57 protein-coding genes and 3 tRNA genes (2 of these 60 running past the window's edge) are annotated in these 57,671 nt (G+C 32.4%); 31 read left to right on the top strand and 29 right to left on the bottom strand.

Annotated features, from left to right (window positions below; genetic code table 11):
- Positions 1 to 250, top strand: partial view of a TetR/AcrR family transcriptional regulator gene (locus VBY68_RS12845; RefSeq protein ID WP_415269963.1) — the end only. Its footprint begins 344 nt before the window's first position; 250 of the gene's 594 nt are visible here — the last part of the coding sequence; the start codon falls outside the window, past its left edge; it ends in the stop codon at positions 248 to 250.
- Between the two features lie 51 nt (positions 251 to 301).
- Positions 302 to 787: an acyl-CoA thioesterase gene (locus VBY68_RS12840; RefSeq protein WP_415269962.1), complete on the top strand. Its 486-nt coding sequence runs from the start codon at positions 302 to 304 to the stop codon at positions 785 to 787.
- A gap of 55 nt (positions 788 to 842) precedes the next feature.
- Here the strand turns inward: VBY68_RS12840 and VBY68_RS12835 are convergent, their stop codons facing one another.
- Both VBY68_RS12835 and fbp read right to left on the bottom strand, forming a co-directional pair.
- Complete coding sequence (locus VBY68_RS12835; protein ID WP_121146566.1) at positions 843 to 1,451, bottom strand: superoxide dismutase; 609 nt, start codon at positions 1,449 to 1,451, stop codon at positions 843 to 845.
- Positions 1,452 to 1,575: 124 nt separating this feature from the next.
- Positions 1,576 to 2,610: a class 1 fructose-bisphosphatase gene (fbp, locus tag VBY68_RS12830; protein WP_415269961.1), complete on the bottom strand. Its 1,035-nt coding sequence runs from the start codon at positions 2,608 to 2,610 to the stop codon at positions 1,576 to 1,578.
- A 146-nt stretch (positions 2,611 to 2,756) separates the two neighbouring features.
- On the opposite strand from fbp, the gene VBY68_RS12825 reads away from it, so the two are divergent.
- From VBY68_RS12825 to VBY68_RS12815, 3 genes are read left to right on the top strand one after another with little or no spacing between them, the layout of a single operon-like run.
- Positions 2,757 to 3,239 (top strand): GNAT family N-acetyltransferase, encoded by a 483-nt coding sequence (locus tag VBY68_RS12825; protein ID WP_273693591.1) that lies wholly within the window; start codon positions 2,757 to 2,759, stop codon positions 3,237 to 3,239.
- Positions 3,226 to 4,479 (top strand): aspartate kinase, encoded by a 1,254-nt coding sequence (locus VBY68_RS12820; protein WP_415269960.1) that lies wholly within the window; start codon positions 3,226 to 3,228, stop codon positions 4,477 to 4,479. The genes VBY68_RS12825 and VBY68_RS12820 overlap by 14 nt, the downstream gene beginning before the upstream one ends.
- A gap of 51 nt (positions 4,480 to 4,530) precedes the next feature.
- Positions 4,531 to 6,339 (top strand): GNAT family N-acyltransferase, encoded by a 1,809-nt coding sequence (locus tag VBY68_RS12815; RefSeq protein WP_099215069.1) that lies wholly within the window; start codon positions 4,531 to 4,533, stop codon positions 6,337 to 6,339.
- Positions 6,340 to 6,415: 76 nt separating this feature from the next.
- On the opposite strand, the gene rseP is transcribed toward VBY68_RS12815, so the two are convergent.
- A complete protein-coding gene (rseP, locus tag VBY68_RS12810; protein ID WP_415269959.1) occupies positions 6,416 to 7,762 on the bottom strand; it encodes an RIP metalloprotease RseP in 1,347 nt (448 codons plus the stop codon).
- Positions 7,763 to 7,921: 159 nt separating this feature from the next.
- Here rseP and VBY68_RS12805 point away from each other — a divergent pair, with 159 nt between their 5' ends.
- The gene (locus tag VBY68_RS12805) at positions 7,922 to 8,599 is read left to right on the top strand and encodes an SCO family protein (protein WP_415269958.1); all 678 of its coding nucleotides are present in this window, start codon (positions 7,922 to 7,924) and stop codon (positions 8,597 to 8,599) included.
- A 106-nt stretch (positions 8,600 to 8,705) separates the two neighbouring features.
- Here VBY68_RS12805 and VBY68_RS12800 read toward each other — a convergent pair whose 3' ends face one another.
- On the bottom strand, positions 8,706 to 9,047 hold the full coding sequence (locus tag VBY68_RS12800) for an SdpI family protein (RefSeq protein WP_121146572.1): 342 nt from the start codon (positions 9,045 to 9,047) through the stop codon (positions 8,706 to 8,708).
- A gap of 3 nt (positions 9,048 to 9,050) precedes the next feature.
- Complete coding sequence (locus VBY68_RS12795; RefSeq protein ID WP_415269957.1) at positions 9,051 to 10,376, bottom strand: serine hydrolase domain-containing protein; 1,326 nt, start codon at positions 10,374 to 10,376, stop codon at positions 9,051 to 9,053.
- A 92-nt stretch (positions 10,377 to 10,468) separates the two neighbouring features.
- Between VBY68_RS12795 and VBY68_RS12790 the strand changes: the two genes are divergently transcribed.
- Positions 10,469 to 11,680 carry an aminotransferase class V-fold PLP-dependent enzyme gene (locus VBY68_RS12790; RefSeq protein ID WP_415269956.1) on the top strand — a complete coding sequence of 404 codons (1,212 nt, stop codon included), beginning with the start codon at positions 10,469 to 10,471 and terminating at the stop codon, positions 11,678 to 11,680.
- 69 nt (positions 11,681 to 11,749) lie between these two features.
- Here the strand turns inward: VBY68_RS12790 and VBY68_RS12785 are convergent, their stop codons facing one another.
- Positions 11,750 to 12,451 (bottom strand): Bax inhibitor-1/YccA family protein, encoded by a 702-nt coding sequence (locus VBY68_RS12785; protein ID WP_206512784.1) that lies wholly within the window; start codon positions 12,449 to 12,451, stop codon positions 11,750 to 11,752.
- 408 nt (positions 12,452 to 12,859) lie between these two features.
- Here VBY68_RS12785 and VBY68_RS12780 point away from each other — a divergent pair, with 408 nt between their 5' ends.
- The 4 genes from VBY68_RS12780 (at position 12,860) to glpQ (ending at position 17,767) form a co-directional block, all read left to right on the top strand.
- Positions 12,860 to 13,891 carry a zinc metalloprotease gene (locus tag VBY68_RS12780; protein WP_099215077.1) on the top strand — a complete coding sequence of 344 codons (1,032 nt, stop codon included), beginning with the start codon at positions 12,860 to 12,862 and terminating at the stop codon, positions 13,889 to 13,891.
- 227 nt (positions 13,892 to 14,118) lie between these two features.
- On the top strand, positions 14,119 to 15,177 hold the full coding sequence (locus VBY68_RS12775; RefSeq protein ID WP_415269955.1) for a zinc metalloprotease: 1,059 nt from the start codon (positions 14,119 to 14,121) through the stop codon (positions 15,175 to 15,177).
- A gap of 115 nt (positions 15,178 to 15,292) precedes the next feature.
- Positions 15,293 to 16,786, top strand: coding sequence for a YfcC family protein (locus tag VBY68_RS12770; protein ID WP_415269954.1), 1,494 nt, complete (start codon positions 15,293 to 15,295; stop codon positions 16,784 to 16,786).
- Positions 16,787 to 16,789: 3 nt separating this feature from the next.
- The gene (gene glpQ / locus VBY68_RS12765; protein ID WP_415269953.1) at positions 16,790 to 17,767 is read left to right on the top strand and encodes a glycerophosphodiester phosphodiesterase; all 978 of its coding nucleotides are present in this window, start codon (positions 16,790 to 16,792) and stop codon (positions 17,765 to 17,767) included.
- On the opposite strand, the gene VBY68_RS12760 is transcribed toward glpQ, so the two are convergent.
- From VBY68_RS12760 to aspS, 3 genes are all read right to left on the bottom strand, one after another.
- Positions 17,757 to 19,529, bottom strand: a complete 1,773-nt coding sequence (locus VBY68_RS12760) for a chloride channel protein (protein WP_415269952.1) — start codon at positions 19,527 to 19,529, stop codon at positions 17,757 to 17,759. The genes glpQ and VBY68_RS12760 overlap by 11 nt on opposite strands.
- Positions 19,530 to 19,626: 97 nt before the next feature.
- A complete protein-coding gene (locus tag VBY68_RS12755; protein ID WP_415269951.1) occupies positions 19,627 to 21,390 on the bottom strand; it encodes an APC family permease in 1,764 nt (587 codons plus the stop codon).
- 96 nt (positions 21,391 to 21,486) lie between these two features.
- Positions 21,487 to 23,241 carry an aspartate--tRNA ligase gene (gene aspS / locus VBY68_RS12750; RefSeq protein ID WP_415269950.1) on the bottom strand — a complete coding sequence of 585 codons (1,755 nt, stop codon included), beginning with the start codon at positions 23,239 to 23,241 and terminating at the stop codon, positions 21,487 to 21,489.
- Between the two features lie 115 nt (positions 23,242 to 23,356).
- Here aspS and VBY68_RS12745 point away from each other — a divergent pair, with 115 nt between their 5' ends.
- The 3 genes from VBY68_RS12745 to VBY68_RS12735 all read left to right on the top strand — a co-directional run bounded on the left by VBY68_RS12745 (position 23,357) and on the right by VBY68_RS12735 (position 25,845).
- Entirely contained in the window at positions 23,357 to 23,701 is a 345-nt protein-coding gene (locus VBY68_RS12745; RefSeq protein WP_415269949.1) for a HopJ type III effector protein, read from the top strand.
- 144 nt (positions 23,702 to 23,845) lie between these two features.
- Positions 23,846 to 24,067 (top strand): hypothetical protein, encoded by a 222-nt coding sequence (locus VBY68_RS12740; protein ID WP_415269948.1) that lies wholly within the window; start codon positions 23,846 to 23,848, stop codon positions 24,065 to 24,067.
- Positions 24,068 to 24,111: 44 nt separating this feature from the next.
- On the top strand, positions 24,112 to 25,845 hold the full coding sequence (locus VBY68_RS12735) for a M28 family peptidase (protein WP_415269947.1): 1,734 nt from the start codon (positions 24,112 to 24,114) through the stop codon (positions 25,843 to 25,845).
- On the opposite strand, the gene VBY68_RS12730 is transcribed toward VBY68_RS12735, so the two are convergent.
- From VBY68_RS12730 to pheS, 3 genes are all read right to left on the bottom strand, one after another.
- Entirely contained in the window at positions 25,832 to 27,196 is a 1,365-nt protein-coding gene (locus VBY68_RS12730) for an alanine/glycine:cation symporter family protein (protein ID WP_415269946.1), read from the bottom strand. The two genes, VBY68_RS12735 and VBY68_RS12730, sit on opposite strands and share 14 nt — an antisense overlap.
- A 104-nt stretch (positions 27,197 to 27,300) precedes the next feature.
- Positions 27,301 to 27,696: a hypothetical protein gene (locus VBY68_RS12725; RefSeq protein WP_099215092.1), complete on the bottom strand. Its 396-nt coding sequence runs from the start codon at positions 27,694 to 27,696 to the stop codon at positions 27,301 to 27,303.
- 73 nt (positions 27,697 to 27,769) lie between these two features.
- Entirely contained in the window at positions 27,770 to 28,789 is a 1,020-nt protein-coding gene (gene pheS, locus VBY68_RS12720) for a phenylalanine--tRNA ligase subunit alpha (protein WP_099215093.1), read from the bottom strand.
- 191 nt (positions 28,790 to 28,980) lie between these two features.
- Between pheS and gdhA the strand changes: the two genes are divergently transcribed.
- Complete coding sequence (gene gdhA / locus VBY68_RS12715) at positions 28,981 to 30,324, top strand: NADP-specific glutamate dehydrogenase (protein ID WP_273693605.1); 1,344 nt, start codon at positions 28,981 to 28,983, stop codon at positions 30,322 to 30,324.
- 77 nt (positions 30,325 to 30,401) lie between these two features.
- Here the strand turns inward: gdhA and VBY68_RS12710 are convergent, their stop codons facing one another.
- Positions 30,402 to 30,734, bottom strand: a complete 333-nt coding sequence (locus VBY68_RS12710) for a hypothetical protein (RefSeq protein WP_415269945.1) — start codon at positions 30,732 to 30,734, stop codon at positions 30,402 to 30,404.
- Positions 30,735 to 31,070: 336 nt separating this feature from the next.
- Here VBY68_RS12710 and VBY68_RS12705 point away from each other — a divergent pair, with 336 nt between their 5' ends.
- On the top strand, positions 31,071 to 32,030 hold the full coding sequence (locus tag VBY68_RS12705; RefSeq protein WP_415269944.1) for an endonuclease/exonuclease/phosphatase family protein: 960 nt from the start codon (positions 31,071 to 31,073) through the stop codon (positions 32,028 to 32,030).
- Positions 32,031 to 32,080: 50 nt separating this feature from the next.
- On the opposite strand, the gene glmS is transcribed toward VBY68_RS12705, so the two are convergent.
- From glmS to VBY68_RS12690, 3 genes are read right to left on the bottom strand one after another with little or no spacing between them, the layout of a single operon-like run.
- A complete protein-coding gene (gene glmS, locus VBY68_RS12700; protein ID WP_415269943.1) occupies positions 32,081 to 33,937 on the bottom strand; it encodes a glutamine--fructose-6-phosphate transaminase (isomerizing) in 1,857 nt (618 codons plus the stop codon).
- 9 nt (positions 33,938 to 33,946) lie between these two features.
- Positions 33,947 to 35,494, bottom strand: a complete 1,548-nt coding sequence (locus VBY68_RS12695; RefSeq protein WP_415269942.1) for a DUF4270 family protein — start codon at positions 35,492 to 35,494, stop codon at positions 33,947 to 33,949.
- The gene (locus tag VBY68_RS12690; protein ID WP_099215099.1) at positions 35,494 to 36,309 is read right to left on the bottom strand and encodes a glycogen/starch synthase; all 816 of its coding nucleotides are present in this window, start codon (positions 36,307 to 36,309) and stop codon (positions 35,494 to 35,496) included. The genes VBY68_RS12695 and VBY68_RS12690 overlap by 1 nt, the downstream gene beginning before the upstream one ends.
- 96 nt (positions 36,310 to 36,405) lie before the next feature.
- Here VBY68_RS12690 and panC point away from each other — a divergent pair, with 96 nt between their 5' ends.
- From panC to VBY68_RS12665, 5 genes are all read left to right on the top strand, one after another.
- Complete coding sequence (gene panC, locus VBY68_RS12685; RefSeq protein WP_099215100.1) at positions 36,406 to 37,257, top strand: pantoate--beta-alanine ligase; 852 nt, start codon at positions 36,406 to 36,408, stop codon at positions 37,255 to 37,257.
- A gap of 96 nt (positions 37,258 to 37,353) precedes the next feature.
- The gene (gene panD / locus VBY68_RS12680) at positions 37,354 to 37,704 is read left to right on the top strand and encodes an aspartate 1-decarboxylase (RefSeq protein WP_028891458.1); all 351 of its coding nucleotides are present in this window, start codon (positions 37,354 to 37,356) and stop codon (positions 37,702 to 37,704) included.
- Between the two features lies 1 nt (position 37,705).
- Positions 37,706 to 38,656 carry a lysylphosphatidylglycerol synthase transmembrane domain-containing protein gene (locus tag VBY68_RS12675; RefSeq protein ID WP_415269941.1) on the top strand — a complete coding sequence of 317 codons (951 nt, stop codon included), beginning with the start codon at positions 37,706 to 37,708 and terminating at the stop codon, positions 38,654 to 38,656.
- Positions 38,657 to 38,691: 35 nt separating this feature from the next.
- Positions 38,692 to 40,053 carry a DNA repair protein RadA gene (gene radA / locus VBY68_RS12670; RefSeq protein ID WP_415269940.1) on the top strand — a complete coding sequence of 454 codons (1,362 nt, stop codon included), beginning with the start codon at positions 38,692 to 38,694 and terminating at the stop codon, positions 40,051 to 40,053.
- A gap of 32 nt (positions 40,054 to 40,085) precedes the next feature.
- A complete protein-coding gene (locus VBY68_RS12665; protein ID WP_415269939.1) occupies positions 40,086 to 40,598 on the top strand; it encodes a hypothetical protein in 513 nt (170 codons plus the stop codon).
- A gap of 82 nt (positions 40,599 to 40,680) precedes the next feature.
- Here VBY68_RS12665 and VBY68_RS12660 read toward each other — a convergent pair whose 3' ends face one another.
- The 12 genes from VBY68_RS12660 to VBY68_RS12605 form a co-directional block, all read right to left on the bottom strand.
- The gene (locus VBY68_RS12660) at positions 40,681 to 42,864 is read right to left on the bottom strand and encodes a transglycosylase domain-containing protein (protein ID WP_415269938.1); all 2,184 of its coding nucleotides are present in this window, start codon (positions 42,862 to 42,864) and stop codon (positions 40,681 to 40,683) included.
- 70 nt (positions 42,865 to 42,934) lie between these two features.
- Entirely contained in the window at positions 42,935 to 43,951 is a 1,017-nt protein-coding gene (locus VBY68_RS12655; RefSeq protein ID WP_415269937.1) for a leucine-rich repeat domain-containing protein, read from the bottom strand.
- Positions 43,952 to 43,995: 44 nt separating this feature from the next.
- Positions 43,996 to 44,964, bottom strand: coding sequence for an arsenosugar biosynthesis arsenite methyltransferase ArsM (gene arsM / locus VBY68_RS12650; protein ID WP_415269936.1), 969 nt, complete (start codon positions 44,962 to 44,964; stop codon positions 43,996 to 43,998).
- A 90-nt stretch (positions 44,965 to 45,054) separates the two neighbouring features.
- On the bottom strand, positions 45,055 to 45,873 hold the full coding sequence (locus VBY68_RS12645) for a purine-nucleoside phosphorylase (protein ID WP_415269935.1): 819 nt from the start codon (positions 45,871 to 45,873) through the stop codon (positions 45,055 to 45,057).
- A 128-nt stretch (positions 45,874 to 46,001) separates the two neighbouring features.
- On the bottom strand, positions 46,002 to 46,604 hold the full coding sequence (locus tag VBY68_RS12640) for a TIGR04282 family arsenosugar biosynthesis glycosyltransferase (RefSeq protein WP_415269934.1): 603 nt from the start codon (positions 46,602 to 46,604) through the stop codon (positions 46,002 to 46,004).
- Positions 46,597 to 47,088, bottom strand: coding sequence for a rhodanese-like domain-containing protein (locus tag VBY68_RS12635; protein ID WP_415269933.1), 492 nt, complete (start codon positions 47,086 to 47,088; stop codon positions 46,597 to 46,599). The genes VBY68_RS12640 and VBY68_RS12635 overlap by 8 nt, the downstream gene beginning before the upstream one ends.
- A gap of 146 nt (positions 47,089 to 47,234) precedes the next feature.
- On the bottom strand, positions 47,235 to 48,290 hold the full coding sequence (gene arsS / locus VBY68_RS12630; RefSeq protein ID WP_415270150.1) for an arsenosugar biosynthesis radical SAM (seleno)protein ArsS: 1,056 nt from the start codon (positions 48,288 to 48,290) through the stop codon (positions 47,235 to 47,237).
- 119 nt (positions 48,291 to 48,409) lie between these two features.
- Complete coding sequence (locus tag VBY68_RS12625; RefSeq protein ID WP_099215110.1) at positions 48,410 to 48,745, bottom strand: arsenosugar biosynthesis-associated peroxidase-like protein; 336 nt, start codon at positions 48,743 to 48,745, stop codon at positions 48,410 to 48,412.
- 141 nt (positions 48,746 to 48,886) lie between these two features.
- On the bottom strand, positions 48,887 to 49,594 hold the full coding sequence (locus tag VBY68_RS12620; protein ID WP_415269932.1) for a DUF547 domain-containing protein: 708 nt from the start codon (positions 49,592 to 49,594) through the stop codon (positions 48,887 to 48,889).
- A gap of 108 nt (positions 49,595 to 49,702) precedes the next feature.
- Positions 49,703 to 49,788 (bottom strand) — tRNA-Leu (locus VBY68_RS12615).
- 63 nt (positions 49,789 to 49,851) lie between these two features.
- Positions 49,852 to 49,940, bottom strand: a tRNA-Leu gene (locus VBY68_RS12610).
- A gap of 23 nt (positions 49,941 to 49,963) precedes the next feature.
- A tRNA-Gly gene (locus VBY68_RS12605) sits at positions 49,964 to 50,035 on the bottom strand.
- A gap of 137 nt (positions 50,036 to 50,172) precedes the next feature.
- Here VBY68_RS12605 and cyoE point away from each other — a divergent pair.
- From cyoE to tsaB, 10 genes are all read left to right on the top strand, one after another.
- The gene (cyoE, locus tag VBY68_RS12600; RefSeq protein WP_415269931.1) at positions 50,173 to 51,111 is read left to right on the top strand and encodes a heme o synthase; all 939 of its coding nucleotides are present in this window, start codon (positions 50,173 to 50,175) and stop codon (positions 51,109 to 51,111) included.
- A complete protein-coding gene (locus VBY68_RS12595) occupies positions 51,111 to 51,695 on the top strand; it encodes a cytochrome c oxidase subunit 3 (protein WP_099215115.1) in 585 nt (194 codons plus the stop codon). The genes cyoE and VBY68_RS12595 overlap by 1 nt, the downstream gene beginning before the upstream one ends.
- 56 nt (positions 51,696 to 51,751) lie before the next feature.
- Entirely contained in the window at positions 51,752 to 52,735 is a 984-nt protein-coding gene (locus VBY68_RS12590; RefSeq protein ID WP_099215116.1) for a cytochrome c oxidase subunit 3, read from the top strand.
- A 19-nt stretch (positions 52,736 to 52,754) separates the two neighbouring features.
- Positions 52,755 to 53,093: a cytochrome C oxidase subunit IV family protein gene (locus VBY68_RS12585; RefSeq protein WP_099215117.1), complete on the top strand. Its 339-nt coding sequence runs from the start codon at positions 52,755 to 52,757 to the stop codon at positions 53,091 to 53,093.
- 66 nt (positions 53,094 to 53,159) lie between these two features.
- Positions 53,160 to 53,807 carry a hypothetical protein gene (locus VBY68_RS12580; protein ID WP_121146601.1) on the top strand — a complete coding sequence of 216 codons (648 nt, stop codon included), beginning with the start codon at positions 53,160 to 53,162 and terminating at the stop codon, positions 53,805 to 53,807.
- 11 nt (positions 53,808 to 53,818) lie between these two features.
- A complete protein-coding gene (locus tag VBY68_RS12575; RefSeq protein WP_099215119.1) occupies positions 53,819 to 54,466 on the top strand; it encodes an SCO family protein in 648 nt (215 codons plus the stop codon).
- Between the two features lies 1 nt (position 54,467).
- Positions 54,468 to 54,992, top strand: a complete 525-nt coding sequence (locus VBY68_RS12570) for a DUF420 domain-containing protein (protein WP_121146603.1) — start codon at positions 54,468 to 54,470, stop codon at positions 54,990 to 54,992.
- A gap of 16 nt (positions 54,993 to 55,008) precedes the next feature.
- Positions 55,009 to 55,197 carry a hypothetical protein gene (locus VBY68_RS12565; RefSeq protein ID WP_237270789.1) on the top strand — a complete coding sequence of 63 codons (189 nt, stop codon included), beginning with the start codon at positions 55,009 to 55,011 and terminating at the stop codon, positions 55,195 to 55,197.
- Positions 55,198 to 55,394: 197 nt separating this feature from the next.
- Complete coding sequence (locus VBY68_RS12560) at positions 55,395 to 56,762, top strand: TolC family protein (RefSeq protein WP_415269930.1); 1,368 nt, start codon at positions 55,395 to 55,397, stop codon at positions 56,760 to 56,762.
- 97 nt (positions 56,763 to 56,859) lie between these two features.
- Positions 56,860 to 57,537 carry a tRNA (adenosine(37)-N6)-threonylcarbamoyltransferase complex dimerization subunit type 1 TsaB gene (gene tsaB, locus VBY68_RS12555; protein WP_415269929.1) on the top strand — a complete coding sequence of 226 codons (678 nt, stop codon included), beginning with the start codon at positions 56,860 to 56,862 and terminating at the stop codon, positions 57,535 to 57,537.
- Here the strand turns inward: tsaB and VBY68_RS12550 are convergent.
- Positions 57,532 to 57,671, bottom strand: the 3' end of a protein-coding gene (locus VBY68_RS12550; RefSeq protein ID WP_415269928.1) for a hypothetical protein. It continues 541 nt past the right edge of the window; the window shows 140 of its 681 coding nt (coding positions 542-681); its start codon lies beyond the right edge, outside the window — the gene reads right to left on this strand; it ends in the stop codon at positions 57,532 to 57,534. The two genes, tsaB and VBY68_RS12550, sit on opposite strands and share 6 nt — an antisense overlap.

The raw sequence follows: 57,671 nt of genomic DNA, 5'->3' as shown, positions 1-57,671 counted from the left end.
AAATAAGGTAATTACTCAATTGGTTCAATCGTACAATCACAGAATTTTAGAGCGGTTTTCTCAGCTAATTGAAAAAGCAAAAGACACCAATGAAATAAAAAAATCAATAGATAGTATGTTGTATGCAAAACGTTTTTTTTACATGATTGAAGGAGCAGTTTATATGACACATATAATGAAAGATGATAGTTACTTAAAAGATGTATCTACAGTATTGCAACAAATTATAAAACAAGAATTACAGAAATAACTATTTTTTTAATCAAAAATATACCGTTCGGTATATTTTAAATATAATACCATGGAAATACCAAAAATTTTAGAAAGTAAAACAAAAATTAGATTTCAAGATTGCGATCCTTTCAATCATTTAAATAATGCTTCTTATTTTAATTATTTAATCAACGCCAGAGAAGATCAATTGATAGCCAATTATAATTTAGATATCTACCAACATGGAAAAGAACGAGGAAAAAGCTGGGTGGTAGGCTCACATCAAATAGCCTATTTAAAACCAGCAACTTTAATGGAAACTGTAACGATAGAATCGCAATTGATTAATTATAGCGATAGAAATTTGTTAGTTGAAATATGTATGTGGAATGAAGATAAAACAGCCTTAAAAGCCATACTTTGGAGTTCTTTCGTGTATTTTGATTTATTAAAATTATCTTCAGCTAAACATACTGAGGATTTACTAGAGTTATTTGAAAACGCAGTATTACCGATAGAACAAACAAGTTTTGAAGAAAGAACAAAAAGTTTCCGATTACAAAAAACGGTATAAAAAAAGACCTGCATTTTTGCAGGTCTTTTGTATTTATTATTGCTAAAGCTATTAATTATTTAGCAGCAGCATATCTTCTTTCCACTTCGTTCCAGTTGATTACTTTGAAGAAAGCTTCAATATAATCAGGACGACGGTTTTGGTAGTTTAAGTAATAAGCGTGTTCCCAAACGTCTAATCCTAAAATAGGAGTTCCGCCACAAGTAACACCTGGCATTAATGGGTTGTCTTGGTTAGGAGTAGAGCAAACTTCTACTTTACCTCCTTTGTGTACACATAACCAAGCCCATCCTGAACCAAACTGTGTAGCAGCTGCTTTAGAGAAAGCATCGATAAAAGCTTCTTTTGAACCAAATTCAGCTTCGATAGCATCTTTTAATTCTCCAGATAAATATCCTCTATCTTCTGGGTTCATTACTGTCCAGAATAAAGAGTGGTTGTAAAAACCACCACCGTTATTACGAACAGCAGCATTGTTCATATCTAAATTTGTTAAAATATCTTCGATAGATTTTCCTTCTAAATCAGTACCCTCAATAGCAGCATTTAATTTAGTAGTATATCCGTTGTGGTGCTTAGTATGGTGAATTTCCATAGTTCTAGCATCTATATGTGGTTCTAAAGCGTCATAAGCGTATCCTAATTCTGGTAAGTTAAAAGCCATAATTATTTGTTTTTTAATAGATTAATTTTTTCGTTTTTCCGAATGTAAATTTAACCCAAAAAAATAAGGCAAACAACTGTTTGCCTTATGGATAATTTATTTGAGTATAAATAATAACTATTCTTTAATAGGTTGGCTTTTCATCAGCAGAAAATTCAGTCATAAATTCTTCAGCTTTTTCAACCATTTGTATACTACCACAGTAAAAAGGAACACGTTGGTGTAACTCGGTAGGTTTAATATCTAAAATACGAGTAAAACCATCAGAAGCTTTACCGCCTGCTTGCTCACAAATAAACGCCATAGGATTACATTCGTACAATAAACGTAACTTTCCTTTAGGTGTTATAGCTGTAGCAGGGTAAATATAAACCCCACCTTTTACCATGTTTCTATGGAAATCTGAAACTAACGATCCAATATAACGTGCTGTGTATGGACGGTTATCTGCTTCGTTTAATTCTTTACAGTGAATTAAGAAACGTTTCATTCCTTCTTGAAAATGTGTAAAATATCCTTCACTTACTGAGTAAATTCTACCAATTTCAGGATAACTCATATTTGGGTGTGATAAATAAAAAGTACCAATGGCAGGATTTAAGGTAAACCCATTTACTCCATTACCAGTAGTAAAAACTAACATGGTTGAGGTACCATAAGCTACATAACCAGCGGCTACTTGTTCGCTACCTTTTTGTAAAAAATCTTCTTTAGTTACAGGAGTTCCAACAGGAGAAATTCTTCTGTAAATAGAAAAAATAGTTCCTACAGAAACATTTACATCAATGTTAGATGATCCATCTAAAGGATCCATTAACAACACATATTTATTTTCGTTGGCTTTGTTTTGACCTTCAACAATTACAAAATCGTCTTCTTCTTCACTAGCAATACCACAAACAATCTCACGATTAATTAATGTTTGTTTAAATAAATCGTTTGCTAAAACATCTAACTTTTGTTGTGCCTCACCTTGTACATTAATATCACCAGCAGCTCCGGTAATATCAACCAATCCAGCTTTTCTAATTTCGTGGTTTACTACTTTAGCAGCTAATCGGATAGAATTTATTAAACGAGATAATTCACCAGAAGAATATTTAAAGTCTTTTTGTTTGCTGATGATAAACTCACCCAGCGTCATATGCTTGTTACTCATGTCAAATTTTTGTGTTGTGCGTACAAAGATGCCAACTTTTATTTAGTAATTTAAAATTTTCAACAAAAAAATATGATGTGTTTTAATTTTTCATTTGTTTTATCAGAAAGTTTTAAGAGAAGTATCTTTACAAAAAAAATTAAGAAATGAGTTTTATTATCAGACCAGGAGAGCAAAAAGATGCTCAAGCTATATTAGATTTAATTATTGAATTAGCTGTTTTTGAAAAGGAGCCAGATGCGGTTAAAATTACGGTTGAAGACATTGTTAAAGATGGGTTTTCTGATAAACCGAAGTTTAAAACCTTTGTGGCTGAAGAAGATAATAAGATTATAGGAATGGCGTTGTTTTATGAACGTTATTCTACATGGAAAGGAAAAGCAATTCATTTAGAAGATCTCATGGTAACGCAATCTAAAAGAGGTATTGGAGCAGGAAAGGCACTATATAGTGCCGTAATGAATTATGCATATAAAAATAATTGTAAAAGAGTTGCCTGGGAAGTATTAGATTGGAATACAGGAGCTGTTGATTTTTACAAAAATACAGGAGCTACTGTGTATGATGAGTGGAGAGTATGCCATATGAATGAACAAAGCTTAGAACAATTTTGTAATGAGAATATTTAAGTTTGGAGGAGCATCAGTAAAAGATGCGAATGGAGTGAAAAATGTTGCGAAAGTATTGCAACATGAAGGAACAGAAAATACACTAGTTGTAATTTCTGCCATGGGAAAAATGACCAATGCTTTTGAGCAAGTGGTTAATGATTATTTCTACAAAAAAGAAAGCCTTAAAGATTCTTTGAGCTTTGTAGAAGACTTCCATCAAAAAATGCTGGGAGATTTATTCAGTCCAAATGACGAGATATATAACAAGGTAAATCATTTGTTTGGTGAATTGAGCGGTTTCATGGCTCGAAATACATCCAAAGATTACAACTATGTGTACGATCAAATGGTTGGTTTTGGAGAATTACTATCTACTACTATTGTAAGTGCTTATTTATCTGAAATAGGAGTAGAAAATCAATGGTTAGACGTAAGAGAGTATATAAAAACCGACGGTACTTATCGCGATGCTAAAATAAATTGGGAGCAAACTGAGCAACAAATCAAAGAAAAAGTTGATGTATCTAAACTAAATATTACACAAGGGTTTTTAGGAGGGTTTGGAACAGAAACAACTACATTAGGAAGAGAAGGTTCCGATTATACCGCAGGTATTTTTGCCTATTGTTTGGATGCTGATAGTGTTACTATTTGGAAAGATGTTCAAGGAGTATTAAATGCTGACCCTAGAGTGTTTTCAGAAACGGCTTTGTTACAAGAAATCTCGTATACAGAAGCTATTGAAATGGCGTTTTATGGAGCATCGGTAATTCACCCAAAAACAATTCAGCCTTTAGAACAAAAAAACATTCCGCTGTATGTGCGTTCTTTTGAAGATGTTACAAAATCTGGAACGTGTGTTGGAAGAGGGAAAAAAATAACACCAGAAGTTCCTTGTTTTATCGTAAAGAAAAATCAAATTTTAGTAGCAATTTCAGCAAAAGATTTCTCTTTTATGGTAGAAGATAATATTAGCGATGTTTTTAAGAAGCTACACGACTATAATTTAAAAGTAAACTTAATTCAGAATTCAGCGATTAGTTTTTCTGTTTGTATAGAAGATAAGTACAATAATTTTGAAGATTTTTATAACGACTTAAAAGGAGCTTATAAAATAAGAGCATACAAAGGAGCTACATTATATACAATTCGTCACTTTAATGATGAAGCTATAAAAACGATAAGAAAACGAGGAAAATCAATCATTCGTCAAATAAATACTGAAACTGCACAGTTAGTGATTCAAGAAAACATGTAAAGCTTGCAAAAAATCGATTATATTTGCAGTTATGTCAATTGATAACTATGTATGGGATTAGTAACACCTAAAGAAGTTGCAAAAGCAATAGGGGCCGATAAGTTCGGCGTTTTCGGAACGTTTTCAGGTTGGTTGCTGATGAAAGTTTTGCGAATTTCTACCGCCAATGAAATTTATAACAAGCACAAACACAAAAAAGATTTACCTTTTTTAAATGGCTTGTTAGATGAGTTTCAGATTGAGTTTGAAATTCCAGAAGAAGATTTAAAACGTATTCCTAAAGAAGGGCCATTTATAACTATTTCTAACCATCCGCTTGGAGGGATAGATGGTATTTTATTGTTAAAACTCTTATTAGAGCATAGAACTGATTACAAGATTATAGCAAATTTTTTACTGCATAGAATAGAGCCTTTAAAGCCCTATGTAATGCCAGTAAACCCTTTTGAGAATCATAAGGATGCTAAATCGAGTGTTGCAGGAATAAAAAATGCTTTATTACATTTAAAAGAAGGAAAACCATTAGGGCTTTTTCCTGCAGGGGAAGTATCTACATATCGTGATGGAAAGTTAATGGTAGATAAAGAATGGGAGCAAGGGGCAGTACGCTTAATAAAAAAAGCAAAAGTACCTGTAATTCCTATTTATTTTCATGCTAAAAACAGTCAGCTGTTTTACACATTATCTAAAATTAGCGATACACTAAGAACAGCAAAGCTACCGTCAGAGTTACTATCTCAAAAAAACAGAGTTATTAAGGTAAGAATTGGTAAGCCAATATCAGTAAAAGATCAAGATTCATTTACTGAAATACCTGATTTTTATCAATTTTTACGTAGAAAAACTTACATGTTGGCAAATCCGTATGAGAAAGCATCTCCAAAGATTTTGTCAACACACAATTTAAAAATTCCAAAGAAAGCTAAAAAAATTATTTCTCAAAAGTCGCCAGATCTATTTGTAAAAGAGGTGGATGCTTTACGAGAAAAAGGAAGTAGGCTATTACAAAGTAAAAATTATGAAGTGTTTTTTGCTAGCGCAAAAGAAATACCAAATATTTTACATGAAATAGGAAGGTTACGTGAAATTACATTTAGAGAAGTAGGAGAAGGAACCAATAAACCTATTGATTTAGATAAGTTTGATAAATATTATCACCACTTGTTTTTATGGGATGACCAACAAAACAGGTTGGTAGGAGCCTATAGAATGGGATTAGGAAAAGATATTTTTAAGAAACACGGAATAAATGGTTTTTATATTCAAACATTGTTTAGAATTGAGCCAGAGTTGTACCCAATGATGGAAAAAACCATCGAAATGGGACGTGCTTTTATTATTAAAGAATATCAACAAAAACCAATGCCACTTTTCTTGTTGTGGAAAGGAATTGTGCATGTTACATTACGTTATCCTGAACATAAATATTTAATGGGAGGGGTAAGTATAAGTAATCAGTTTTCTGAATTCTCAAAATCATTGATGATTGAGTTTATGAAATCTCATTATTACGATCCGTATGTGGCACAATATATTCATCCTAAGAAAGAGTTTAAGGTAAAACTAAAGGATGCAGATAAGGATTTTGTATTTGACGCTACAGAGGCAGATATGCAAAAGTTTGATAAGATTATTGATGAGCTTGAGCCAGGGGAATTACGTATTCCAGTATTGATTAAAAAGTATGTGAAACAAAATGCACGTTTAGTTGCGTTTAACGTAGATCCTAAGTTTAATAATGCTATTGACGGGTTAATGTACATAAAGGTAGCTGATATACCTGAAAGTACTGTAAAACCTGTTATGGAAGAATTTCAAGCAGAGTTAGAACGTCGCGCAGCGGAAAACTTAAATAAGTAAGCTAAGTTAAAATATAACATAAATAAAAAAGCATCGTACTTAGTACGATGCTTTTTTATTTTGTATTGTTTATAGGTTATTTAAATAACCTAAATATATCGTTTCCGTTGGCGAATAGTAATAATGCTATTAATAAGATAAATCCTGTAATTTGAGCATATTCTAAGAACTTATCACCTGGTTTTTTACCTGTAATCATTTCCCACAAGGTAAATACAACATGTCCACCATCTAAAGCAGGAATTGGTAATAAATTCATAAAACCTAACATAATTGATAAGAAGGCTGTAATGTTCCAGAATGTTTCCCAGCTAAATTCCGAAGGAAATATACTTCCGATAGAGATAAATCCACCTAAACCTTTGTAAGCACCTGTACTAGGATTTAAAATCTTTTTCATTTGCTTAATATAGTTGGTTAAGGTTGTCCACGCTTTTTGAGTACCAGCAGGTATAGCTTCTCCAAAAGAATAGGTTCTTTCAGCTAGGTTGTAATACCCTAACTTTTCTAAGTCTGGTAAAGAAATTGCTCCCCATTTCACACCTAAGTTACCATAATTTGAAACTTTAGCAGGAATAGTTAAGTTTTCTTTACCTCTTTTTATAGATAAGCTAATTTCTTGTCCTTTTGAATTTAATAAAATAGATTTAGCTTCATCGTAATAAGTTATGTTTTGTCCATTTACAGCAGTTATAATATCCTTTGGTAAAATATTACTATCAGCATTTAACGAATCTTTTTGTACACCAGCAATAACAAATGGGTATCTTGGAGTTATAAAAGCGCCAGCATCTTTACCTCTATCTACTAACTTTGAGATAAAGTCGGTAGGGATTTCTTTTTCAAGAACAGTTCCGTTTCTTTCAACAGTATAAGAAGTACCGTTAATAAACTCTAACGGAAGTTCTCTAAATTTTTCTATTTTTTGTCCGTCAATTGTTAAAATTTTATCTCCTGTTTCTAAACCTAAATCTTTTCCTAGTTGATCTTGAACCCAAACACCGTCTTTTAAACTTTCATTAGGTAAGTATTTCTCACCATAAGCCCACATTAAACAGATGTAAATTAAAATACCTAACACAAAATTAACAATAACTCCACCTAGCATAATAATTAAACGTTGCCATGCAGGTTTAGAACGAAACTCCCATGGTTGCGCAGGCTTTTGCATTTGTTCGGTATCCATACTCTCATCAATCATTCCTGCAATTTTAACATAACCACCTAACGGAATCCAACCTATACCATAAACCGTTTCGCCAATTTTCTTTTTAAATAGCGAAAACTTATAATCGAAAAACAGGTAGAATTTTTCTACACGAGTTTTAAATAATTTTGCTGGAATAAAGTGTCCTAATTCGTGTAAAACGATTAAGAGCGATAAGCTTAAAATGAATTGTGATGCTTTTATTAAAATTTCCATAAATGGTGTTCGTCTAAATTTAAAATCTGACAAATGTACGTTTTTCAGTACAGTTCTAAAAGTTTGTGTAACAGTTGCGCATTTGTTTTAACAAAGTTTTTAGTATAGTGGTTTATAAACGCTGTTTTTAGTCGTATTTTTGTAGAAAATTTTAGTACTGTGGATTTTAAATTCTTTAAAAAATCAAAAAGCACCTTAATTTTTATTTTAGTTTTTTGTGCTATTGGTGTGCCTGTTTTCTATCACTTAGTAAAGGTTGATAAAAAGTTACCTATTTATAACCCTGCTGATATTAATCCTAAACTTGTGGATGCTTCTGTAAGAAATAGGACAAAGAATCATAGAGTAGGAAATTTTACCTTAATTAACCAGAATGGAGATACCATTACGAATGCTGACTATGAAGGAAAGATTTATATAGCTGATTTCTTTTTTACGCGTTGTCAAACTATTTGTATTGCGATGGCGTATAACATGAGTGAGTTGCAAGAGCATTATAAAAATGATGATGATATCATGTTTTTATCACACTCAGTAACTCCAGTAATGGATAGCGTACCACAATTACGAAAGTATGCTGATGAAAAAGGGGTAATTGATGGAAAATGGAATGTAACTACAGGAAAAAAGAAACATATTTACAACTTAGCACGAAAGCACTATTTTGCTGTGTTGGATGAAGGTGATGGGGGAGAGAGTGATTGGGTACATACTGAAAACTTTGTGTTGATAGATAAAGAAGGACGCATAAGAGGTTCGTATGATGGAACTAAAAAAGAAAATATGCAGAAAATTATAGATGATATTACAGTACTCAAAGAAGAGTATAAAAAATAGTTTGTCAATGTAATCTTTACAAAAGATACGTATGAGTTTAAAAAAAGACCTTGATGTTTTTGTAAAAACATCAAGGTCTTTTAGTTAAAACGTCTTGAAGAATTTTTTACTTCTTATTTCCGTCCTTATCAAAATTCTTATTGATTTCTTGTTCGGTTTTAATAACAGATACAGCTAGTGACAATAACATAATTGCCATAGGTTGCCATGTTAATTCTTTTGATATATAAGCCAATACTAAAGCCGCAACTAATGAAATTGCTGAATACTTCATAAACTCTTTGGTAAAAAAAGCATTGGCAAATTGCCATATAGTATCATTCTTCATGGTTTTATTAGTACGATACCCATAAATAGCATTAATTTTTTTAGGTGGGAAAAAGTGAAAAATAACACTGAATAAAAAAAGCAATCCGTTTATGGAAAGCACGTAATAAAAAGGATTCATGGTTTAATTTTTAATAGAATTTATAATTCCCTTTAATAAGGTATTTACATCTGCATTTTTGGTAAGTCCTGTACGAACAACTACCAAATCTTGACTAGGCAAAATAAATACATTTTGACCTTTATACCCATTAAAAGAAAACATATTTTTTGGAGCATCAGGATATTTACCACCAGCATTTAACCAAATTTGAGCACCATACCAACCATCTGAAGTAGGAGTAGGAGTTGTAGCATAAGTTACCCAATCTTTATCAAACAAATGTTCTCCGTTCCATTCACCATTATGTAGGTATAATAAGCCTAGTTTAGCCCAATCTCTTGCAGTTGCCCAAGCGTATGAAGACCCAACAAAGTGATTGCTCATGTCGGTTTCAACAATCATAGAGTTCATGCCTATTTTATCAATTAAAGCACTATACCAAAAATCAAGATACTCTTGGTGTGTGTCGAATTTTGTTCGTAAAATACCAGATAACAAATTAGAAGTTCCCGAAGAATAATTCCAAGTTTCATTGGGTTTTCCTACTAAAGGTTTGTTCACTTGAACTTTGGTCATATCCTTTTCTAAAAAAAGCATCTTGGTAGCATCAGAAATACTATTGTAATCTTCGTTCCATTCTAAACCAGAATTCATTTGTAATAAATTATGGATTGTAATGTTTTTACGGTCGTCGTTTTCCCATTCAGAAAACAAGTTGTTTTCTTGAACATCAACTTTTCCTTGACATTTTAAAATTCCGAACAAAGTACCCGTAATACTTTTGGTCATAGACCAACCTAGTTGCTTCGATTCTTTGGTAAAACCAGTATCATATTTTTCAGCAATAATTTTATTTTTATATATCACTATTACCGAACGTGTTTGATTTCTATCATTAAAAATAGTATCAATAGTCTCATTTAGTTTTGTATAATTAATGTTAGCGAAAATAGTGTCTTTATGATCTGCATTTCCGTAAGGAAAAGGAGTTATACTGTCTGGTTCGGAACGTTTAGGAGTTAGTTGAGGTTTGGTGATGTCAAAATCATCTGTAACTAAAACAGCACCAAGTCCTTCTCTGTATACAGCCTTTCTTTTTAGCAATCCGTACACTGAACCTGTAGCAGATTTTTCTTCCGTATTAATTTCATCAGAAGTAATATTTATAGGAGAAAAGTTATTGTCATTAGCATCTGTAAACTCTAAACTTCTTCCTGCTAGAAATACAGAAGAAGCAGTGTTTTTAGCGGAGTATCCTGCAAGAATATTTAGCTTCGGGTAGTTGTAAAAAATAGTAATTGCAAGGGCAATTAAAATAAGAAAAAGGATTCTTTTAAAATTTTTCATGTGAGAGGTTTCTAGCAAATGTAAGAATTTAATTGTTTGATGTTTGTATTTGAAACGCAAGCCCTACCTTTGTGCTAAATTTGATATTTTACATGTTTAGTATAGATAAAATTCGAGCTGATTTTCCTATTTTAAATAGAGAAGTACATGGGAGAAAATTAGTGTATTTAGATAACGGAGCAACCTCACAAACACCACAGGTAGTAATTGATGCTATTGTTGAATATTATTCTAATTACAATGCAAATATTCATAGAGGTGTACATACATTAAGTCAGGAAGCAACTGACAAGTATGAGGAAGCCAGAATTAAGATTCAAAAACATTTCAACGCGAAGCATTCGTATGAAATTATTTTAACTTCAGGAACAACACATGGGGTTAATATTGTAGCATCAGGTTTTGCATCTATTTTACAAGAGGGTGATGAGATAATTGTATCTGCTTTAGAGCATCATTCTAACATTGTGCCTTGGCAAATGTTATGCGAAAAAACAGGAGCTGTTTTAAAAGTAATTCCGATGGATGAAGATGGTTCGCTACGAATGGATATTTATCATGAATTATTGAATCCAAAAACAAAATTAGTTTTTTGTAACCACGTGTCGAATGCATTGGGAACAATTAACCCTGTAAAAGAAATTATCCACGCTGCTCATAAATTTGGTGCTTATGTGTTGATTGATGGAGCACAAGCAGTACCTCACATAAAACCAGATGTTCAAGCATTAGATGCTGATTTTTATGTAGCTTCAGCTCATAAAATGTGCGGACCAACAGGTGTTGGAATGTTGTATGGAAAAGAAGAATTGTTACAGCTATTACCGCCATACCAAGGAGGAGGAGAAATGATTGAAACTGTAACTTTTGAAAAAACTACTTACGCTGGATTGCCTCATAAATTTGAAGCTGGGACACCTAATATTTGTGGTGGAATAGCATTTGGAGTTGCTATTGATTATATGAATTCAGTTGGTTTTGATAACATAGAAAAGCAAGAAAACGAATTGTTATCGTATGCAACCCAAGAATTAGAAAAAATAGATGGATTGAAAATTTACGGTACTTCTAATAAAACATCAGTAATATCTTTTAATTTAGAAGGAATTCATCCATATGATGTTGGTGCAATTTTAGATAAACTAGGAGTAGCGGTTCGTACAGGACACCATTGTGCACAACCTATTATGGACTTTTATTGTATTCCAGGTACAGTGCGCGCTTCTTTCTCTTTTTATAATACTAAAGAGGAGGTTGATGTATTGGTTAGTGCTGTTAAGAAAGCGCAGATGATGTTAAGTTAAAAAGAACTTAATTTAGATAAAAATAAAAAAGCCTCCAAGTGGAGGCTTTTTTATATAATAGTTTCTTAGTTAATCTCTTGACATAAATATTTGTAATACATACCAGAATAATAGCATCAAAGAAGCAAATAACCCTAGTGCAGCAGGAATGTAATCATCTGTAGAAAATTTGTGAACTAAGTTAGAAGTTTGATACAAAATAGAACCAGCTGCTAATACACACATTCCAACAGAAAACCATAATCCTAAATTAAACCCGAATAAAGCACCAGCGATAATCAATCCTATTGCAATAAAGAATCCAACTGACAATCCAGCTCTTATAAAAGAAAAATCTTTTTTGGTAATAAAAACGATTGATGAAATTCCAACAAACAACGATAGTGTAACAATTCCTGCTTGTTTTATAACATCAAAGTTGTTAGTGTACGCTATCGCAATATAAATTAGCGGAATAAAAATAAACGCTTCAGCAAAGATATACCCTGAATATGCTAAGTATTGTAAGTTTTTATCAGAGGTTTTTAAAGCAGTACTTTCAGCGTAGTTGGTAATTAACATAAAACCACCTAGTAGTAATAACCATTTATAGCCTTGCGTCATAGATAAGGCAAATTCAACAATAGTAGCACTTTGTAAAAATAAATATTCAAACAAAACAAATAATAATACACCTCCAGCAACATGTGTATAGGTTTTTTTGTAAAAAGCAATTCTGTCAGCTTCTGAAACTTGTGCAACAAGCACTTTTGAATTAAATGAGTTTTCCATAATTAATTTTTTAATAGAAGGTAAAGATATGTTTTTTAGATTATTTTAAAATAGCCTATTTGCGTTGTGAAAAAAATGGTTTTTTGATTTTAAAATTATCACATTAATGATTTAGTTTGTTTAAAATTGACGTTTTTTTATTGTTTTTGTTAAAATTTAACATTTCGATATTGTTAATAATTAAAGGCTCCCAAGTGATAAAGCCTAAGAAATTAACTTTTCTTTAACTTTTTCTTAGCATTAAAAAAAAATTATATATTGCACATCGTTAAAAAACCCTTCAAATAATTGTCAAAGTGGTAGGTATTTAACAATTTAATTGACGATGCCTTTTCTTTTGAGTTTTTTAACAAATTTGTTGCCCTATAGGGCAGTTTTTCAATAACTAATTTTTTAATTATTCACAACATGAAAAGAATTTTTTTAACACTAGCTGTAGCAGCCTCAGTTTTAGTAGGGTGTCAAGAAAACGCTAAAGATGAAGCGTTAGACCCTCAACAATCAATCGACATGAGCGACTTCTACGTAGAAACTGAAGAAGTTTCTCACAAAGGAGGATCTGAGCAATGTCACTCAATGAGAGTTTTAAACAGACAGGTAAAAGAAAACCCAGGATTATACAAGAAAATGTATAATATTGAGTATGCTACAAGAAAGTTAACAACAGCGAAAGGTAAACCAGGTGGAGGAGATACTGGTGGAGGAGATGTAGATGTATTACCAATCGAAGACGGTTTAGGAACTATTAATATTCCTGTATACGTACACGTTGTTTTACCAAATGCAAATAGTGTTTCTGATAGTCAAATTCAAGCACAAATGAATGTGTTAAATGATGACTTTAGTAATCCAAATACAAATCAACTTCCTTCAGGAGCTTCTGACTTTATCAATGATGCTACTGATACAGGAATTCAATTTACATTAGCAGGTACTTTTAGACATAATGACTCTAAGTCTTCTTGGGGAACTAACGATGCTGTAAAAGCTGCTTACCCTCCAGTTACTCCTTCAACTCACTTAAACATTTGGGTGTGTGAAATAGGAGGAGGTATCTTAGGATATGCTCAATTTCCAGGAGGTTCTTTATCTACAGATGGTGTAGTATTATTAGCAGGAAGTTTACCAGGTGGTTCTTCTGCTCCATACAACATGGGTAGAACTGCAACTCACGAAATTGGTCACTACTTAAATTTACGTCACATTTGGGGAGACGGAAGATGTCGTCAAGACGATTTCGTAGCTGATACTCCATCTTCTGATGCTTCAAACTACGGATGTCCAACTTTTCCAGATGTTAGCTGTAAATCTGCTGATATGACAATGAATTATATGGACTATACAAACGATGCTTGTATGTATATGTTTACAGATGGTCAACGTAACAGAATGAGAGCTTTATTTGCTTCAGGAGGAGCTAGAGCTTCTATGTTAAACTAGAAAACCAATAGTCTTTTTTAAGGCGTTCTCAATAATTATTACAATTATTATAAAGCCAAGAGATTTAAATCTCTTGGCTTTTTTTGTTTAAAAATAAGTTTTAAACAAAAAAAAGAGGTTAACATTTTGTTTATCAGGTGTTTTTCCTGTTTTTATTTGTTTTTACTCTTTGTAAATTAGATAGCTATAAAATGAAAATTTTAACTAATGCTTTAAAATTTCAAAAAATGAAAAAACTTTTTCTAGGGCTTGCAGTAATGGCAAGTCTATTAATTGGCTGTCAAGATGAAACTAATGATAAACAAGAAATATCTCAGGAAGTAGGTGTAGATATGAGTGACTTTTATGTAAAAACTGATGAGGTAGCATCGAAAGGAACTATATCTAACAAATGTTATTCTATGAAGGTTTTAAATCGACAAGTAAAAGAAAATCCTGGATTGTATAAGAAAATGTATAATATAGAATATGCTACAAGGAAGTTTTTAAACAGTAAGAAGCCAGACGGAACACCAGGAGGTGGAAACGGAGGAAATAATGGAGGAGGTGATGGAGACGTTGATGTTGAACCAATAGATGATGGTTTAAGCATTGATATCCCTGTATACTTTCATATTGTACTTCCAAATGCTAGTGCGGTTACAAACTCACAAGTACAATCACAAATGAATGTCATTAATAGTGATTTTACAAGTCCAAACACAAATCAATTACCATCAGGAGCTACTGATTTTATTAATGATGCTACTAATACTGAAATAACATTTACGTTAGCAGGCACTTTTAGATACGATGATTCTACATCTTCTTGGGGAACAAATGATGCAGTAAAGCAAGCTTACCCACCAATTACCCCAGAAACTCATTTAAATGTATGGGTATGTAATATTGGAGGTGGAATTTTAGGATATGCTCAATTTCCAGGAGGAAACTCAGCTACCGATGGAGTAGTTTTATTATATTCTAGTTTACCAGGAGGTTCTGCAGCACCTTATAATGAAGGAAGAACTTTAACTCATGAAATAGGACATTATTTAAACTTACGTCATATTTGGGGTGATGGTAGATGTCGTCAAGACGATTTTGTAGAAGATACACCAGCTTCTGATGGACCTAATTATGGTTGTCCTTCATATCCAACAGTTAATTGTAAATCTGCAGATATGACAATGAACTATATGGATTATACAGACGATGCTTGTATGTATATGTTCACAGATGGTCAACGAAATAGGATGAGAGCAATCTTTCAGCCAGGAGGAGCTAGAGCTTCTATGTTAAATTAGAAAACCAAAGTCTTTTTTCAATATTCCCAATAATTATTTTAATTATTATTAAACCAAGAGATGTGCATCTCTTGGTTTTTTTTACTTTTATGGAGATAAATAATAATTCACTGTCTTGAAGAATATTAAATTTCCAACTCCACATACTATCTTATTATTAATAGCAGGATTAGTTGCTGTTTTAACGTGGTTTATACCTGCAGGCAAGTTCGATACCTTACAGTATCAAGAAAACAGCAATTCTTTTACTTACATACATTTAGAGAATAAAAAGACAATGCCTGTAAGTCAAGAAACATTAGAAGACTTAGGTATTAAAATCCCATTAGAAAAGTTTACCAATGGAGATATAGGAAAACCAATTAGTGTACCAGGAACATACACACAATTAGATCCAAAACCACAAGGTTTTTTAGAATTTTTTAAATCTCCTATAAAAGGAATTATTCAATCTTCTGATATAATTTTATTTGTTTTGATTTTAGGAGGCATTATAGGAATAATGAACTTCACAGGCGCTTTTGATGCTGGAATAGCTTGGTTAGCAAAAACATTAAAAGGAAAAGAATACTGGCTCATATTTGTAGTAACAACCTTAATAGCCGTAGGAGGAACAACTTTTGGATTAGCAGAAGAAACCATTGCCTTTTATCCGATATTAATTCCAATATTTTTAGCAGCAAAATACGATGCCATAGTAGCTTTAGCATGTGTGTATATTGGATCATCTATAGGTACAATGTGCTCAACAGTAAATCCGTTTAGTGTTATTATAGCTTCAGATGCGGCAGGAATTAACTGGACAACAGGATTTACAGGAAGGTTGTTAATGTTAATTGGAGGAATTGTAATATGTGTCATTTATATTTTACGTTACGCAAACAAAGTTCAAAAAGACCCAACAAAATCTATTATTTACGATCAAAAAGAGATGATTGAAAATCTTTTTGGGAGCTCAACTTCAAATACGCACAGTTTAACAGGTAGGTTAAGAATTATACTAACCATTTTTGCAATGTGCTTTGTAATCATGATTTATGGAGTTTCTCGCTTAGGTTGGTGGTTTGAAGAAATGACTGTTGTGTTTTTAATAGGGGCTATTTTAATAGGTTTTTTAGCTAAAATGAAAGAAGAAAACTTTGTAAATACTTTTATTAAAGGGGCAGGAGATTTATTAGGAGTAGCTTTTATTATTGGTATTGCTCGTGGAGTTTCTGTATTAATGGAGCAAGGTTTAATTAGCGATACTATTTTACAACATGCAAGTGAGTTTACTACTGGGATGTCTAAAGGAATTTTTACTAATGTAATGCTGTTTATTTACTCAGGTTTATCCTTTTTTATTCCAAGTTCATCAGGTATGGCAGTACTAACAATGCCTATCATGTCACCTTTAGCCGATACCGTTGGAGTAGGTAGAGAAGTGATTGTAAACACATATCAATATGGAATGGGGTTATTTGCTTTTATCAATCCGACAGGCTTAATTTTAGCATCGTTAGCAATTGTTAAAGTAGGGTATGATAGATGGTTGAAGTTTGTAATTCCGTTAGTAATTATTTTAACAGTTTTTACAATGTTAGTTCTAACCGCTCAAGTATATCTGTAAATAATGAAACAAATTTATGTACTGTTTTTCTTATCTCTTTTCTTCGGATGCAAGACAGAAACTAAAACAACTAATATGCAAAAGAAAATAGTAATTGCCCATAGAGGTGCCTCAGGATATTTACCAGAACACACTATGGAAGCTAAAGCCATGGCGTATGCTATGAATCCTGATTATATAGAACAAGATCTAGTATTAAGTAAAGATAATGTTCCTGTAGTGATTCATGATATTTATTTGGATGATGTTACTGATGTGGCTGAAAAATTTCCAGAAAGAAAACGAGAAGACGAACGTTTTTATGTAGTTGATTTTACATTTGATGAGTTACAACAATTGAGTGTAACTGAGCGATTCAATCCAAAAACAGGAGTACAAGTGTATCCGAATCGATTCCCAAAGGGAAAAGGAAACTTTAAATTACATTCTTTACAATCGGAAATAGAGTTAATTCAAGGATTGAATGCTTCTACAGGAAAAAATATTGGAATTTATCCAGAAATTAAAAACCCTGAATTTCATCATCAAAATGGAAAAGACATTGCCAAAATTACGCTGAACATTCTTTCAGAGTATGGTTATATAACCAGGAAAGATAAATGTATGTTTCAGTGTTTTGATGCCAAAGAACTAGAGCGAGTGCGTACTCAATTACAATCGGAATTGTTTTTAGTGCAGTTAATTGAGTTCCCTGAGGAAACCAAACAGCTTAAACATTTTGCAGCCTATGTTGATGGGTTAGGACCTTGGTACAAGCAAATTTTAGATAAGAAAGAAGGAACTCAGTGGAAGTTTACAACATTGGTTGAAGAAGCTCATAAACTAGGTTTAAAAGTACATCCATATACCTTTAGATCAGATCAACTAGATGAGTTTACTTCTTTTGAAGAAATGATGCAAGTATTGCTTTTCGAAGCAAATGTTGACGGCGGTTTTACCGATTTTCCTGATAAAATGGTACAATATTTAACTAAACAGTAACCTCAATTAGTTTGTTTCTATATACAGAAAGCAGTTTTGATTTAGATATAAAACCAACATAAACTCCATTTTTAACAACAGGTAAGTTCCATGCGCCACTTTCTTTAAATTTTTGCATCACTTTTTCAGTGTCGTCATCATAAAAAATAATGGCGGGAGCTATTTTCATAATATCCCTTACTGTGGTTGTTTCGTAAAGATCTTGATTAAACATCATGGGACGAATATCATCTAATAAAACAATTCCTCTAAACTTGTTTTCACTATCAACCACAGGAAAAATATTTCTTTTTGATTTTGAAACAGCTTGTTTTAGCATTTCTCCCAAAGTCATCTCAGGATGAATTTTAATAAAGTTTTTTTCAATAATTTTACTAATCTTCATCATCATCATTACATTCTTGTCCTTATTGTGAGTAATAAGTTCACCACGTTTAGCTAGTTCGATAGTGTAAATAGAATTAGAAACAAAATACTTAGTAATAGCATAAGAAACGGCAGAAACAAGCATTAGCGGAACAAATAAATCATAACCTCCAGTAATTTCAGCAATTAAGAAAATAGCCGTTAAAGGAGCATGTAAAACCCCTGCCATTAAGCCTGTCATTCCAATTAACGTAAAGTTAGTTTCTGAGACATCAAATCCAAATTGGTTAATAATTTTAGCAGTAACATTTCCTAAAGCGCTTCCCATAACAAGTGTAGGGATAAAAATTCCACCAACTCCACCAGCAGCAAAAGTTGTCGTCATGGCAATTACTTTAAAAATACCAATGATTAGCAGAAAGATAATAACCATCCAAACATTTTCAAAATCAATATTATAATGAATACTTTTAAGCGCATCACTAGCGTTTTCAGATAATAAATTATTGATAATTCCATAACCTTCACCAAATAGTGGAGGAATTAAAAAAAGCATTAAACCAATGGCGATTCCGCCAAAGACTAATCGCTTAAAAGGATTGTATTTTTTGAAAAAATTAATAATTCTAAAATAAATTTTAGAAAAATATACAGAAGAGAACCCTGTAAAAATAGCCAAAGCAATATAAAAGATGAGGTCGTTAATTTCAAAAGCATCCTGAAGTTGCACACTAAATAGTACATCCTTTCCTAAAAAGAAATAAGAAGTAATTACAGCAGAAACAGATGCTAATAATAATGGAACTAACGATGCAAAAGCAAGGTCTAAACTAAAAATTTCTACTGCAAAAATAATAGCAGCAATAGGAGCTTTGAACATTGAAGACATAGCCCCAGCAGTAGCACAACCAATTAATAACATACGAGTTCTCATGTTCATATGAAATAATTGCGCTACTCCAGAACCTAAAGCGGCACCGGTACTTACAGCAGGGCCTTGTAGTCCTACTGACCCTCCAAAACCAACAGTTATGGGAGCTGTAATTAAAGAAGCATAAATCTTATAACGCTCTATAATTCCATTTTTTTTAGAAATGGATTGTAGGGTGGTAGAAATACCATGACCAATATCTTTTTTGATGAGGTATTTTTTAATGTAATACACTAAAAACAGCCCTAAAATAGGGAAGATGAAGTATAAAGAATGATGATAGTCCTTAATAAGACCATCTTCTAAAATCCTATGAAAGTAGAAAGTAAGGTTTTTAAGAATTAAGGTACCAATACCTGCTAAAAACCCAACTAAAACGCTTAAAACATATACAAACTGTCGTTCAGAGATATGTTTATATCTCCAAATTAATACTTTTTTATAAGCTTCCTTAGATGTAGGCATTGTTTTCTAGACTCTTAGTTAATTTTTGAAAAGCTAGTTAATAATACTTAAAGATACTATCCTCTTTTGATTTATTAAATAAGAAGAAATATTTTTATTAAACGATTAATCGGACACCACCAAGTTCTTCAACTTTATAAGGAAATTTATTACTTGGAGCTCCTATAAACATAAAATTAATAGGGATATTCCATTTTTCAGAAAGTTCTTTAATAAGTTCAGGACTAAATTTTCCTTGAACAACTTGAAAGTTTACTTTAATCTTTGGGTACTCTCTATCTAAAAAAGTAATCTCATTAGGTAAGTTTTCAGGAATTGTGTCTCCTTCATCAAGAGCTAATACAATTTTTATCTTTTTAGTGTGCTCATTTTTAATAATGTAGAGCATAACTTTATTAAGAGTAGCTATATTGTCTCCTTTGGTAAAAAAGACGAACTCTTGATCATTTATTTTGTTAATGGTTTTAGTAATTTTTCTGTCCATACTTGAAACGAGTCGTCTCAGAGGATTAAAAATAGCATAAATTATCTGGAGCACTAATTTTAATAAAGCAGTGCGGTTTAACATAATTATAATGAAAATTATGGTTGGAATAAAGTAGTTTAAAAAGACTGAAGTATTGCTAGGTAAACCATCTTTTGGTTCCATTAAAATATTACCAGCTAAAGCACATAACACAGCAATTATAGCTAATAAAACAGAAGCCCAGGTTGCTTTTTCAGGTCTAGGAAGCTGATTTCTCCTTATCTTTAATAAGATGTTTCCTATCGCAAATAACGCCATTACCGATAAAAAAGAAATAGTATATACACCAGCTAATAAGCCAACATTTCCATTAGTTATTAGTAATACAGAAACAGCGAGGATAAAGAATAAAATAATAATTCGGTAAGAGCTACCTCTTTTATTCTTTTTTAAAAAGAATTGAGGCATAATTCGGTCTAATGTCATACGTTCCAGTAAACCAGTAACACCAACAAAACTCGTTAAAACGGCTCCACTTAATACTAAAAAAGCATCTATAGCTATAACAGCAGCAACCCAATCACCTCCAACAAATTCTCCCATTTGAACTAATAAAGTATTTTGGTAATCAGTACTCTGTAAAACAGGGATTGCGAAAAGAGATAAGGCAAAAACAGCCATTAGAGGGTTAATGATACTTACAATTACCCACATGTTTTTTAACGTTTTTGGAAACACCCCTTTCTGTTGTTCTTCAACAAAGTTTGCAGAACTTTCAAAACCAGAAACTCCCAGCATTGAAGCTGCAAAACCAAAAAATATAGCATACCAAATACTGTTTTCTGATTGATGACCCCAGTTGCTAAAAAGAATGTCAATTCCGTTTTGAGACAAATAAATAATGATAAAAAGGGCAAGAACGATTAACGATAGTAGGTGAAATAAAAAAATTCCGACAGCCACTTTAGCTGATTCCGTTATACCCCCAATAGTTAATAAAGCAAAAAACAATAATAGGCCAACAGTTGATATAATAATAGGCATTGAAGGAATTAAGTGGTGCAGGTAATGAATTGCTTCATTGGCAGAAATAACAGCTGTAGCCATATAAGAAAGTATGGTAAGTGTTGCAGCAAAAGAAGCCATTAACTTACTGGTAGTATTAAGTAAAGCATTGTATGCGCCACCATTTAAAGGCATTGCACCAACTACTTCACCATAAATTTTCCGAAATAAAAATAATACTACTGATACGATTAATAGTGTTATCCATGCGTATTGACCAGCAAACGCGATAGCCAATGCTGATACATATAAAACAGAAGAGCTAATGTCGTTACCACAAATAGCAGTTGATTCTAGTTCATTAAGCTTTTTAGAAATAGCTTGTTTCATAATATGTTATTGGTTTGTTTTCGTGAAGTTTTTACCTTTTCAAGACGTAGATTAAAGGTAATAAAAAACCCTGCAAATTTTGCAGGGTTTTTATTTTTATTCTTTTACATCTAATTTGATGCTTAATTCTTGTAGTTGCTCATCGTCTATAGTTGCAGGTGCATCGATCATTACATCGCGTCCTGAATTGTTTTTTGGGAAGGCAATAAAATCTCTAATTGTTTCTTGACCTCCTAAAATAGCTACCAATCTATCTAAACCAAAAGCTAAACCTCCGTGTGGTGGTGCTCCGTATTCAAAAGCATCCATTAAGAAACCGAACTGAGCTTTCGCTTCTTCTTCGGTAAACCCTAAATGCTTAAACATAATAGCTTGTGTTTCTTTATCGTGAATTCTAATAGAACCTCCACCAATTTCGTTTCCGTTTAACACTAAATCATAAGCGTTCGCCTTAACAGCTCCTGGATTGGTGTCTAATAACGCCAATTGTCCTGGTTTTGGAGAAGTAAAAGGATGGTGCATTGCGTGGTAGTGACCTGTTTCTTCATCTAATTCTAATAAAGGGAAATCGATTACCCATAACGGAGCAAACTCATCAGGTTTACGTAAACCTAAACGCTCAGCCATTTCCATACGTAAAGCGCTTAATTGTGCGCGAACTTTGTTAGTGTTTCCTGAAAGCACACAAATTAAATCTCCTGCCTTCGCACCTGTAGCTTCAGCCCATTTAGCTAAATCTTCTTGATCGTAAAATTTATCTACTGAAGATTTAAAGCTTCCGTCTTCGTTACACTTTACATATACCATTCCTAAAGCTCCTACCTGAGGACGCTTTACCCAATCGATTAATTTATCAATTTCTTTACGAGTATATGAAGCTCCTCCTGGTACTGCAATACCAACCACTAATTCAGCATCGTTAAATACTTTGAAATCCTTATGTTGTGCAACTTCATTTAACTCACCAAACTCCATTCCGAAACGAATGTCTGGTTTATCGTTACCATACTTGCGCATTGCCTCATCAAAAGTAATTCTTGGGAATTTCTCTACTTCAACTCCGTTGATTTCTTTTAATAAATGACGCGTCATTCCTTCGAAAATCTCTAAAATATCTTCTTGCTCAACAAACGCCATTTCACAGTCTATCTGTGTAAATTCTGGTTGACGGTCGGCACGTAAATCTTCATCTCTAAAACACTTTACAATCTGAAAGTATTTATCCATTCCACCTACCATTAACAACTGCTTAAAGGTTTGTGGAGATTGAGGTAATGCGTAAAATTGTCCTGCATTCATACGTGAAGGCACCAAAAAATCACGTGCTCCTTCTGGAGTAGATTTAATTAAATATGGAGTTTCTACATCAATAAATCCTTTGTCAGATAAATATTTGCGAACTTCCATTGATACTTTATGACGGAAAACCAAGCTGTTTTTTACTGGGTTACGACGGATATCTAAATAACGATACTTCATACGTAAATCTTCACCACCATCAGTTTCATCCTCAATAGTAAAAGGTGGTAACTTAGCTTCGTTTAAAATTTCCAAGTTCGATACTAAAACTTCTACATCACCTGTTGGGATATTGGTGTTTTTAGATTGACGCTCAATAACTTTACCAGTTACTTGTACTACAAACTCACGTCCTAGGGTCTTTGCTTTGTCCATTAACTCTTTAGAAGTACGTTCTTCGTCGAAAATTAACTGTGTAATTCCGTAACGATCACGTAAATCTACCCAAATCATAAAACCTTTGTCACGTGATTTTTGTACCCAACCAGAAAGGGTAACTTCAGTATTGATGTGCGATGCTCTTAATTCACCACAAGTATGCGTTCTGTACATTTCTTGAAATTTTTGCTGTGCAAATTTAACTATAAATGTTAGTTTGTAAAAAATTACTACGAGTTAGTTTTTATGAGTTTTAATCTTTTGTTTTGTAGCGTAAAACCTTTTTAAAATGACACTAGATAGATTTAAAGAAACGATACAAAGTACACCAGAAAAAGTTAAGTTTTCTGATACTATGTCAGTGATTGAAAACGTATATAATTTTACACCCACTGCCTTTAAAAATGGAGATTTATACAATGAAGCTGAAAAAAATCAAGGTTCATGTAAAGTATTCTCGTTTGCTATACAACAAGGGTTCAGTAAAGAAGAAACCTTGGCTTGTTTTGGACAGTATTATTTTGAAGATGTTTTAAAAAAAACTGAAGGAACAGATCACCAAAACATTAGAAATTTTATAAAAACTGGTTTTGAAGGCCTATTTTTTGAAGGAGAGGCGCTAAAAAAGCGTTAAGGATTTTTTAGAGAATTAGTCTACTTCTTCTATCTCAAATAAATGCTCCACAGTAATATTAAAAACCTAAGGTTACTTTTTATAAAGTAATAAAGGCTTTATTATTTATTGATTTTTTTGTAAATTATAGGGTAATGTGTGATTATGAAGAATTCGGCGATGTTTTTGGTGTTGTTTGTCACTATTTTTTTATTAGTGCTTACTGCTTTGGTCTATACTAATATAGGCTTTAGCTGGGTGTTTATACTTACAGTTATCGGTCAATTACTAGTAGTGTTAATGGTTTACAAAGTATTAAAAGACCATTACACCACCGATAAAACCTTTGAAGATTTTTATGAAGATTATCCGATAGGGAGAGAGTAAAACTATATTTAAAAAGTGTACTTTTAAAGCCATAAAATCCCGTTATGCTAAAAAAAATCTATCTATTATCTATCATTCTATTACTTATAAGTTGTAAGAAAGAAAAAGTTGTTCCAGTTTTAAACACCTCTAATTATTTTGATGTTTTAAATGAAGAATTTACGGGTGATTTGGCTTATGAAACAACTTCTTTTGTAGAAAAATATTGGCGTGTTGTTGGTAATACTGGCTTTAATAAAACCGTATATAAAATTGCAGAAGAATTAGAAAATTCAGGATTTGTTAAAGAAGATAGTGCTACGAGTAATGATATTTTAACCTACAGGATAGAAAAAAGACCCTTAAAAAATCCTACTTGGGAATCTGTGGATGCTTCTGTAAAAATAGTTGGAGAAGAGGTTCCTCTATTACAACATAGCACAAATAGGAATATGATAGCTTTAAACTCTTACAGTACACCAAAAGAAGGGGTTAATGCAGAGGTCGTTTATATTAAAGACTTAAAAAAGTTAAAGGGTTTAGATGTAAAAGGGAAGATTGTTTTTGCTGAAACAAGTCCTCATAAAATTTTTAACCAAGCTATTGTAAAAGGAGGAGCTTTGGGATTAATAACCTATAGTAATCCAAAATATTTACAACCTCAAAAAAACACCACTTCTATTCAATTTAGAACTATCCCGTTAAATGAAGAAGTAAAATCTTGGGCAATTGCGATGTCTTACAAGGCTAAAGAAAAATTAAAAGAGGAATTGTTAAAAGGAAAAGTTTTTCTAAATGTACATATTGAAACGAATATCTATCCATCAGAAGAGTTAACAATTGTTGCAGATATTAAAGGAAATAAATATCCTAAAGAACGATTAGTTTTTAGTGCTCACATACAAGAACCTGGTGCAAATGACAATGCTACAGGTGTAGGTGTTGCTTTAGAAATGGCTACACTTACAGCTGAGCTTATCAAAAATAACATATTTATACCTAATAGAACCTTAACCTTTTTATGGGGAGATGAAATTATTTCTACAAACAGGTATGTAAAAGAAGATAGTATAAGGGTAAAGGATATTAAGTGGGGAATTTCTCTAGACATGGTAGGAGAAGATACCCAAAAAACGGGCGGTACTTTTTTAATTGAAAAAATGCCTGACCCTAGTGCTATTTGGACGAGAGGTAATGATAAACATACTGAGTGGGGAGGAAGAAAAATGAAACTTGAAGAAATGACTCCACACTATCTAAATGATTTTTTAATTGATAAATTCAAAGAGCAAGGAAAGAGAACAAATTGGGTAGTGAATACAAATCCGTTTGAAGGTGGTAGCGATCATGTACCTTTTTTAAAGAGAAACATTCCTAGTGTTTTATTCTGGCATTTTACCGACCAATTTTATCATACCGATAACGATCGAATAGATAAAGTATCTCAAAAAACGCTAAAAAATGTTGGGATAGCTTCATTAGCTTCTGCTTATACTTTATTAAATGCGGACAGTACTACAGCAAAATCAATACTCCAAAATATTGAAAAAGCAGCTTTATCAAGACTTGAAGAAGAAAAGAAACAAAGTGAAATAGCATTAAAAAAAGGCGATTCTTTATCAACACAACTATCAATTATTTCAGCATGGAAAGATTGGTATATTAACTCAACCAAAACAACATTAGATATGGTAAAGGATTCACCAAAGCATCAAGAATATATAAAAGAAACGTCTAAAAAAATAGATTCTGTATCTTCTAAAATTATAGAAGAGCTAAAACTTATTAAAAAGAATTAGTCTTTAACTTCTGAAAATACTTTTTGGCTTCTTTTTTTACTTTAGGAGCTAAAATTAATGTTGAAATTACTGTTGGAATTGCCATTAGGGCATAAGCGCTATCAATTAAGTTAATTACAAAGTCTAGCTTTATAATAGAAGCGACAGCAATTGTAAAAATATAAATGTAGTTGTAATTCTTTCCTATTTTAGTGTTGGTCAAGAAGCTTAAACAACTCAACCCGTAAAAAGAGTAAGTAAATAACGTTGAAAAAGCAAAAATCAATACGCAAATAGTTAAAACAACACTCCCGATATTATGAGGAAGTACAGCATCAAACGCAGCTAAAGTCATAGAAATTCCGTTACCTTCAAAACCTTTCCAAACCCCCGAAGCCAAAATAGCTAGTGCGGTCAAAGAACAAACTAACAAGGTGTCAATAGCTGGGCCTAACATAGCAACCAATCCTTCACGAATAGGTTCTTTTGTTTTAGCAGTTCCATGCATCATAGGTGCAGTACCCAAACCAGCTTCATTAGAAAATGCAGCACGTTTTACTCCCGTAATTATCAATGCTCCTAAAGCACCACCCAAAACAGATTTTCCCGAAAAAGCATCTTCAAAAATTAAAGAAAAAATTGCAGGAACTTGTTCTAAACGTAACATCAAAATTGTTAAAACGGTGAGAAGATATACTACAACCATTACAGGAACTAGTTTTCCTGCAACACTACCAATTCGTTTTATTCCACCAAAAATCACCATGGCCACAATAATAGCAGTGGTGATACCTAATAATAATTTAGCTGTAAAATGATTGGTTTCTTGTACTTGAAAAACATCTACCAGTGTTTGCGTGAGTTGATTTGCTTGAAAAGCAGGTAAAGTTCCTATTAACCCCGCAGCAGAGAAAAATAAAGCTAAAGGTTTCCACTTTTTTCCTAACCCTTCAGTAATAACATACATTGGTCCACCTTTTACATTTCCGTTTTCATCAGTTCCACGATACATTACCGATAGGCTACAAGTAAAAAACTTGGTAGCCATACCTACAAAGGCACTCACCCACATCCAAAAAATAGCACCAGGGCCTCCAGTTGCAATAGCAATAGCAACTCCACTTATATTTCCCATACCTACTGTAGCTGCAATGGCAGAAGATAAAGCTTCGTAGTGAGATAAATCTCCTGGAGAATCAGCTTTGTCATATTTTCCTCTTAAAATAGCAATGGCATGACCTATATATCTAAAAGGAATTAACCCAGAATACACAAATAGGTATAAACCGCCTCCTATGAGTAGTATTAATAATGGAATTCCCCATACCCAAGAAGAAAATTGAGTAACTAAGTCCTGAATATTTGTAAACATAAAGTGATATTTTAAGCGAAAGTACTAAAAGTGAGTATAAACAAAAGAACGATAGCTGTGAATTAACAACTATCGTTCTTTTGTGTTTTTTATATATGTTATGTTTATTTACAAACAATTCCTCTTTTTCCTAAGAACTCAATATCCCTTAAAAAGCCTTCTTGAATAGTCTCGGCTTGAAAAATAAAGGTTTTGTCATGTAGTCTGTTGTTTTCAAAGAAAGTTACCTGAAAACGATTGTCTAAATCAAATAACTCAGGTTGCATTAACTCAAACTTTTGATAACTATTTGCGGGAAGTTTATCTATTTTTCTTCGAAAAACTGAAGTGGTTTTAGTGTCTGAGAATCCTTGAGAAACAATAACTACCATTTCTAAATCGACATCTTTCTTGTTAAGAATGTATACATTCCAATCCTCTTTATTGTCAATTTCATTTGTTTCTAAAACAACGGCTATTTCTACACCTGTTACCTTAGGGATTTCAATATCTTTTTTCATTGAATACTTCTTTAAAAGGAAAGACGAAAGTTTAGTGCTTTCGTCTTTTATTTTGTTTGAATTTATCTTAAAATTAAATTACAGATTTAAACTGCTCTAAGAAACGCTTGTCATTTTCGTAGAACATACGAATATCTGGAATTTGGTATAACAACATTGCAATACGCTCAATACCCATTCCGAAGGCATATCCGCTATACTTAGTTGGATCGATATTACAGTTTTTTAATACATTAGGATCTACCATACCACATCCCATAATCTCTAACCAACCAGTTCCTTTGGTAATTCTGTAGTCGGTTTCAGTTTCTAATCCCCAATAAATATCTACTTCAGCACTTGGCTCAGTAAATGGGAAATATGACGGACGTAAACGTATTTTAGATTTACCAAACATTTCTTTGGTAAAGTATAATAAGGTCTGTTTTAAGTCAGCAAAAGAAACATCAGTATCAATGTATAATCCCTCTACTTGGTGGAAAATACAGTGTGCACGTGCAGAAATATCTTCATTTCTAAACACACGCCCTGGAGAAATTGTACGAATTGGAGGTTCGTTGTTTTCCATATAGCGTACTTGTACCGATGAGGTATGTGTTCTTAACAACGTATCAGGATTCTTTTCAATAAAGAAAGTATCCTGCATATCACGTGCCGGGTGATATTCTGGTAAGTTTAAAGCAGTAAAGTTGTGCCAATCATCTTCAATTTCTGGTCCTTCAGAAACAGTAAAACCAATACGGTTAAATACTTCGATAATTTGATTCTTTACTAATGAAATTGGGTGGCGAGAACCTAGGTTAATTGGCTCTGATGGACGTGTTAAGTCACCATAAACACCTTTTTCTTCAACAGCATTTTCTATAGCTTCTTTTAAAGTGTTTACTTTTTCTTCAGCAGAATTTTTAAGTAAATTAATGGTTTGCCCAAATTCTTTCTTTTGGTCGTTAGGTACATTTTTAAACTCAGCAAATAAATCTTTTAAAATTCCTTTGCTTCCTAAATACTTAATTCTAAATGTTTCTATTTCTTCTTTTGAAGTGGTATTAAAAGCATTTACCTCTCCAATCAATTCTTTTACCTTGTCTAACATAATCTTTCCAAAAGTTAAGGTGCAAATTTACGTTTTTTTGTGTAAAAAAAAGGACTTTTGGTTGTGTTTGCAAAAACACCAATAAAATAAGGGAAATAAACAGAAAAATAGAAATTAACGAATACTAAAATAATTATATTTGCATAGTAAAATTGTTAATATTATAAAATAACAGAACAACAACTAAGTTTATGGAATCTAAGATACAAGCATTTATGGATTACGTAAAAGAGCGTAATACATATGAACCAGAGTTTTTGCAAGCTGTACATGAAGTAGCAGAAACAGTAATTCCGTTTATAGAAAATAATCCAAAATATCAAGGTAAGAAATTACTTGAGCGTATGGTTGAACCTGAACGTACTATTATGTTTAGAGTACCTTGGGTTGACGATAGCGGAGAAACTCAAGTAAACAGAGGATATAGAGTTGAGTTTAACTCAGCAATTGGTCCTTATAAAGGAGGGTTACGTTTTCACCCTTCAGTAAACTTATCAATCTTAAAATTTTTAGGATTTGAGCAAGTTTTCAAAAACTCATTAACAACATTACCTATGGGTGGTGGTAAAGGAGGATCTGACTTTAACCCTAAAGGAAAGTCTGATCGTGAAGTAATGGCGTTTTGTCAATCATTTATGACAGAATTAGCACGTCATATTGGTCCTGATACAGATGTTCCTGCTGGAGATATTGGTGTTGGTGGTCGTGAAATTGGTTACATGTTTGGTCAATACAAACGTTTACGTAACGAATTTACTGGAGTATTAACTGGTAAAGGAGCTTCTTGGGGAGGTTCATTAATTCGTCCTGAAGCTACAGGTTATGGAGATGTGTACTTTGCTGAAAACATGTTAAAAACTAAAGAAGATTCTTTCGAAGGAAAAACTGTAGTTATTTCTGGTTCTGGTAACGTTGCACAGTATGCTACTGAAAAAGCCACTCAATTAGGAGCTAAAGTTGTTACTTTATCTGATTCATCAGGTTATATTTATGATGAAGATGGTATTGATGCTGAAAAATTAGCTTTTGTACAAGAGTTAAAGAATGTAAAACGTGGAAGAATCCATGAGTATGTAGAAAAATATCCATCAGCAAAATTCTTTAAAGGAGAAAGACCTTGGGGAACTAAGTGTGATGTAGCTTTGCCTTGTGCAACTCAAAATGAGTTAAATGGAGAAGAAGCAAAAGCATTAGTTGATAATGGATGTATTTGTGTTGCTGAAGGAGCAAACATGCCGTCTACTCCAGAGGCTATTGAAGTGTTTCACAATGCAAAAATCTTATTTGCACCAGGGAAAGCTTCAAATGCAGGAGGTGTAGCAACATCTGGATTAGAAATGTCTCAAAACTCTTTACGTTTATCTTGGACTCGTGAAGAAGTAGATAGTAAGTTACACTCTATTATGAATAATATTCACGAAGCTTGTGTAAAATATGGTACACAAGAAGATGGATATGTTGATTATGTTAAAGGAGCAAATATTGCTGGTTTTGTTAAGGTTGCTGATGCAATGCTTGATCAAGGAGCAGTATAATCTACAGAACAATAAATAAAACCAAAGCCTCATAGAATTCTATGAGGCTTTTTTATTAGGGAATAATCGGGTAGTAATTATTTATTGCTACTTTTTTCTATGATTAAAGGCATCTTATAGATATGGTTCTTTACCGTTAATTCCTTATTTATAAGTTTATAATTTAATCTACTTTTTACATAGTGACAAACTTGTTCTGTATCACAGTTAACGTTCAAAATAACGATCTCGCCTTTTTTGTTTATTAAAAACTCTACAGTAGTTTTTACTTCCTTATCAAGAACAAAATTAGGGTTACCTAATAGTTCAACGATTTTTGATCTTATTTGCTCTTTTGCAGGGTTCTCGTTTGTTGAAAATACTGATGTACTCATTAGAGTAATGAACATTAATACAAATAACTTTTTCATTTTTTAAGTTTTAGGGTTTGTTTTTAAGTTTTTTTGTTAAAATTTAACGATATAAAAGTATTGTAAATGAGTTTCTTAAGGTGTTATTTTTAATTAATAAAATATTGTTTTAAAGTAAAGTATATAAGCGTTTTATAACTTTTTTACATATAATTAATATTGAAGATATTTTTATTTTTCACTTCCCTTTTTTGATGAATTTTAAATAAATCAGTGGTTTTTATTAAAACCTATAAATTTATTTTCAAGCTTTATATAATTCGTTAATTACTAAGGTTAGTTTTATGTTATAAGATGCGTACATTTTTGTACTTTCGAGAGATAAACAAATTTTAAATGACATCAAATAGAAGAAGAAATAGGTACACCGTTGCTTTTTATAATGTCGAAAATTTATTTGACACTGTTGATAATCCTAATACCTATGACAATGATTATACGCCAAATGGTAAATTAAGATGGGGGAGAAAGAAATATAATCATAAACTTAAAAAAATTACATCTGTTATTAGTCAGCTTGGGAATAACCAATCTGCTCATCCACCAGTTATTGTTGGTTTGGTGGAAGTTGAAAATGCCAAAGTTGTAAAAGACTTAGTAAAGCATAAAAATCTATCAAAGTTTAATTACGACTATGTTCATTACGATTCACCAGATGAAAGAGGTATTGATGTTGCTTTGATGTATAATAAAGATTTCTTTGAAGTGATATTCTCTGAAACACATCCTCTTTCACTAACAGATGATGAAGGTGATGTAGATTATACGCGTGATTTATTAGTGGTTAAGGGAATGTTTAATGATGAAGTAGTGCATGTTTTAATTAATCATTGGCCTTCACGAAGAGAAGGAGAAACAGAAACCGAAAAAAATAGAATTGAGGCAGCTCAATTGACTCGTAGTGTTATGGATAAGATTAAACAGGAAGAAAGTGCTCCAAAATTCATTGTTATGGGAGATTTTAATGATAATCCAATAAATAAAAGTATTGAAGATCATTTAATGTCTGAAGACTTGTATAATCCAATGAAACCTTTGTATGAAAGAGGAATAGGAACCACAACACATTATAAAAAATGGCATTTGTTTGATCAAATTATTTTTTCAAGAGATTTTTTTGATATGGAAAAAAGTAAGCACAGTTTTTTACATGCTAAGGTTTATAACAGAGATTGGTTAAAAATATACAAAGGAAAATATGAAGGAAGTCCATTTAGAACTTTTATAGGTCCTTTTTACAAAGGAGGCTTTTCAGATCATTTTCCTATATATATAACCCTTGAAAAAGAAGTATAAAAAAATCCTGAGAAATTTCTCAGGATTTATATTTTAAATAAAATCGATTGTTATTCAACAGTAACCGATTTAGCTAAGTTTCTTGGTTGATCAACATTTTTGCCTAACATAACTGCTATATGGTATGACAGTAATTGAAACGGTATTGTTGTTAATAAAGGAGAAAAAGCTTCTTCTGTGTCTGGAATTTCAATTACATGGTCAGCTATTTCCTTAACAGTTTCATCACCTTCAGTAACGATTGCTACTATTTTTCCGCTACGAGACTTAATTTCTTGAATATTACTTACTACTTTCTCATAATGACCTCTACTTGTAGCAATCACAAAAACAGGCATGTTTTCATCAATTAAAGCAATAGGTCCGTGCTTCATTTCAGCTGCAGGATAACCCTCAGCATGGATATAAGAGATTTCTTTTAATTTTAAAGCTCCTTCTAAAGCCACAGGAAAATTAAACCCTCTACCTAAATATAGGCAGTTTTTAGCGTCTTTATAAACGGCCGCTATTTCTTTAACTTGGGCATCAATTTTTAATAAACTTTCTACCTGAGCAGGAATTTGCTGCATCGTTTGTAAATAAGTATTCACAGCAGATGTAGATAAAGTTCCTTTAGCTTGAGCTAGCTTTAAAGCAATTAATGAAAGTACTGTTATTTGTGTTGTAAATGCTTTGGTTGACGCTACACCAATTTCAGGTCCAGCATGTGTATAAGCACCAGCATGTGTTTCTCTAGCGATAGAAGAACCTACTACATTACATATACCAAAAACAAAAGCCCCTTTAGATTTAGCTAATTTAATAGCTGCTAAAGTATCAGCAGTTTCTCCAGACTGAGAAATAGCAATCACTACATCTTTTGGGGAAATAATAGGGTTACGGTATCTAAATTCTGAAGCATACTCAACCTCAACAGGAATGCGAGCCATATCTTCAAAAAGATATTCTCCTACTAAACCAGCGTGCCAAGAAGTACCACATGCTACAATAATAATTCTGTCAGCGTTTAAGAACTTAGACATATTATCATCAACACCTGCCATTTTTATAATTCCTTCGTTGGCAAGCATTCTACCTCTATAGGTATCTATAATAGCTTTAGGTTGTTCGTAAATTTCTTTTAGCATAAAGTGGTCATAACCACCTTTTTCTATTTGTTCAAGGCTTAATTGTAATTTTTGAATATTCGCATCAATTTCTTTATCACTCTCAATTTTACGAACTTTAATCCCTTTGTCCTTTTTTATAATGGCTAATTCACCATCTTCAAGGTAAATAGCATCTTTTGTATATTCAATAAAAGGAGAAGCATCTGAGGCAACAAAAAACTCTTCATTGTTCTTTCCAACTCCAATAGCAATAGGACTACCTAATCGAGCTACGACTAACTCATTAGGCTTTGTTTTGTCAAAAACAGCAATTGCATAAGCTCCGATAACATTAGTTAAAGCTAATTGGACAGCTTTTCCTAACTTACAACCTTCACTTTTTTTAATTTCTTCAATAAGGTTTACTAAAACTTCTGTATCTGTATCACTCTTGAATTCATAACCTCTTGAGGTTAACTCTTTTTTAATGGTGTCGTAGTTTTCTATAATTCCATTATGAACAATTACAAGGTTTCCAGATTGAGAAAAATGTGGGTGAGAATTTACATCGTTAGGAACACCATGAGTTGCCCAACGAGTATGACCAATTCCTATATTTCCTTTTTTTCTTTTCTCTTCTTTATTTGTAATTACTTCTAAGTCAGAAACCTTTCCTTTTGTTTTTGATAAGTGCATTGTTTCACCATCATACATCATGATTCCAGCACTATCGTAACCTCTATATTCTAATCGCTTAAGCCCATTAATTACAATTGGGTAAGCTTCTCTATGTCCAATATATCCTGTAATTCCGCACATAACAATTCGTTATTTTTCTTTTGAATATGATATTTTTAAAACAGCTCTTTTGCTTCCATTAGCAGATTCATTCCCGTTAAGTAATGTTACTGCTCTCGGGTTCCAGTTATAAGATTTAACAGAAGTTGTCAAAACATTATTGTTAACGGGTACATCTGTAGGATTATATACTTTTAAAACTAAAGGATCAGCAGTTGTGTTTTCTTCTCCTGATAATAGTTTAGAAATATAATCAGTAATTCTAAATGTATATTTTTCAGGATTTTTATTTTCAGTTTTCTCTAAAAGACCTCCAAAAGAAGTAGGGTCAACATAAGCATCTGTTAACTGAGTTGGTGAAATGCCACCTGTTTCATTTTTCTTATTTTGATATAAGAATAATTGCTGAGGAATAATATCAGCATCATTATTAATTGCTTGATTTATATAAAAAGTAAGAGAAGCATCATTGATTAACCAATTATTGCTTTTTAACTCTTGAACTTTAGTTTCGTCTAAAACTTTAACTTTAGCCATACTTCCAGCAGTTCCTTGAATAACAAAATTATTAGCAGGAGCAGAGGTTGTAGCAGGAGACATTTTGTAATGACTATTTCTTATACCAGAAAGAGGGAAAGAATACTTTTTTTGAAGAGTATCTTTAACGGTAGTACCATCCACTTCAGATATAGTGTAGTGAAAATCTACAGATGGAGTAGGTGAAGAAGCTAGGTTTAATGGAACAAGTGATCCATCACTTCCAGTTGCAACTATTTTAATCCCTCTAAAATAATTATCAAAAACTTCTTTAGATGCAAACTCTCCGCTATGAAATTTATCCCAAAATAAAGCTTTCATTTTTGCCATATCTAAAGGAATTGCTAAAAATGGAACTTTAAGTTTTTGTGAGTTTAAGGCTCTAACAGTATCTTTATAAGTAGTTGTACTTGCTAATGAAGAGGACCTGTCAATTCTATCAAAAATGAATGTAGTGTCTGTAGCTTTAGGTTTTAATTCATAAATACCACCTTCGCTTAATACATTATTTCCTAAGTATTCTTTATCAGAAAAGAAAGTGTTTCTTTTAGATGGATCACTAGGGTCTAATGTGTTTAAGTATGTTTCATTTTGGAATACCTGAATATTGGTTGCGACATTAGGATTTCCTAAAATAGAATCTAATTTAAAACTTGTAACTCCATCTGTTGTACCTGTAGAAGTAGCTTGGTATGGAATTTTTAAGATAACCTTATCAAGATTGAATACAGTTGTGTCAGTATCTTTGTTGTTTAAGTTTGAGATATAACCAAGTTGAGAAATGATTGAGGCTTCAATTTTTTCTGCATTAGGGTTATTGTATACTCCAAGCCAATAATCACTGATACTAGCGTTAATATTGTCGGCTTGTACACTTTCTATATCTATAGGTGTTATTTCAACATCCAATAATATTTCTCCTGTTTCAAACTTATCGTTGTTAACAACGTTTGTTCCAACCTCACTAAAATCTTTTTCACAAGATGTAATAGCTGCTAAACATAGCAAGCTAATACCAAGTACACCAATTTTTCTAATCATTATTCGCTTAATTCTAAAACGTTTTCTTTATAAAATTCTAAATATGCTTCAGTTAAAGTTTCCTCTGATTGGAAATCTAGAACCTTTACATTGCTTTCTTCAATGAAAGTTTCAATTTCTTCAGGTAAAACTTCGCTACCTTTTATAATAGCATCTGAATTTTCAATAGCGCTCTTTAAAATGTTAGTATGGCTTGGCGTTGCTATTGTAGCCACTTTAGAATCTTCAATTTTATCAAAGCGAACTTTGTTAGCTAATTCTTTACCCAAATCCTCAATATCACTATTGTAAAGCGAAGTTACAATCTTGCTCTCAGCAAACAATGGTTCCTCCTTATAAAATTCTCTTAAATATAATGGAAGTAACGAAGCCATCCATCCGTGAACATGAATAATATCAGGAGCCCAGTTTAGCTTCTTAACAGTTTCAACAACACCTTTGGCGAAGAAAATCATACGTTCATCATTGTCGTCAAATAGTTTGTCATCTTCGTCAGAATATACAGCCTTACGCTTAAAATATTCGTCATTGTCAATAAAATAAACTTGCATCCTTTCTTTAGGTATAGAAGCAACTTTAATTATTAGCGGCATATCCATGTCGTTAATAATCAAGTTCATACCCGATAGACGAATAACTTCATGTAACTGATGCCTTCGCTCGTTAATAACCCCAAAACGAGGCATAAATATACGGGTTTGAATTCCTTTAGAATGTGCATTTTTAGCAACGTTAAATGCGGTAGACGATAATTCTGTTTCTGGTAAATATGGTGTTACCTCTGATGAAACATATAAAATTCTCTTATCCTTCATTAAATCGGTCTCTTTTATTGAAGGTGCAAAAATACGAAATTTAATGCAAAAATCGTGTTAAATTGCTAATTTTGCATGCATTTCAATAAAATAACAATGAAAATTTTTACAAGTAAATCCGAAATAAAAGAGTTTTTATCCGCTCTAAAAATGGATAAAAAGTCAATCGGGTTTGTCCCAACTATGGGAGCGCTACACCAAGGGCATTTATCGCTTATTAAGAGAGCGAAAAAAAAGAAGGATATTGCTGTAGTTAGTATTTTTGTAAACCCTACACAGTTTGATAACAAAGAAGATTTAGACAAATACCCTAAAACGTACGAAAGTGATGTAGCGTTGTTGGAATCTGTAGATTGTGATGTGTTATTCTTTCCTTCAGTAGAAGAAATATACGCCGAAAATGTAGCTTCTGAAGAGTTTGATTTTGATGGGTTAGAACATCAAATGGAAGGGAGATTTAGAGATGGTCATTTTGATGGTGTTGGAACAATAGTAAAAACTTTATTTGAAATTGTAGAGCCAGATACTGCGTATTTTGGCAAAAAAGATTTTCAGCAATTACAAATTATTAAAAAGTTAGTCGAAAAATATAATTTACCAGTAAAAATTAAAGGAAGACCAATTTTTAGAGAAGATGATGGGTTAGCTATGAGCTCTCGAAATACGAGATTAACAAAAGAACACCGTGAAGCTGCACCATTTATTTATAAAACATTAAAAAAAGCAAAAAAGAAATTTGGAGCAAAAAGTCCAGAAGATTTAACCAAATGGGTAGAAAAGCAATTCAAAAAACATCCATTACTTGAATTGGAATATTTTACCATTGCAGATGAGGAAACATTACAAACTGCAAAAGAGATTAAAGAAAATAAACAGTATCGTGCTTTTATAGCTGTTTTTGCAGGAGACATTCGCTTAATAGATAATATTCGTTTAAAGAATAATTAAAAAGTTAATGTTTAAGCTTAAGAATGAGCTTTGTAATAATGTTAAAATCATCAAAAAACAACTTAGTATTCATTAAAAAACAACTATTTTTGCAGCATGTTAGTACAAGTAGTAAAATCTAAAATACACCGTGTTAAAGTTACAAACGCGGATTTAAACTATATAGGAAGCATAACCATTGATGAAGATTTAATGGATGCTGCTGGAATTATTGAAGGAGAACGTGTTCAGATTGTGAATAACAATAATGGAGAGCGTTTAGAAACATATGCGATTCCAGGACCAAGAAAAAGTGGTGAAATTACTTTAAATGGAGCAGCAGCCCGTAGAGTTCAAAAAGGAGATGTACTTATCTTAATTGTATATGCTTTTATGGAGTTAGAAGAAGCCAAAAAGTTTAAACCACAATTAGTATTTCCTAACGAAGAAAACAACTTGCTAGAATAGTTTGAGTTTATCAGTCAAAAAAATTACAAAAATACTATTACCTCTCATTTTGGGAGGTTTTTTAGTTTGGTATTCATTATCAAAAATTTCAATTGAAACCTTAGTTCAATATTTTAAAGATGCTAATTACGGTTGGATAGCTTTAGGATTGTTCTTTGGGGTGTTAAGTCATCTATCTCGTGCTTATCGCTGGAAGTTTTTACTTGAGCCGATGGGCTATAAACCAGATTTTGGTAATAGTACCATGGCGGTTTTAGTAGCATATTTAGTGAATTATGCAGTACCAAGAGCAGGGGAAGTTTCTCGAGCAGCAGTGATGACTAACTATGAAAATATTCCATTTGAAAAAGGTTTCGGAACCATCGTTGCCGAACGAATGGCAGATTTGTTAATGATGTTGAGTATTATAGCTATTACCCTTTTTGTACAATTCGATTTTATTTTTGAATTATTAACTAAAAACTTTGATCCGATAAAAATTGGGGTTCTTTTAGGAGGTTTGGTGCTGGTATTTGTGATTTTTACACGTTTTGTAAAAAAGGCACAATCAGGAATTGGACTAAAAATTAAAAATTTTGTAGCAGGACTTGTTGAGGGAGTTACTAGCATTTTGAAAATGAAGCGCAAATGGGCATTCATTTTTCATACCGTATTTATTTGGGTAATGTATGTGTTAATGTTTTGGGCAACCATTCCAGCAATTGACGGATTACATGTTCCATTAGGAGGTATTTTAATTGGGTTTATCGCTGGTGGATTTGCAATTGCTGCAACTAACGGGGGTATAGGTTTATATCCAGTTGCTGTAGCAGGGGCTTTAGCTTTATTCGGAATAGCAGAAGAACCCGCAACTGCTTTTGGTTGGATTATGTGGACTGCTCAAACGGCTATGATTATTGTCTTTGGAGGATTGGCATTTTTGTTCTTACCCATCTATAATAAAAACAAATAGTTTTCTTTTCTTTGTAAGTAAATCTTACAAATAGAATGGCAAAAACCAAAACAACTTTTTTCTGTCAAAACTGCGGAGCACAACATGCACAATGGGTGGGGCAATGTGGATCTTGTAAACAATGGAATACTATTGTTGAAGAAGTCATTCAAAAAGAAGAAAAGAGAAGTTGGAAATCACCTGAAAATAAGCAAAAAAGAGTAGCGAAGCCGTTGCGAGTTGATGAGATTCGACTAAATCCAGAAGAACGTTTTGGAACGAAGAATCAAGAATTAGACACTGTTTTGGGTGGCGGATTGGTAAAAGGAGCTGTGGTGCTACTGGGAGGAGAGCCTGGAATTGGTAAATCAACCTTATTGTTACAAATAGCCTTACAAATTCCACAAAAAGTGTTGTATGTTTCTGGGGAAGAAAGTCAGTCACAGATAAAAATGCGTGCTGAGCGTGTAGAAGGAAAAAATCCTAACTGTTTAATTCTTACCGAAACCAATACCCAACAGATTTTTAAAAACATAGAAGAAGTTCAGCCCGATGTATTGGTAATCGATTCCATCCAAACCTTACATACCAATTCTATTGAAGCTTCACCAGGAAGTATTTCGCAAATACGAGAAACTTCCGCAGAACTCATCAAGTTTGCTAAGGAAACTGCTACTCCGGTATTGTTAATAGGTCATATTAATAAAGAAGGGCATATTGCAGGGCCAAAGATTTTAGAACACATGGTAGATGTGGTGTTGCAATTTGAAGGAGACAGAAATCATACTTACCGAATTTTACGCTCGCAAAAAAACCGTTTTGGTTCTACGGCTGAATTAGGAATCTACGAAATGTTATCAGATGGATTGAGAGAAGTATCAAATCCTTCAGAAATTTTAATCTCAAAAAAAGATGCCGATTTAAGTGGTACAGCCATTGCATCCACCTTAGAAGGTATTCGTCCTTTAATGATCGAAATTCAAGCCTTGGTTTCAACAGCAGTTTACGGAACGCCACAACGAACTACTACAGGATATAACCTAAAACGTTTACACATGATTTTAGCAGTGCTAGAAAAGCGTGCAGGTTTCAAACTAGGGGCAAAAGATGTGTTTTTAAATGTTACAGGTGGAATTCATGTAGATGATCCAGCAATAGATTTAGCAGTAGTTGCTGCTATTTTATCATCAAATCAAGATTTAGCCATCAATCCCGATGTGTGTTTTGCAGCAGAAGTTGGTTTAGCAGGTGAAATTCGTCCTGTTTCTAAAATAGATCAACGAATTACCGAAGCTGAAAAGTTAGGATATAAAACCTTTGTAACCTCAAAATACAACAAGATTACCAGTAAAAATCATTCGATAAAACTGATTTTAGTCAGTAAGATTGAAGAGGCTTTTGCTACGTTGTTTGCATAGAAAATTAATTATAAACCTAAATATTTTAAAAAATGAAAAAGAATTTATTTATCCCTCTTGTAATGTTAATGTTTTTTGGATTTGCTTCTTGTTCTTCTTCGGGAGAAGATGAAGATTTAAGTCTAGGAAATTATGCTATGAAAGTAACTATTAATGGAGAAGTGTATGAGATGAATAATGCTTTGGGGACAAAGAAGGCGTCTAACAGTATAAATACTAATTATCCAAATGATAAATTTATTTACTTGCAAGGGACTTTACTACCTAAAGAAGTAAATATGTGGATTAATAGAGAGCATTTGGTTGTGGGAAAAACAATAGAAATAAATAGAGAAAGTGTAGATAATGATACTTATATAAAGTATATAGATTTATTAGATGATGATTTACAAGTAACGGTATCAGGAAGTATAACAATAACATTGGTTGATAGTGATAAAAAAGTAGTGAAAGGTACTTTTGAGTTGGATGTTGAGAACTATGATTCTCCTGGAATAATAGCTCATAGACTAAGAGATGGTAGCTTTGCTTATACTTTCGAATAAAAGAAAGAATTAAAGAGAATCTTTTTAGATTCTCTTTTTTTGTTTAAAAAACATGATGATTATTATCGATTAATAGAACAAACTATTCCTTTTTCTTTCCAAAAAGTCTGTTGAAAAAACCTTTAATTCCTTTTTCTCTAAATGGAGGACATTCGATTGAGGAAGAAACCTCTTCTGGTATCTCAAAAGAGGTTAAATATTTATTTCTTAATTCAGGATTATTTTCTATTTCCTTCAAAATATTGGCAATGATAGGTAATGCTAATGAAGAACCTGAACCATTTCCACTAGTAAAATGTATGTCGTTTTTAGAAGTTCCTACCCAAGTTCCGAGAACAATGTTAGGGGTGTATGCCATAAACCAAGCATTGGTGTAGTTTTGAGCTGTACCTGTTTTACTGGCTAATGGACTTTTAATTTTATACCTGTTTCTTATGCTAGCTCCTGTTCCTTGTTCTACAGCTTGTTGTAAAATGGTAGTTAACGTTTGTGTACTTTCTTCTTTAAATACTCTTTCTGTCTTTTGCTTTTCACTTTCGTATATGATATTCCCTTTTTTATCGGTAATCTTGCTAATCATATACAAGTCGTTCATTTCACCATTATTAGCAAATGAACCGTAAGCTCTTGTGGCTTCAAATAGGGATAAATCTAACGTTCCTAAAGCAATAGAAGGAGCATCGCCTGTAATTTCTGGGAACAGTAACTTTTCACAAGTGTCAATTAGCCACTCTTTTTCTAGTTTAAAATATAGATTAACACTAGGAATGTTCATCGATTTAATTAAGGCATACCACATGGCAACTTTTTTATCGGGAGTAGTGCTATGATTGGCATTTTGTGGCTTCCAGTTATCGTATTCTGGATAGGTTTTTTCTTCGTTTTCAAAATAATCACACGGAGAAATTCCATTTTCCAACGCTGTAGCATACAAGAATGGTTTAAATGCCGAAGCTATTTGACGGTGCGACAATACCATGTCGAAAGGAAGTGTGTTAAAATTATTTCCACCTACCCAACTGATTACTGCGCCATTCTTCGGATTTGTAACTAATACAGATGCATTCAGCATTTTATCATAATACCAAAGACTGTCAATTTTGTTACTGGTAATGGTTTTTGTACTGTCCCAATCAAAAAGTTGAATAGTTCTCTTTTGTTTATCTTTTTCTGTGAATTGTTGCTTTTGTAGCCATCTATTTTTTAACCTGTTTGAAGCTAATTCTTTGTCTAATTGTTGTTGTTTGACAATGAGTTGCTCCTTAGCAGATTTTTCTGCAATCTTTTGAATATCGTAATTCAACGTTGTATGAATTTTTAACCCGTCTGTTTCTAAGTTATAGTTGCTGTTAGAAGCTTCATTGCTCTTTTTTATGAGTTCAGCAGCTTTTTTCTTTACTTGATAGGTAAAATAACCCGCTGTTGTATTTATATCAAGGTTATGATAGTTGAGTGTAATAGGTAGTTTTTGTAAGCTATCGGTAACTTCATTGCTTAAATACGCTTCGTTGTTCATTAATTGAAGCACCGTGTTACGACGTTTTTTTGCGTTTTCTGGATTTAACCTTGGGTTGTAATAAGTGTTGGCTTTTAACATACCCACAAGTACAGCTGATTCTTCAATGTTTAATTCGTTAACAGATTTATTAAAAAATCGATTAGCAGCCGATTCTACTCCGAAATTATTTTCGCCAAACGGAACCGAATTCAAATACAACAATAAGATTTCATCTTTGGAATATAAATTTTCCATTCGACTAGCGATGATGAGTTCCTTAATTTTATTGATAGGCATGCTCAAAAAACCATGATATTGTCTTCCGTAGAGGTTTTTAATTAATTGTTGTGTAATAGTACTACCACCACCACCTGAGGCATCTTGTAGTAAAATACTTCTAAAGAAAACGCGGGCATAACTTTGACCATCGTATCCGTTGTGTGAATAGAAACGCTTATCTTCTGTAGCTATTAACGCTTCTTTTAAGTGACTTGGGATTTGTTCTAGTCGAACATTGGTTCTGTTTTTAGCAAATATTTTACCTATAATCACCTCGTCTGATGAATAAATTAAAGAAGCTTCTTCATTGATGATAGATGTCAATTCTTCTTTATTTGGGAGCTTCCCAAACACTTCAAAATACACTAAGGAAAATAAAAGCGCAACCGATAGAACCCCAAATAGTATTAGTCCTATTATATATTTTAATACAAGGGTTAGTTTTTTGTTTTCTCTAAGTTGAAGGAGTATTTCTTTGAGTGTTTTCATTGTACTAAAACGAACGCTAGTTGGTAAAATTGTGGGAGGAGTTATTATGTTTACCTGATAAATTTAAATTTTATAAACATATTATTTTGAAGATCTCTTTTGGGTTATTGGGGTGACGACCTCCCCAAAAGGCTTTATTCCTGTTTTTAGCAAAATCTTTGTTATCTACTTGTATACAATTTAAAGATGGATTGTTAAAGAATTTGAAAATTTCCAGTTTAGTGTTATTACCATTTTTTAAATTAATCTTTTCTAAATTGTTTTTTGAACAAATCACAGTTTCTAATTTTTTGTTTTTCGATAAGTCTAATTGTTCCAGAAAGTTTTCGGTACAATAAAGAGTTTTTAGTAATAAATTTTTTGATAAATCCAAGCTAGTTAATTGATTTTTATCACAATAAAGATATTCTAAATTTAAATTATTTTTGATTTCTAAGTTGTATAAAGGGTTGTATCCACAGCTTAAAGATTTTAAGGTTAGATTTTTACTTAAATTTATAGAATTTAGTTTGTTTTGGTGACATTCTAAAACTTCTAGTTTAGTATTGTTAAATATGTCTAGTTTTTCTATTTTATTCATAGAACATGTGACAATCTTAAGTTTAAGATTAGAAGTAATATCTAAACTTTTTAGCAAATTTTCTGAACAATACAGTTTAGTTAAATTAGGTGTAGTAGATAAGTTTAATTCTGTTAATTTATTTTGAGAGCAGTTTAAATATGTTAAGTTATGATTTTTAGAAATACTTATTGAAGTAATTCTATTTCCAGAGCAATTAAAAGTTCTAAGAAAATTATTTTTAGATAAATTAATTTTTTCTAACTCATTAAAAGATATATCCAAATGTTTAAGGTTTGGAAAAAACTCAATTCCAGTTAAATCTTTTATTCCTTTATTACGGCAAACTATTTTACCGTTAAAATTTTCAGCTTCAGTTAGTTGTATTTCACTGTCTCCATTTAAGTTTATCTGAGTATTTGATAATAAAAAAGATTTAAGGTTTCTGTCAGGGATGTGTATAACTTCTTTGTTGTGAATGTTTAGAATAATTGATGTAATAAAGAAAATAAAAATTAAGGATTTCATTTTATTTGTGGTTAAGGTAATTAATTAGGGTGTCAAATTTACTTTTAACAACATCCACCACCATCGTAATGATAGGTAGATTCTGAGAAAAATATATCGTCTCTTCCTAGCGCTTTTAAAGCTGCTGCTGTTTTATCGCAAATCGCCAACGGTTGGTTTTTTAATAAGGTGTGTCCTGCGCCATCATCAAAATAGTCTTCATCACCAAAGTAAATGGCAGCTTTTCCGGTAAAAATACAAGGTCCGTCAGCAGGCATCGGATCTTTAATCGCTGCTACCTCAATTGATTCAATATAAATCAATTCTTCGGTAGGGTAATTTTTAGGGTCTAAAATTCGATAGGGTTTACGAGCTCTTATTTCAATGGTTCCAAAACCAGCATCAGTCAACATTTTAACATATTCAGCAATAGGCAAACTTCCACTTAAGCATAAGGCACGCAAACGTTCGTCGTTACGTAGCGTTTCGTTCATCGGTTGCTCACAGGTAGGATCGCTCATAACCAAACGTCCGTGAGGCTTCAATACGCGGTACATTTCAGCAATGGCTTTCTTTAGTTCTTCTGCTTTAAAAATGTTGAATAAACAGTTTTGAGCAGCCACATCAATCGAATTATCTTCTACAGGCAAGTGTAACGCATCTCCTTTTCGTAAATCAACAAACTCACTTTTAAACCAAGGATTTTGAGCTTCTGCTTCAACGAAATTCTTTTCAGAAGCTTCTAACATTTCATCTACCACATCGATTCCAATCACACCGCTTTTTTGACGTGAGAAATACGCAAATTGTAATAATTCCATACCGCCACCAACACCTACATAGAGTATTTTAGGGTTGTTGGTTAAGTCGCGCGCATGCACGGTAGAACCACATCCGTAGTTCATTTCTTGCATAATTTTCGGAATTTTTAATCCAGGTAATTCCCAAATAGGATTTGTTGTACAGCATAAACCAACATCTGGAGTTAAGGCTGCTTCTTTATATACATCTTTAGTGGTTTCTAAGTAACTCATATTTTTAAGATTAAAGACCGCTTCGCTGTTAGATAAAAGAATAAAGACTTGTATTGTTTGTCTTGGTTCTTGAGTCTAATAGTCTTGCTTCTATAAATTAGTAATCAATTCTTTAAAAAGCGTAATCATTTTTGGTTCTGCTTTTCCAGCAACTTCAATGATTTCGGTAATATCTACAGGTTGTAAGTTTTTTGGGTCACACTCATCGGTTAATACCGAAACGGCTGCACACGGAATGTTGAGTTGTTTTGCTACAATCACTTCAGGTACGGTACTCATTCCTACCGCATCTACTTCTAAAATTTGTAACATTCTATACTCAGCTCTAGTTTCCAATTGCGGACCTACAACACTTGCATATACTCCTTCTTTCAGGTCTAAGTCGTTAGTTTTAGCAATAGCTTTCATTTGAGTGTTCAATTTTTTTGAATACGGTTCTAACATGTCAGCAAAAATATTCCCAAACTCGTTTGCTCCTTTAAAGGCTAGGGGAGAACCTCCTTGTAAATTCAAGTGATCTTCCAATAGCATTAGATCTCCTTTTTTATAAGAAAGGTTGATAGCGCCTGCAGCATTAGAAACTAACAAAGTTCTAATACCTAATGCGTGCATGGTTCTAATACCATAGGTTACTTCCCATAAATTATATCCTTCATACATATGGAAACGCCCAGACATAACCACCACTTTTTTACCCGATAGGGTTCCGTAAATTAACTTTCCAGAGTGAAATTCTACAGTTGCTTGTGGAAAGTGCGGAATATCAGCATATGGTACTTCATGTTCAATGGTTATTTCATCTACTAATTTTCCTAAACCTGTTCCTAAAACAATTCCTATTTCTGGGTTGGTAATTCCTTTATGTTGAAGAAATTCTTGTGTTTCTTGTAGTTGTTGTTTTTTTTGCATTTTAATATCGTGTTTGTCATTGCGAGCCTTTCGACTGTCGCTCAAGATAGACTAAAGCGAAGCAATCTTTAAGTTATGACTTCGAGATAGACAGATTACTTCGGTCGTATACTCCCTCGTAATGACGGTTAGTTTAAGAATTGATTGAATGTTGGGTTGTTTTTGATGTCGTCAAAAACATCTACATCATTTAAGGTTCCCAACAAATGTACTGATTCGTTTTGTAAATCGTTCAACGTATCTTTTCTAACAGTTGGGGTTCCCCAGTCTTTATGTTGAAAAATGTTTGCATGAAGTTTTTTCATGCCTAATAGGTAATAACCGCCATCTTCAGCAGGACCCATAACAACATCGTTTGAGTTGAGTTTTTCAAAAGTTTTATTGATGTGTTCGGAAGTTAAATCGGGCAAATCGCTACCAATAATCACTACTTTTTCATATCCAGTAGAAAATGCTTGTTGAAAGGCATTGTGCATTCGTATACCTAAATCGTTTCCATCTTGTAGGTGCTTTTGATATACTGAAGCATCCCAAATATCATTTTCACGAACTTTTACTGAGTAGTACACAGCTTTGTCACAAGATAAATTTTGGGTGACTTGTTTTGTGTGTTCTAATAAGAATTTATAAATATCTAATGCAGCTTCGTCTCCAATTGTTTTAGCTAAACGTGTTTTTACTTTACCTAATTCAGGGTTTCTGGTAAAGATTAATAATAAGTTTTTACTCATAAATCTTTTCTCCTTTATGTAACCATTTGCTCCATTCTTTATTGAAGGCATGGATTTTTTCTGTAGGATTGTTTTGTAGATTAACGGTTATGTTTCCTTGGTTTTTCCATTCAAAAATGCCACCATATAGGTTAAAAATGTTGGTAAAACCTTCTTTCTGTAACTTTTCGGCAATGTCTTCTGAACGAATTCCTAAAGAGCAATACACCACAATTTTGGTGTTTTTGTTCTTAGGAAGTGTTGCTAAGGTGTGTTCTAAGTTAAAAAAATCATAGCCAACACACATCGCATTTTTAAGATGACTAACTTCAAATTCTTTGGGTTCTCTAGCATCTAATAAAACAACTTCCTTTTCTTTTTGTAGTTCACTAATAGATATATAGGGAACACTTTCAGTATTATATTTTTTCAATAATTGATGTAGGTTCTTTTGAGAAAAAGAATTTACGGATATTAAAAAGATGAGAAAGATGAGGTTCTTCATGTTTAAAGATATTCAAAGGTGTTTGATGAAATCTATAGAGAATTAAAGTGATTACATCTCGATACAATTTTTCTTCCAAAATATCAGAAAAATCACTCGATGTGACATTATTTTACATTACTACATTTTTTTATTAATTCATTAAACTATGCTACTGTACCTTGACAACTACTTCCTGCACCAGCGGTACAACCATAACAGTGTTGATTGATAATAATATTCCTGTTTTGTAACAATGCTTCGTTGTATTCAGAAATGTGTTGTGATTTGCTTGCTACTTTCAGATTTAACATTTGATTGAAATCGCAATCATATAAATATCCGTCCCAACTTACCGATAGTGTATTGGTACACATGACATTTTCTACAGCCATTGGATTATAGGCTTCTACTAATGAATACATATAGTCTTCATAATTTTCAGAAGCAATTAAGTAATCTAAAAATCGACTGATAGGTAAATTAGTAATAGCAAATAAACTGTTGAATGAGATTCCGAAATCTTCATCTAAGGCTTTTTTAAAATCGTTTTCTAAGGCAACCTGATCTCCTGGTAAGAAAGCTCCTGACGGATTGTAGACTAAATCTAGTTGTAAACCAGTTCCTTCAATTCCATAACCCACAGCATTTAGCATTTTTAAAGCTTCTATTGATTTATCAAAAACACCATCACCACGTTGTTTGTCAGTTTTTCCACGAGTCCAATGTGGCATAGAAGAAACCACATGTACGTTATGTTTTTTGAAGAATTCAGGTAAGTCGTGATATTTTTTATTCGCTCTGATGATTGTTAAGTTAGAGCGCACAATAAAATCTTTAATTCCTGCTTTAGATGCTTCTTCTACAAACCAACGAAAATTTGGATTCATTTCTGGTGCGCCACCCGTTAAATCTAACGTGTGTGCTCCTGTTTTTCGAATCACTTCTAAACATTGCTCCATAGTTTCTTTGGTCATGATTTCTTTTCGATCAGGACCTGCATCTACATGACAATGTGCACAAACTTGATTACACATGTATCCTAAATTAATTTGAAGAATTTCTAATTTTTTAGGACGTAATGGAAACTGATTGGTTTCTTTTATTTTTTTGGCAAACGTAGGTAACTCGCCATCAGCAAAAACTCCGTTTGATAAGATTTCAAGCTGGCGTTGCGTGTTTGCTAAATCGTTGTTTCTAGATTTTAAAGATTTTTTCATTATCCTTCCTGTAAAGCTGAACTTATTTCAGCTGCTCATTTCTATTGTTTTAATAATGAGATCCCATCAAAAGTTGGGATAAGCGATTCACACAATTTTGATTTTCAAAATTGGTTCTCTGCTTACATTTCTAATTTATTGACTTTGTTCATCATTTGAACTCCGTGTACTAAGGTTGCTCCGCTTTTAATGGCAGCTCCTACATGAATTGCTTCCATCATTTCGTCTTTGGTAATTCCGCGTTGTAATCCGTCTTTAGTATAAGCATCAATACAATAAGGACATTGTTCAGTATGTGCAACGGCCAAAGCAATTAAGCTTTTTTCACGTGCGGTTAAAGCACCTTCTTCAAAAACTTTTCCGTAATAATCAAAGAATTTGTTTCCTAATTCTTCGCTCCATTCTGTTATTTTACCAAACTTACGTAAGTCGGCAGGGTCGTAATATGTTTTAGACATGTTTTTTATTTTTAGTAAACTACCTCAGAGCAAGGACACGAGGCATTTATTAATACTGACTTTAATTTCGAGGCAAGCTTCTAGGATGTTTTACCCTTTGGCGGTGCCAATAAAAAGTAAAAATACCAAATTGTAGAGATACTACCTTCCATTTAAAGACCAGTTATATTCTAAATAGCCAATCTTAGCTTTTTTATTGATTTTTACATTTGAATATTGATTCAAGAAGTCTATTAAATCACCTTTTTTAGTAAAGTCTCCATTGAACCATTCGAATATTTTAGAGAGCTGCACCTTGTTTTTGGAAATTTTATTCCTAGAAGGGTCATTCACAAAATTTTGCATTAGTACTCCTGTTTTTGTCTCGTAATTATCTTCTGTAAAAGCATAGTTTGCCAATTTAGGGCAAGACTTTGAAGCACAGTTTACAGCGACATGAATTTTAGGGTCGTTATATTTTTTGCGAAGTATTTCGTGTTCTATTTGATTTAGGGTATATGTTGTACCGCCAACTTTAGCAAAAGGGATATTCCAAGCATCTTTTCCTTTCTTTTTTATGTTCATGATGCTTTTTAATGGATAGTTGTCTAAAATCAATTGAATAGTATAAGCATTATAAGCGTTAGCCCAAAAGGCTTTGGTTTTAGCAGTTGACCAAGATTTTTGAGGTTTTGTTACGGCTAAATAATTTAAATAGGTTTGAAGTTGTGCCTCGTCTGCTTTAAAATCTTTATAATTTACATTTCCATTGGAGTCTACATGGTCTTTTAATAGTGTATCAAAAACACTAGTTTGTGCAGAGGTATGTAAGAAAAAAGTAAGACTACAAAGTAAAAATATCTTTCGCATGATGTCGATTTTGAAGTTTAGACGTGTGTATGAAAGATACATTACAAAGAATATTTCAAAAAGTTTAGATACAAAAAAAGCCTTGACAAATAAATGTTAAGGCTTTTGTACTGAAGGCGGGACTTGAACCCGCACGGGCATTACGGCCCATTGGATTTTAAGTCCAACGTGTCTACCAATTCCACCACTTCAGCGTATGTGCTTTATTAATGACTACTTTTTTAAAATGAAACCTCACTCATACAAGTGAGGTTTCTTGGTACTGAAGGCGGGACTTGAACCCGCACGAGCATTACGGCTCATTGGATTTTAAGTCCAACGTGTCTACCAATTCCACCACTTCAGCATACTCTTTTATAAAAAGGCTTGAGCGAAAGACGGGATTTGAACCCGCGACCCTCACCTTGGCAAGGTGATGCTCTACCCCTGAGCTACTTTCGCGTAGTCATTTTTTATTTTAATGAACGTGCATTACTGCGAATGCGGGTGCAAATATAACACCATTTTTTTAATTACAAAGCAGTTTTTAATTTTTTTCAATTTTAATTCCAATAAAAATTTATTGTGGTTCAATAAGAATGGAATATCTTTGCAGAAATTTTTTAAAATTAGAAGTGGATTCTGTTTCATCTGTACATACTAAAACTTCCATAAAATCAATAGTTAAAGACTTTAAACAGTTAACGAAAGTTGGGTTGTCAATTAGTGTGGTCTTTACTTCTGTTACAGGATATTTATTAGGAGCAGAATCGATTAATTATACTACAATAGTTTTATTAGCTTTAGGAGGTTACTTAATGGTTGGAGCATCAAATGCTTTTAATCAAGTAATAGAAAAGGATATTGACGCTGTAATGCAACGCACAAAAAACCGTCCGTTACCTTCAGGAAGAATGTCTACAACTACAGCATTAATTATTGCTACTATTTTTACTATTGCTGGTATAGCTATACTATATGCGATTAACCCGAAATGTGCTTTGTTTGGAGCGATTTCTATTTTTTTATATACGAGTGCTTACACACCGTTAAAAGCAGTAACACCTTTAGCTGTTTTTGTAGGAGCCATTCCTGGTGCTATTCCTTTTATGTTAGGTTGGGTAGCTGCAACAGGTAAATTTGGTATTGAAGCAGGATTCTTATTTATGATCCAGTTTTTTTGGCAATTTCCACATTTTTGGGCAATAGGTTGGTTACAGTTTGAAGAGTATAATAAAGCAGGTTTACACATGCTTCCTATGGATAAAAAAGACAAAGGAGCAGTAGTGCAAATTATTTTCTATACCTGTATTATGATTTTAATGTCAATAGCACCTGTGTTAAAAGTAACTGGGAACTTTTATATATATCCATTAACAGCAGTTGTTATTTTATTATTAGGGTTGTTAATGTTGTACTATGCAATTCAATTATATAAAACAGAAAAAAACATTGATGCAAGAAAGTTAATGCTGGCAAGTGTTTTTTATATTACAATAGTACCCATAATATATGTGGTAGATAAATTTTTACACTAATGAGTGAACAAACGTTACAAGAAGAATTAAAAGTAGCAAAACGTAAATCGGCAAAACCAATGTTATGGATTTCCATGATTAGCATGGTGATGTTTTTTGCAGGGTTAACAAGTGCTTATGTAGTTAGTATGAATCGTGAAGATTGGGTAACGTTTGATTTACCCCAAGCGTTTTATATTAGTACGGTATTAATAGTGTTGAGTAGTATAACATTGTTCTTTTCTCAAAAATTATTAAAAAAGGATAATATACAAGCTTCGTTTACTTTATTACTAATAACTTTAGTCTTAGGTTTAGGTTTTGTATGGTATCAATATGTAGGCTTTAATGAGTTGAAGGCTGTGGGACTTTATTTTACAGGACCTGAAAGTACGGTGTCTACATCGTTTATTATAGGAATTACATTTATGCATATTTTACACCTATTAGCAGGTGTAATAGTGCTTTTAGTCGTTATTTATAATCATTTTAAAAAGAAGTATTCTTCAGCCGATATGCTTGGGTTTGAACTCGGTGCAATCTTTTGGCATTTCGTTGATGTACTGTGGATTTATCTATTTTTCTTTTTCTATTTTATTAGATGATGAAAAATGCGTAATTTTGGCGCACTGATTTAACAAAAATTAACAATAAGAGATTTATGGGAGCAAATATTGCTGTAAATTCTGACAACAAAGAGACCTGGAGCGGAGGTGGTGTAAAACCATTTGGCGCTAGTTATGGTAAAATGATGATGTGGTTTTTCATCGTATCAGATGCATTAACTTTTTCGGGCTTTTTAGCAGCGTATGGTTTAACACGTTTTAAGTTTATCGATTCTTGGCCTATTGCTGATGAAGTATTTACACACTTTCCAGGATTGCATGGTGTACACGCACCGATGTACTACGTAGCATTAATGACATTTATATTAATTGTATCATCGGTAACTATGGTGTTAGCGGTAGATGCAGGTCATAAAATGCAACAAAAAAAGGTAGCTTGGTATATGTTTGCTACTATAGTTTTCGGTTTGATTTTCGTTGGATCTCAAGCTTGGGAATGGAAAAACTTTATCAATGGTTCTTATGGAGCTGTTAAAACTACAGATAACCATATTTTACAATTTGTAAAAGATGGTCATCAAATTGCTTTAGCAGATTTTGTTCATAATGATAGAAAAGATGAAAGAGTTCAACATCAAAGAGAAAATGGATTGTGGTTTGAAAAAGAAGCAACAATTTCTCAATATTCAGTAGCTCAAGTACAGGAAGCTTTTAAAGCTGATCCATCTTTATTAATCAGAATTGAAAAAGTTAATCCTGAAACCAAACAAAAAATAATCTTATCTAGAGAAGAGAGTTTAGCTCATTTAGGAAAGGCTAAAATGGTTGTTGAAGGGGCAAACTTACACGTAAACGAATATGGTAATCCAATTTTTGCAGATTTCTTTTTCTTTATTACAGGATTCCACGGATTCCACGTATTCTCAGGAATTGTAATCAATATTATCATTTTCTTTAATGTTGTGTTAGGTACGTATGAGCGTAGAGGGCACTACGAAATGGTAGAAAAAGTAGGTTTATATTGGCACTTTGTAGATTTAGTTTGGGTATTTGTATTTACCTTCTTCTACTTAGTATAATCAAAAAACAATAGTAAAAATGGGTCACGCACACGAATCAAATACAAAAAGAATTTGGATTGTTTTAGCAATCTTAACAATAGTAACAACAGTAGAGGTAGCTTTAGGTATTGTAAAACCAGCAGGTTTACACTTACATGGATGGGGTACTAGTTGGTTAAACTGGATATTCATTATCTTAACAATTGTAAAAGCATACTACATTGCATGGGCTTTTATGCACTTAGAAGGAGAAAAACCTTGGTTTAGACGTGCTATCGTTTGGACAGCTGTTTTCCTAATATGTTACTTAGTAACCTTAGTATTAATAGAAGGTGGTTACTTATACGATACATTAGCACCATTAGTAAAATGGTAATCATATAAAATAAAAATTAAAGGTGGTGTTATAACCACCTTTTTTTATACTTAAATTTATAATAAAATGGATAAAACAAAAAGAAATATAGTATTATTTGCACTGTTTATTGTGCCATTATTGTTTTATATATTTTTATCATTAGGAATTAATAACTTTGCAAAGTTACCTGTACTTACAGAAAATGTAATTGATGTTTCTTCAATAAGTAAAAAACATCAGTTTGATAAAAGAATATCAATTGTAACCTTTTTAGGAAGTAGTATAGAAGAGGCAAAGGGAGAGTTATTTAACCTTAATGAAAAAATTTACAAACCATTTTATGGATTTAAAGATTTCCAGTTAATTGTTATTGCTTCAAATGAATCTAAGGAAGATGTAGAAAAACTTCAGAAAGAAATAGGAGCTTTTACAAACATGATAAAATGGAACTTTATCTATGCAAGTGAAGCAGAAATTGAAGTATTGTACGATAGTTTTAAAACAAATCAGTCATTAGATAAAAACTTACATTCTTCAAAGGCTTTTATAATTGATAAAAGTGGGAGTTTAAGAGGAAGAACAGATGATGAGGATAGTGCAGGAGGTAAATTGTTTGGTTATAATATGAAGTCTGTAGCTGAATTAAACAATAAAATGAAAGATGATGTTAAGGTAGTATTGGCTGAATATCGATTGGCATTAAAAAAGAATAACGCAGATAGAGAAATTTAAGGAAGACTGACATGAAAAAACAAAATTATTCATACATAGGTATTTCACTAATAGTATTGCTTTTTGGTATTTATGCAATTCCTAAAATTGTAGCACACTTCCAAACAGCTAATTTGCATAAATTCAATAAAGTGCCAGATTTTGAATTTATCAATCAAGACGGTGAAACAATAACTAATAAGGACTACGAAGGTAAAGTATATGTAGTTGAGTTCTTTTTTGCCACTTGTCCTACTATCTGTCCTTTAATGAATGCACAAATGGTAGAAATTCAAAATGAATTTATGGGAAATCCTAATTTTGGGATAGCATCATTTTCAATTACACCTGAAATTGACACACCACATCAATTGAAAGAATATGCAAAGAATAACGGAATAAATCATAAAAATTGGCATTTATTAACAGGGAAGCCAGAGGATGTTGTATATGATTTATCAAATGAAGGTTTCAAGCTGTATGCTGGTAAAGGAGAAGCTAGCCATGGTGGTTTTGAGCATTCTGGATTATTTGCTTTGGTAGATAAAGATGGATATATACGTTCTCGATATGATGAACACGGAAACCCAATTATGTATTATCGTGCTTTAGATGAACATAATTTTGGAAACCAAATTAGTGAGTTAAAAGAAGATATTAAGTTATTACTTAAAGAGTAACATGAGTACAGCAGAAGAAAAAAAATATAAAAAGTTTATTACTATAGTTTCTATTGTAATTCCTATTGCAGTAGCTGCTTTATTTGGGATTAAAATACCTAATGTAGAGCCATTGTCTTTTTTACCTCCCATCTATGCTAGTATAAATGGGTTAACAGCAGTATTGTTAGTTGCTTCGGTAGTAGCGATTAAAAATGGAAAGAGAAAATTGCATGAACAACTAAATACGACTGCTATAATTTGCTCAGCATTATTCTTAGTAATGTATGTAGCGTACCATATGACTTCAGATTCTACTAAATTTGGAGGAGAAGGAATAGTTAAATATGTGTACTTTTTCATTTTAATAACTCATATATTATTATCAATCATCATTATCCCATTTGTGTTAATAACCTTTATGAGAGCTCGTTTGGGTAACTTTTCTGAGCACAGGAAAATTGCTAAAATTACATTTCCGTTATGGTTATATGTAGCGGTTACAGGAGTAGTTGTTTATTTAATGATATCACCTTATTATGTTTAAAAAGATTATACTTTTAATGTTTGTTGCATTTTCGATTGATGCTTCTGCACAATGCGCAATGTGTAAGGCAGTGATTGAAGGTGGTAATGAAACTATTGCTGAAGGAGTAAATAATGGAATTACTTATTTAATGGTGTTTCCATATATATTAGTAGGACTTTTATTTTACTTTATTTACCGTCATAAAAAGAAAGCTCAAAATTAGTATTCTTAAGTTAAGAATATTTTTTGTAACATTTCTCAGTTTTAATCGTCATATAGTCGCAGTAGAAAATAACTTACCGTATTTTATACGTTAGGTTATAAAATTGTTTGCTAGTTTTTCTAATTAATAGAAAAGCAATATATTTCTACTTTTAGAAATATAAACTAACTGAGTTTAAATAAAAAAATATTGATCTTTTGAAAACTAAAATTGCATTATTTGCAGCTATTTTCACTTCTGTAGCTGTTTTTTCACAAAAACAATGGACACTTAAAGAGTGCGTAGATTACGCCCTAAAAAATAACATAACAGTTAAACAAAATCGATTAAGCGTTCAATTAGCTGAAAAGGATGTTGAAATATCTAAAGGGAATTTTTTGCCTGATTTAGGGTTTAGTAATTCGCATAGAGGTTCTTTCGGGTTATCTTCTGGTGTTAGTGGGGTAAACACAAGTGAAGATAGATATTCTACTAGTTTCAGTTTAAATACAAGTGGTACTATTTTCAATGGATTCAGAAATCTAAACCAAAAAAAGCAGGCTCAATTAAATGTCAAAGGAAGTGAGTTGGACTTAGCAAAAATTGAAAATGACATTTCTTTAAATGTAGTAAATGAATACTTAAATGTGTTGTTTGCTAAAGAAAATTTAGAAGTTGCAACAGTACAAGCTGAGATTAGTAAAAAGCAAATAGAAAGAGCTAGAGCTCAGTTTGAAGGAGGGGTAATACCAAAAGGAGACTTATTAAATGTGGAGTCTACTGCTGCGAATGATGTTCAAAGCATAGTATTGCAAGAAAACACATTAAGTATAGCTTTGCTACGATTGAGTCAGTTATTACAAGTTTCTTCGGAAGACTTTGATATAGCTGATATTGAAGTAGATTCACCTTCAGTAGCACTATTGTACGATAACGCAGGTATGGTGTATGAAAAGGCATTAACAGAATTGCCCCAAATAGAAAGAGCTAAATTAAATAGAGAAAATGCCGATTTAGGGATTAAATTAGCTAAAGGTGCTTATCTACCTACATTAACATATTCAGCTAATGCAGGGACTTCATATTTTACCGTTTTTGGAGAGCCAGATCAAAGATTTATAGGTAATGACCCAATAACAAATCAACCTGTTTTTGAACCTTTTGGTTTTTTTAAACAAATAGATGAACAATTAAGTTACGGAGTAGGTTTATCACTTAATATTCCAATTTTTAATCGTTTTCAAACAAAAAATAGAGTCGCTAAATCTATTATAAACAAAGAAGTTTCTGAACTTGCTTTAGAAAATCAAAAATTACAGTTACAACAAGAAATAGAAAGCGCTTTTTTAGATGCAAAAGCTGCAGCTAAAACTTATGAAGCAGCACAAGTATCATTAGAAGCCCAAAAGGAAGCCTTTAAAAATGCTCAAGTTAGCTATGACTATGGATCAATGACTCAATTTGATTTCGATCAAGTGCGTAATAGACTAGTGAATGCAGAAGGAGCAATGATTAGAGCTAAATACGATTATGTGTTTAAAACGAAAGTATTGAAGTTTTACTATGGAGAGTCAATCGTTGACTAACTAAGAAAGATATATTTATTGTTGGAAGAGCCTTGTTAGAATTTTACTAATGAGGTTTTTCTTTATAATGTATCTTTGCCAAAAATAAATTTCGGATTTGGCAACAATCTTACATATAGAAACTGCAACTAAAAACTGTTCGGTAAGCGTAGCAGATAAAGGTGAACTTTTAGCAATACAAGAGTTAAATGATGGGAATTATTCACATGCTGAAAAACTACACCCATTTATTCAGCAAGTTATGCAAGAAGCAAAACTTTCTTTTAATGATATTGATGCTGTTGCAGTAAGTAAAGGGCCTGGTTCTTATACAGGATTGCGTATAGGAGTTTCAGCAGCAAAAGGTTTGTGCTTTGCATTTGATAAACCTTTAATATCTATAGAAACGTTACAATCTTTGGCTCATAAAGTTTCTATGGAAAAAGGAGTAATTATTCCGATGTTAGATGCTCGTCGTATGGAAGTATATGCAGCTGTATATAATTCTAAACACGAACGAGTAAGAGATATAAAAGCTGAAATTATAGACGAAAATTCTTTTCAAGAGTACTTGTTAAAAGGAAAAGTATATTTTTTAGGTGATGGAGCAGAAAAGTGCAAAGAAGTTATTACGCACGAAAATGCAGTTTTTATTGATGGAAAGTTTCCATCTGCGAAAGAAATGGTAAAATTGAGTTTTGATAAATACAAAAAAAACGACATCGAAGATGTCGCTTATTTTGAACCTTTTTATTTAAAAGATTTTGTGGTAACGTCTGAAAGAAAAAAATTATAAAATCTCGTAAAATTTTAAAACCTTTTTAACATCGTCTAGTTTTTTTATATTTAATCTGTTTTGTTTAATGTAATTTTTAATTTTAACAGAGTTGTTTCCAAATAAATTGATAAATTGTTTCTTGCTTTTAGGTA

The sequence above is a fragment of the Tenacibaculum ascidiaceicola genome (assembly GCF_047470925.1).
GTDB classification, from domain to species: Bacteria; Bacteroidota; Bacteroidia; order Flavobacteriales; family Flavobacteriaceae; genus Polaribacter; species Polaribacter discolor.
This window is presented reverse-complemented; position numbering and strand designations above follow the sequence as displayed.

Bases quoted from the DNA above. Each gene is read 5' to 3' on its own strand.
- VBY68_RS12840 (WP_415269962.1), top strand. From the start codon at position 302: ATGGAAATACCAAAAATTTTAGAAAGTAAAACAAAAATTAGATTTCAA.
- VBY68_RS12835 (WP_121146566.1), bottom strand. From the start codon at position 1,451: ATGGCTTTTAACTTACCAGAATTAGGATACGCTTATGACGCTTTAGAA.
- fbp (WP_415269961.1), bottom strand. From the start codon at position 2,610: ATGAGTAACAAGCATATGACGCTGGGTGAGTTTATCATCAGCAAACAA.
- VBY68_RS12825 (WP_273693591.1), top strand. From the start codon at position 2,757: ATGAGTTTTATTATCAGACCAGGAGAGCAAAAAGATGCTCAAGCTATA.
- VBY68_RS12820 (WP_415269960.1), top strand. From the start codon at position 3,226: ATGAGAATATTTAAGTTTGGAGGAGCATCAGTAAAAGATGCGAATGGA.
- VBY68_RS12815 (WP_099215069.1), top strand. From the start codon at position 4,531: ATGGGATTAGTAACACCTAAAGAAGTTGCAAAAGCAATAGGGGCCGAT.
- rseP (WP_415269959.1), bottom strand. From the start codon at position 7,762: ATGGAAATTTTAATAAAAGCATCACAATTCATTTTAAGCTTATCGCTC.
- VBY68_RS12800 (WP_121146572.1), bottom strand. From the start codon at position 9,047: ATGAATCCTTTTTATTACGTGCTTTCCATAAACGGATTGCTTTTTTTA.
- VBY68_RS12795 (WP_415269957.1), bottom strand. From the start codon at position 10,376: ATGAAAAATTTTAAAAGAATCCTTTTTCTTATTTTAATTGCCCTTGCA.
- VBY68_RS12790 (WP_415269956.1), top strand. From the start codon at position 10,469: ATGTTTAGTATAGATAAAATTCGAGCTGATTTTCCTATTTTAAATAGA.
- VBY68_RS12785 (WP_206512784.1), bottom strand. From the start codon at position 12,451: ATGGAAAACTCATTTAATTCAAAAGTGCTTGTTGCACAAGTTTCAGAA.
- VBY68_RS12780 (WP_099215077.1), top strand. From the start codon at position 12,860: ATGAAAAGAATTTTTTTAACACTAGCTGTAGCAGCCTCAGTTTTAGTA.
- VBY68_RS12775 (WP_415269955.1), top strand. From the start codon at position 14,119: ATGAAAAAACTTTTTCTAGGGCTTGCAGTAATGGCAAGTCTATTAATT.
- glpQ (WP_415269953.1), top strand. From the start codon at position 16,790: ATGAAACAAATTTATGTACTGTTTTTCTTATCTCTTTTCTTCGGATGC.
- VBY68_RS12760 (WP_415269952.1), bottom strand. From the start codon at position 19,529: ATGCCTACATCTAAGGAAGCTTATAAAAAAGTATTAATTTGGAGATAT.
- VBY68_RS12755 (WP_415269951.1), bottom strand. From the start codon at position 21,390: ATGAAACAAGCTATTTCTAAAAAGCTTAATGAACTAGAATCAACTGCT.
- aspS (WP_415269950.1), bottom strand. From the start codon at position 23,241: ATGTACAGAACGCATACTTGTGGTGAATTAAGAGCATCGCACATCAAT.
- VBY68_RS12745 (WP_415269949.1), top strand. From the start codon at position 23,357: ATGACACTAGATAGATTTAAAGAAACGATACAAAGTACACCAGAAAAA.
- VBY68_RS12740 (WP_415269948.1), top strand. From the start codon at position 23,846: ATGAAGAATTCGGCGATGTTTTTGGTGTTGTTTGTCACTATTTTTTTA.
- VBY68_RS12735 (WP_415269947.1), top strand. From the start codon at position 24,112: ATGCTAAAAAAAATCTATCTATTATCTATCATTCTATTACTTATAAGT.
- VBY68_RS12730 (WP_415269946.1), bottom strand. From the start codon at position 27,196: ATGTTTACAAATATTCAGGACTTAGTTACTCAATTTTCTTCTTGGGTA.
- VBY68_RS12725 (WP_099215092.1), bottom strand. From the start codon at position 27,696: ATGAAAAAAGATATTGAAATCCCTAAGGTAACAGGTGTAGAAATAGCC.
- pheS (WP_099215093.1), bottom strand. From the start codon at position 28,789: ATGTTAGACAAGGTAAAAGAATTGATTGGAGAGGTAAATGCTTTTAAT.
- gdhA (WP_273693605.1), top strand. From the start codon at position 28,981: ATGGAATCTAAGATACAAGCATTTATGGATTACGTAAAAGAGCGTAAT.
- VBY68_RS12710 (WP_415269945.1), bottom strand. From the start codon at position 30,734: ATGAAAAAGTTATTTGTATTAATGTTCATTACTCTAATGAGTACATCA.
- VBY68_RS12705 (WP_415269944.1), top strand. From the start codon at position 31,071: ATGACATCAAATAGAAGAAGAAATAGGTACACCGTTGCTTTTTATAAT.
- glmS (WP_415269943.1), bottom strand. From the start codon at position 33,937: ATGTGCGGAATTACAGGATATATTGGACATAGAGAAGCTTACCCAATT.
- VBY68_RS12695 (WP_415269942.1), bottom strand. From the start codon at position 35,494: ATGATTAGAAAAATTGGTGTACTTGGTATTAGCTTGCTATGTTTAGCA.
- VBY68_RS12690 (WP_099215099.1), bottom strand. From the start codon at position 36,309: ATGAAGGATAAGAGAATTTTATATGTTTCATCAGAGGTAACACCATAT.
- panC (WP_099215100.1), top strand. From the start codon at position 36,406: ATGAAAATTTTTACAAGTAAATCCGAAATAAAAGAGTTTTTATCCGCT.
- panD (WP_028891458.1), top strand. From the start codon at position 37,354: ATGTTAGTACAAGTAGTAAAATCTAAAATACACCGTGTTAAAGTTACA.
- radA (WP_415269940.1), top strand. From the start codon at position 38,692: ATGGCAAAAACCAAAACAACTTTTTTCTGTCAAAACTGCGGAGCACAA.
- VBY68_RS12665 (WP_415269939.1), top strand. From the start codon at position 40,086: ATGAAAAAGAATTTATTTATCCCTCTTGTAATGTTAATGTTTTTTGGA.
- VBY68_RS12660 (WP_415269938.1), bottom strand. From the start codon at position 42,864: ATGAAAACACTCAAAGAAATACTCCTTCAACTTAGAGAAAACAAAAAA.
- VBY68_RS12655 (WP_415269937.1), bottom strand. From the start codon at position 43,951: ATGAAATCCTTAATTTTTATTTTCTTTATTACATCAATTATTCTAAAC.
- arsM (WP_415269936.1), bottom strand. From the start codon at position 44,964: ATGAGTTACTTAGAAACCACTAAAGATGTATATAAAGAAGCAGCCTTA.
- VBY68_RS12645 (WP_415269935.1), bottom strand. From the start codon at position 45,873: ATGCAAAAAAAACAACAACTACAAGAAACACAAGAATTTCTTCAACAT.
- VBY68_RS12640 (WP_415269934.1), bottom strand. From the start codon at position 46,604: ATGAGTAAAAACTTATTATTAATCTTTACCAGAAACCCTGAATTAGGT.
- VBY68_RS12635 (WP_415269933.1), bottom strand. From the start codon at position 47,088: ATGAAGAACCTCATCTTTCTCATCTTTTTAATATCCGTAAATTCTTTT.
- VBY68_RS12625 (WP_099215110.1), bottom strand. From the start codon at position 48,745: ATGTCTAAAACATATTACGACCCTGCCGACTTACGTAAGTTTGGTAAA.
- VBY68_RS12620 (WP_415269932.1), bottom strand. From the start codon at position 49,594: ATGCGAAAGATATTTTTACTTTGTAGTCTTACTTTTTTCTTACATACC.
- cyoE (WP_415269931.1), top strand. From the start codon at position 50,173: ATGGAATATCTTTGCAGAAATTTTTTAAAATTAGAAGTGGATTCTGTT.
- VBY68_RS12595 (WP_099215115.1), top strand. From the start codon at position 51,111: ATGAGTGAACAAACGTTACAAGAAGAATTAAAAGTAGCAAAACGTAAA.
- VBY68_RS12590 (WP_099215116.1), top strand. From the start codon at position 51,752: ATGGGAGCAAATATTGCTGTAAATTCTGACAACAAAGAGACCTGGAGC.
- VBY68_RS12585 (WP_099215117.1), top strand. From the start codon at position 52,755: ATGGGTCACGCACACGAATCAAATACAAAAAGAATTTGGATTGTTTTA.
- VBY68_RS12580 (WP_121146601.1), top strand. From the start codon at position 53,160: ATGGATAAAACAAAAAGAAATATAGTATTATTTGCACTGTTTATTGTG.
- VBY68_RS12575 (WP_099215119.1), top strand. From the start codon at position 53,819: ATGAAAAAACAAAATTATTCATACATAGGTATTTCACTAATAGTATTG.
- VBY68_RS12570 (WP_121146603.1), top strand. From the start codon at position 54,468: ATGAGTACAGCAGAAGAAAAAAAATATAAAAAGTTTATTACTATAGTT.
- VBY68_RS12565 (WP_237270789.1), top strand. From the start codon at position 55,009: ATGTTTGTTGCATTTTCGATTGATGCTTCTGCACAATGCGCAATGTGT.